Source organism: Anaerostipes sp. Marseille-Q3525 (assembly GCF_018223505.1).
Classification (GTDB): domain Bacteria; phylum Bacillota; class Clostridia; order Lachnospirales; family Lachnospiraceae; genus Anaerostipes; species Anaerostipes amylophilus.
This window is the reverse complement of sequence record NZ_JAGTTT010000015.1, coordinates 1-57671: the sequence shown is the minus strand read 5'-3', so window position 1 is coordinate 57671 and position 57671 is coordinate 1. Positions and strand designations below refer to the sequence as shown.

Here is a 57671-nt window from a genome sequence, read left to right as displayed (position 1 = left end):
AGATAGAAATATATCATCTGACATCACTTTTTTTCGATAACCTCTTTTCAATTGGAACAGTTTTTGCTATGATAATCGATAGAGAAGATATCGAGAGGGAGCAGATGTAAGTTATGCATTTTATTGGACATTTTAAAACAATCACAAGACATAAGATTCTGGTAGCAAAAGGCTGTTTCAAGTTAGGACTATATTATCAGGGGATTATGCATGATATGTCAAAATATTCGCCAACTGAATTTCTGGTAGGTGCAAAATACTATCAGGGAACGGCAAGTCCGAATAATGCAGAAAGAATGGACAAAGGAATTTCTACCGCATGGCTTCATCACAAAGGTCGTAATCGTCATCATTTCGAATACTGGATTGATTACAGTATTGACAAAGAACATCCGGGACTTGTGGGAATGAAGATTCCTAAGAAGTATATGGCAGAGATGTTCGTAGACCGAGTCAGTGCCGGAAAGATTTATAATGGTGATAAGTTTGACCAGAAGAGTCCGCTTGAATATTTCGAACATGGAATTGGAGCAACGATCATGTGCGATGCATCGAAGAATTATTTATTAAAACTTTTGAAGATGTATGCAAAAAAAGGCGAAAAATACACATTTGCATACCTGAAAAAGGATTTGAAAGAGGACATCAGTGGTTATGATAAGATATCACCATTTCAGCCATTTTCAAAAAATATTAAAATTGGATAGAATTTCATGTATCTGTGAATTGAAATCTTAACATACTTACAGTATAATATGTAATGTAAATGAGATAAGAAGCCTGGGGTGTGCGATAACTTGCTATTTTGAACCTACATTTATTTGTCATGGGACTTCATATAATTGACTGGATGTCAAGCCCTGATACTGGGGGACGGCAGAACGTTGATCGAGAAAACCCACCTAGCTCTGCTAGGCGTCAAAATTGCGAGACCGGCATTCCGGGTATATGATATGCAAAAGATAAAGTGAGGGACTGTTAGTTTTAGCAGTCCCTTTTAAAAATTTGCGAAAGAAATAAACTATAAAATAAAAAGGAGAAAATTTGTGAAATTTTTTAAAGAAAATGATAAAACACCATTTATATTAGTGGCGTTTGGAATTACATTATATTTGATATTAAGCAATCTAAAGATTGTGTTTTCTGGAATTTCCTATGCGAGTTCTGTTGCATTTCCGTTTATTTTGGGAAGTTGCCTTGCTTTTATAATTAATGTTCCAATGCGTTTTTTTGAAAATCGAGTGTTTCATAAGGTGAGAAAAGGAAAGCGAGCGTTAAGTCTTATTGCAGCATTGTTAAGCATTGTTGGTGTGATCATATTAGTTTCAAGACTGATCATTCCAGAACTTGTTGAAACAATCTTCAAATTATCAAATAATATTCCAGGGTATGTAAAAGAAATACAAGATTTTTTAGAACATTATTCGATCAATAAGCCAATGGTACATAAGTATGTAAATCAGATTACTTTTGACTGGGATAAAATTAGTGGAGGATTGATATCATTTTTGCAGGATAGTGCTACTAATATGCTGAATTCTACAGTGAGTGTCATTTCGAATGCAGTACAGGTTGTCGTAAGTTTTGGATTAGGCTTTGTTTTTGCACTGAATGCGTTATTACAAAAAGAAAGATTATCTGTGCAGGTGAGAAAAGTATTAGTGGCTTTTCTACCAGAGAAGACTGCGAAATATATTGTAAGAGTTGGAAGATTATCCAATAATACATTTTCAAGTTTCCTTTCCGGACAGTGTTTAGAGGCTGTAATTCTTGGAAGTCTCATTTTTGCATCTATGACTTTATTAAGACTTCCATATGCAGTTTTGATAGCAGTTTTTATTGCAACAATGTCATTGATTCCGATCATCGGCGGATTTATTGGGTGTTGTGTAGGCGTATTGCTGATCTTGATGGTAAACTGGAAGCAGGCAATCATATTTATTATTATGTTTGTCGTTGTGCAGCAGTTTGAAGGAAATGTCATTTATCCGCATGTCGTAGGAAATTCTGTTGGACTTCCAGCAATGTGGGTGTTGGCTGCGGTAACGATCGGAGGCAATATCGCAGGAATTGCAGGAATGCTCTTTAGTATTCCATTTTGTTCTGTAGTGTATCAGTTGTTTGCAGAAGTTGTAAATAAGCAGATTAAGAAAAAGAATGTGGATATACCTTGACGAAAATGTACATAATACTTCTATAAATCAAAGGAGGTATTTTTATGGATCGAGATCAGATTATCTGTCCATGCCTTGATATCACAGCAGGGCAGATCATTGATGCGTATGAAGAAGGCGCGAAAACAGTTGAAGCGATCAAAGACGTAACAGGAGTAGGAACTGTCTGTGGTGCCTGTTTGGATGAGATTGAAGAATTAATACAGAATCTATAAATAAAAAAAGAATCTCTAGAAAGAGATTCTTTTTTAATGCCGATGGTGGGACTCGAACCCACACGTCCATAAGAACAACAGATTTTGAGTCTGTCTCGTCTGCCAGTTCCGACACATCGGCAGATTCAATTATTCGACCTAAGATATATTATCATTTCTTTATCTCAATGTCAATGATTTTTATCAAACTTTATTTAAATAATAATCTCTGTGAAGAATAAGAATATGTCACAGAGATTATTATCATTTAATTTTTAGTTCAATTTCAAAAATGCAAAAGGATCAGAAGGATCACTCTGTATGAAATGTAACAAGAGATAATAAGCCTTTACAGAAAGGTTTTCTTCTTTCAAAATACGTTTTGCCTCAGTCTTGTCTACTAATTCAACTGATAAATCCTCATTTGGCTCTAAATGATCAAGATTTGGCATCCCAGTAGAAATTCCGTAAACGGTACAATTAGTTTCATCCGTCATTCCGGCAGAAGAAAAATGAGGACGACTTAAGAAATCATCAAATTCGGCAGGAGTAAAAGTAAGTCCTGTTTCTTCTTTCATCTCACGGACTGCGGTTTCTTTCACAGATTCTCCAGGATCGATCAGTCCTGCTGGAAGTTCATATGTATAATCGTTTAAAGGATAACGAAACTGTTTTACCATGATCAGTTTATCAGCTTTTTCTCCGAACAAACTGTAAATAACAACACCATCAGGGATTACTTTCTTTGTAGCTGCCATCATTGTATTTTTGTCTTTTCGGCTTGCAACATAATAAGGGTGTGTATTCCCAAATTTATTTTCAGCTTCTAATTCATAAAGATTTAAAAATTTTACATTCGTTAAAGGTGTGATCTTGTTTATTTTACTCATAGGTTGTACCTCCTGTATATTCTATTGTAAAGCATCATAACAAGATTGACAATAGATACAAAAACAAGTATTATATACTAAAGCGATATGAAATAGGGAGATTACAGAAAAAAGGAGACAGGATGAGAAAGAAAATCATGATGACTGTGCTAAGTATGGTAACACTTCTGATAGCAGTTTCGTTCACAAGTTGTGGAAAATCAGCCAAACATACAAAAGAAACAACGACAGCTGTGAAAACAGAGAAAACCACGAAAGAAACAAAAAAGAAAGAGAAGATTGAAATTAAAATACTTTCAAAATATGATCAGATCAAGAAGTTGCTTTCAAAATACCCCAAAGAAATGACATCAAAAGAGGCCTCAGATCAAGAAATTGTAGTAATTGAGAATGAGTCATTTGATAAAGCGAGTAAAAAAATCTGGGATCAGTTTTTAAAAGATGTAAAAGATCAAAAAGATTGTGCAATTGTAATCTGTCAGTATACAGTGGAAGGAGATCCGATCCTTCAATATGTTTCGAATGTAGATGGTAAATTTTACTATGTGGAAGATTCCACACGAGATGCTTATGGTAGTGAAAAATATGTACAATATACTTATGACTATTACAAAATTTATAAACAGGATGGTCATTATACAGCAATCCTGACAACAAATAATAAACTGACATTTGATGAGGCACAAGATGTCCGCAGTTTAAAAACAGCGATACAGCTGCTGGATATTAAAGAATAATAAGAAAATGGAGCAGATGATTTATGAAAATTTCAACAAAGGGAAGATATGCCGTTCGATTAATGTACGATCTTGCAATGCATCATACGGGTGACTGGATTGCATTAAAAGACATATCAAGAAGACAGGAGATATCAGTAAAATATTTAGAACAGATCGTAAGACAGTTAAGTATCAGAGGATATTTAAAGAGTTTACGAGGACCTAAAGGAGGTTATCAGCTTTCCAGAGATCCAAAAGATTATACAATTTATGAGATTTTAAAAATAACGGAAGGAAGTTTACAGCCAGTAGCATGTTTGGATGATGAAGTAAACCAGTGCGACCGCTATCATGAATGCCCAACGATTGAGATTTGGGAAGGACTTGGACAGGTAATTGAAGAATATTTAAGTGCAATTACTTTAGAAGATATTGTGAATAAAGCAAGAATCAAAGGTGGAAATGACTATGTGATCTAAAAGATCACATGGTCTTTTCTCTTTTTAGGGGTAAAATGTTAATGGGCAAGAAAATATTTGACATTATATTGGAATCTGTTATACTAATAACATATTAAAAAGATAGGAAATATATGAAAATTAAAATAAAAGGAGCAAAACAATGTCAAACATATATAAAAATGTTACAGAATTAATCGGGAGAACCCCATTAGTAGAAGTTGAAAAAATAGAGAAAAGATTTAAACTGCAAGCAAGATTATTAGTAAAATTAGATGGATATAATCCAGCAGGAAGTGCTAAAGATCGTATCGCATATCAGATGATCCAGGATGCGGAAGATGTAGGAAGGCTGAAAGAGGGATCAGTTATTATCGAGCCAACATCAGGAAATACAGGGATCGGACTTGCTGCAATTGGTGCATCTAAAGGATACAGAGTCATTCTTATAATGCCAGAGACAATGAGTGTGGAACGAAGAAACCTGTTAAAAGCATATGGAGCAGAAATTGTTTTAACAGATGGTGCGCTTGGGATGAAAGGAGCGATTGCCAAAGCAGAAGAATTAGCGGAAGAAATCGAAGATTCTTTCATTGCAGGACAGTTTATTAATCCATCCAATCCAAAAGTTCATCGTTTGACAACAGGACCAGAAATCTGGGAAGACACAGACGGAGATGTTGATATCTTTATTGCAGGAGTTGGAACGGGAGGAACTGTTACAGGAGTTGGAGAATATTTAAAATCCAAGAAAGAAGATGTGCAGGTCATTGCAATTGAACCAGCAACATCTCCAATGCTCTCAAGAGGTCAGGCAGGACCGCATAAGATTCAGGGAATCGGAGCCGGATTTGTGCCGGAAGTGTTAAATACAGATATCTATGACGAAATCATTCCAGTGGAAAATGAAGATGCTTTTGATTATGGAAAAGTAATTGCATTGGAAGAAGGAATTTTAGTTGGAATTTCTTCTGGGGCAGCACTTTATGCGGCAATTCAGGTGGCAAAACGGAAAGAAAATAAAGGAAAAACAATTGTAGCATTTCTTCCTGATAATGGGGATCGATATTTGTCAACTCCTTTGTTTTCATAGATTTTAATTTGTGGTTGATGATGGAAATTATTGGTGGAATATTATACGTGATCGAAACCACTACCGAACACGTGTGGAGAATGTTATTGGCTATAAATTAGGAATTTCTCAGACAGAGGATTGAAGCTTTGAATGTATTTTAAACATCTCGTCAAATCGGTGTTCTTATCTTATTTTTGTTACATATATGAAAGCCTACTTCAAATCCAACAATCTTTGTGTTAAAATATTTCAGAGTATAGAATTAGAGAAAAGGAGACATCTGGCATGGAACAGAAACTATTATTGATCGATGGAAACAGCATTTTAAACCGTGCATTTTATGGACTTCCAGATATGACAAATAGTCAGGGGCTTCATACGAATGCGGTGCTTGGTTTTTTAAATATCATGTTTAAATTTTTAGAGGAAGAAAATCCAACACACTTAGCGGTTGCATTTGATTTAAAGGCACCGACATTCCGTCACAAAATGTTTGCGGATTATAAAGGAACAAGAAAAGGGATGCCAGATGAATTAAGAGAACAGGTGCCTGTAATCCGTGAAGTACTGCAGGCGATGAACATTCCTTTGATGATGAAAGAGGGTTATGAAGCAGATGACCTTCTTGGAACGATGTCTGTTCTTGGAGAAGAAGCAGGATTTGAGGTGAAGATCGTATCTGGAGACCGAGATCTCTTACAGCTTGCAACGAAGAAAGTGCAGATCCGTATTCCAAAGACAAACAGAGCGGGAACGGTTGTTGAAGATTATTATGAAGATGATGTATTGGAAAAATATCAGGTAACACCGAAAGAATTTATCGATGTGAAAGCTTTGATGGGTGATGCATCCGATAATATTCCAGGAATTCCAGGAATTGGTGAAAAGACGGCAACGAAACTGATCAAAGAGTTTAAAACTCTTGAAAATGCATATGCGCATATCGATGAAGTGAAACCAAATCGTGCAAAGAACAATCTACAAGAATATTATGATCAGGGTGTTATGAGTAAGGAACTTGCAACGATCAAGTTAGACAGTCCGATCGATATTACATTTGAAGAAGCAAAACTGGGCAACTTGTATACAAAAGAAGCCTATCATATGTTAAAAGAACTGGAATTTAAGGCGATTTTAAAGCGTTTTGATGGGGAAGAACAGGAAGATTTTGAAGTCAAGATCAAAGAGATTGTTGATCTTGCAGAGGCGGAAGATATTTTTGCAAAGACAGCGAAGAAAAAAGAAGCTGGGATTTCTATTTATAAAGAGAATGATGCGATGTGGGTTGCATTAAATACAGAAGGAGAAGAAGTATACCTATTTAGCTGTGAGGGATTTGGATTCTTAACAGAAGATTTCTTGTATGAGAAAGTCGATCATTTATATCAGAAGATGGAACATGTAGCGATGATGGAAGTGAAAGAGCATTTGTCTCATTTAACGATCAATGAGATGACAAAGAGCATTTTTGATGTTTCTTTGGCTGCTTATCTGATAAATCCATTAAAAAGTACTTACGAATATGATGATATCGCAAGAGATTACAAATCTATGATGCTTCCATCCAGAAAAGAATTGATCGATAAGAAGCATCCAATGGTATCTGATGGAGTTTTAAGTGATGCTGGAAAGAAGATCATGGGGTATGAAGCTTATGTTGCAAGAGAGGCTATCAAACCATTAAGTAATAAATTAACAGAGCTTGAAATGATGGATCTTTATCGTGAAATTGAGATACCAACGATGTTCGCACTTCATGATATGGAAGTTCGTGGAATTCATGTAGATTCAAAAGCACTGAAAGAGTATGGAGATCAGCTGGTTGGAAGAATTGAAGAATTACAGGATTCTATCTACAAAGAAGCAGGCGAAGAATTCAATATCAATTCTCCAAAACAGCTAGGTGTTGTTTTGTTTGAGCATATGAAATTAGAAGGTGCGAAGAAGACTAAGACTGGATATTCTACGAGTGTGGAAGTGCTAGAGAAGATTGAACATCTCTATCCGATCATTCCAATGATCTTAGAATACAGACAGTTGACCAAATTAAAATCAACGTATGCAGATGGACTGGCAAACTTTATTCAGGATGATCAGAGAATTCATGGGAAGTTTAATCAGACGATCACAGCAACGGGAAGAATCAGCAGTACAGAGCCTAACCTTCAGAATATACCAATCCGTATGGAACTTGGAAGAGCAATCCGAAAAGTATTTTTACCAGAGGACGGTTATGTATTCTTAGATGCCGATTATTCTCAGATTGAACTTCGAGTACTTGCACATTTATCAGAAGATGAAAAACTGATTCATGCATATGAAGAAAATCAGGATATTCATGCAAGAACAGCTTCTGAGGTGTTTGGAATTCCGATGGATGAAGTGACAAGTACACAAAGAAGAGAGGCAAAAGCTGTAAACTTTGGAATTATTTATGGATTAAGTGCGTTTGGATTAAGTCAGGACTTAAAGATTTCAAGAAAACAGGCACAGGAATATATTGATCGTTATTTTGCAATGTATCCACGTGTTAAAGAATTTTTAGACGGGGAAGTGGAAAAAGGAAAGACAGATGGTTATGTAAAGACAATGTTCAACCGAATCCGTCCGATCCCGGAATTAAAATCCAGCAATTTCATGCAGAGAAACTTTGGAGAACGTGTGGCAATGAACTCTCCAATTCAGGGAACAGCTGCAGATATCATCAAGATCGCGATGGTAAGAGTGAATATGAAATTAAAAGAAAAACAGATGAAATCTCGTCTGCTCTTACAGATTCACGATGAACTTTTGATTGAAACACATGTGGATGAATTTGATGAAGTCAAAGAAATTTTAAAGAATGAAATGATGAATGCAGCAAGTCTTCGTGTGCCATTAAGTATTGACATTGAACAGGGAGCAAGCTGGTATGAGGCTAAATAAGAGGTGAAAATAAATGAAGATCATAGGAATTACCGGAGGTGTCGGCTCTGGGAAGAGTGAGATACTAAATATTTTAGAAAATGATTATCATGCAAAGATCATTCAGTCTGATCATGTGGCACATGAATTGATGGCACCAGGAGCAAGAAGTTATGATGCGATCATTCAGTCATTTGGAAATGGGATCTTAAATGAGGACAAAACGATCAACCGTCCAGTGCTTGGAGAGATCGTATTTCATGATGAAGAAAAACTTTCCTTATTAAACAGTATCACTCATAAAAATGTAGATGAAGAAATCTTATCAAGAATCGATCAGTTTGGAAAAGAAGAACCAGAAGGTCTGGTCGTTGTAGAATCAGCTTTGTTAGTTGGGGCAGGTTATGAAAAGAGATTTGACCAGTTATGGTATATTTATACAAGAGAAGAAGTGCGTTATGAGCGCCTTAGAGTATCCAGAGGATATTCTGATGAAAAAATTGCACAGATGATCGCAAAGCAGCAAAGTGAAGAAGAATTTAAATCTATGGCAAGCCATATCATTGATAATTCAGGTGATTTAGAAGACACAAAAGCACAAATTATAAAGATTCTTGGTTGATATTTTGTACATTTAAGAATACAGTGCAATTCTTGAATCTTAAATAACCTTATGATATAATGTTTGCCAATAGGGTCAGCCCAGAAGAGAAGAAAGAGGTATAATCCGTGAAACTATCAAGTTTAGCAAGCAGCAGTGAAGGAAATTGCATATATGTTGGAACACAGAAGACAAATTTATTAGTTGATTGTGGAGTCAGTGCAAAGCGCATTGAGAATTCCCTTTCAGAACTTGATCTTACGGTTCCAGAATTTGATGGAATTTTGATCACACATGAACACACGGATCATATCAAGGGACTTGGAGTTATCGCAAGACGATATGGACTTCCAATTTTTGCGACAGGAAAGACGATCGATGCGATCTTTGATTATAAGAACCTTGGGAAAGTTGATAAAAGCCTTTTTCATTCGATTGAAGCAGACAAACCATTTGAGATCGGAGATATGAAAGTCAATGCATCTCATATATGGCATGATGCTGCAGATCCTGTTTGTTACTCGTTTTACTCAGAAGAAGGGGCCAAGGCAAGCATTGCAACAGATCTTGGAGACTACGATGAATATCTGGTAGAGAAGATATATGATTCGGATATTTTATTTGTAGAAGCTAATCATGATGTGAATATGCTTCAGGTTGGACGTTATCCGTATTATTTGAAGAGACGGATCCTTGGAAGAGAGGGACATTTATCGAATGAAAGATGTGCTGAACTGATTGAGGAAGTTGCAACACAGAAGACAAAGAAAGTTTATCTTGGACATCTGAGTAAAGAGAATAATTACGAAAAACTGGCATACGAGACGGTAAAGATTTCTTTACATAATTTTACATTACCGATCGAAGTAGCCAGAAGAGACACGGTATCTACCGTAACCAGTGTATCATAAACATTTAGGAGGAATAACAAAAATGGAAAAAACAGTAATCACAGTTGTTGGAAAAGACGGTGTAGGAATCATCGCAAAGGTGTGTAACTATTTAGCTAGCAACAATGTTAACATCTTAGACATCTCCCAAACGATCACAGGCGGCTTCTTTAACATGATGATGGTCGTAGATCCAGCTGGTTCATCCAAAGATATCGCATTATTATCCAGTGAGTTAAAACAGATCGGTGAAGAAATCGGTGTTGTAATTCAGGCGCAGAACGAAAGAATCTTTGATATTATGCACAGAATTTAGTGGGGTGGCATCATGATTAATCTGAATGAAGTATTTGAAACGAATAAAATGATCCATGAGATGAATTTAGATGTTCGTACGATCACGATCGGTATCAGTTTATTAGATTGTGTTGGTGCAACACTAGAAGAGGTCAAGGAGAATATTTATAATAAGATCACAACAGTTGCAAAAGATCTTGTGAAGACAGGAAAAGATATCGAGAATGAATTTGGTATTCCAATCGTTAACAAGCGAATTTCTATCACACCAATTTCTTTAGTTGGTGGGAATGTATGTAAAACGCCAGATGATTTTGTAGAACTTGCAAAAGTCTTAGATGCAGCAGCAAAGAAAGTTGGAGTCAATTTCTTAGGTGGATATTCCGCATTAGTAAGCAAAGGAATGACAAAAGCAGATGAACTTCTGATCCGTTCTATTCCAAAAGCATTAGCAGAGACTGATTTTGTATGTTCTTCAGTGAATGTAGGTTCTACAAAGACAGGAATCAATATGGATGCAGTGAAATTAATTGGTGAGATCATCAAAGAAACAGCAGAACTTACAAAAGACAATCAATGTCTTGGATGTGCGAAGTTTGTAGTATTCTGTAACGCACCAGATGATAACCCATTTATGGCAGGAGCTTTCCATGGAGTTACAGAAGCAGATGCGATCATTAACGTAGGTGTCAGCGGACCTGGAGTTGTAAAACGTGCGATTGAAAATGTACGTGGAGAAAACTTTGAAGTTCTTTGCGAGACAATTAAGAAAACAGCATTTAAAGTAACTCGTGTCGGTCAGTTAGTAGCCAAAGAAGCTTCTAAGAGACTTGGAATCCCATTTGGTATCATTGATCTTTCTCTTGCACCAACACCAGCGGCAGGAGATAGTGTTGGAGAAATATTAGAAGAGATTGGATTAGAATATGCAGGAGCACCTGGAACAACAGCAGCTTTAGCAATGTTAAATGATCAGGTGAAAAAAGGTGGAGTTATGGCATCTTCTTATGTAGGTGGATTAAGTGGAGCCTTTATTCCAGTCAGTGAAGATCAGAGAATGATCGACGCAGTCAATGCAGGAGCTTTAACAATTGAAAAATTAGAAGCAATGACATGTGTATGTTCCGTAGGACTTGATATGATCGCAATTCCAGGAAAAACAAAGGCAACAACGATTGCTGGATTGATCGCAGATGAGATGGCACTTGGAATGATCAACCAGAAGACAACTGCAGTTCGTGTCATTCCAGCTATTGGAAAAGATGTTGGAGATCAGGTAGAATTCGGTGGATTACTTGGATATGCACCAATCATGCCAGTAAATGAATTCTCATGCGATGCATTCGTAAATCGTGGTGGAAGAATTCCAGCACCAATCCACAGCTTTAAAAACTAGAGATCAGAAAGTATCGAGGTGACAATTTTGGGGTATTAGATCAGCATGCAGACATTATATTATCAGAATCAGATATGATGGACATGCATACAGTCAAAGAACGAATGTCCGGATCATCTGTTAAGAGAACATGGGAGCAATTACACAAAATAATAGAGGAGTTCCCATAAATTCAAAGGAACGGCATATGCCGTGGACTAAATTATATAGATATAAACACAAATTAAGAAAAGAATTTAAAAGGAGATATATAAAATGAGTCAAAATGTATATGATGTGCTGCAGGAAAGAGGATTTATCGCACAGACAACACACGAAGAATTAAGAGAACTGTTAGGAAAAGAAAAGGTAACATTCTATATTGGATTTGATGCAACAGCAGATAGTTTAACAGCTGGACATTTCTTAACGATCATGGCAATGATGCATATGCAGAAAGCTGGGCATCGTCCAATCGCTTTGTTAGGTGGTGGAACAACAATGATCGGTGATCCATCTGGAAAATCTGACATGAGAAATATGTTAACAAAAGAAACAATCGATCACAATGCAAAACGTTTCAAAGAGCAGTTATCAAGATTTATTACATTTGATGATGACAAAGCAATTTTAGCAAACAACGCAGATTGGTTATTAAATCTAAATTATGTTGATTTCTTACGCGAAGTTGGAGTTCATTTCTCAGTTAATAAGATGTTAACAGCAGAATGTTACAAACAGAGAATGGAACGAGGACTTACATTCTTCGAGTTTAACTATATGTTAATGCAGGGATATGATTTCCTTGAATTAAACAGAAGATATGGCTGTAAATTAGAGATGGGTGGAAATGACCAGTGGTCTAATATTCTTGCAGGAGCTGATCTGATCCGTAGAAAAGAAAAGAAAGATGCTTATGGTTTAACATTAACACTTCTTACAAGAAGCGACGGAGTGAAGATGGGTAAAACAATGGCCGGTGCTGTATGGCTTGATCCAGAAAAGACATCTCCATACGATTTCTATCAGTATTGGAGAAATATTGAAGATGTGAAAGTAGAAGAGTGTTTATCACTTCTTACATTCCTTCCAATGGATGAGGTTCGTAGATTAGGAGCTTTAGAAGGAGCTGAGATCAATAAAGCAAAAGAAGTTCTTGCTTATGAAGTTACAAAGATCGTTCATGGAGAAGAAGAAGCGAAGAAAGCTCAGACAGCTGCAAAAGCAATGTTTGTTAGCGGTGGAGCAAACGAAGATGCCCCTACATTTGAATATGAAGCAGATAAATTAGCAGAAGGAATCGATATTCTTACAATGTTAGTAGATTCTAAACTTTGCACAACTCGTTCAGATGCAAGAAGAATGGTACAGCAGGGTGGAGTTTCTGTAAATGGTAAGAAAGTAGATGCAATTGATGCAACATTTGGTAAGGCGGACTTTGACGATAAAGATCGTATCTTATTAAAGAAAGGTAAGAAGAAATTCTGCCAGATTAAAGAAAAATAATTAAAAAATAAACAAGCAGGAATCCCGGAGAGTTGATACTCCGGGGTTTTTTCGATATTCAAAAGGAAAATAAAAAAAGAAATATTAGAAAGAGAATCAGAAAAAGAAAAGAGGAAGAGAACTTTGAAAACAAAATGCACAAGAGAAATCATATATTTTATCGGTTTGATCGTGCTTGCACTTGGAATTGTATTAAATACAAAGACATTATTAGGAGTATCACCGATTATATCTATTCCATATAATATCTGCCATATCTGGCATTTAAACCTAGGAGCAATAACCTTTGTATTTTACTGCTTTTGTGTGTTGATAGAGGCAATCTTAAAAGGGAAAGAATTTAAATTATATGAATTATTACAGATTCCAATGAGTCTTGTGACAAGTGTATTTATTAATATTTTTGACCGGTATTTAAATATTGTACCAGATACATTGGGACAGAAACTTCTGGTATTATTTTTTGCAATCGTTGTTACGGGAATAGGTGCAGCAACGATGGTTAATATGAAACTTGTACCAAACCCTGCAGATGCACTTGCAGCGACGATAGGAGATAAACTTGGCAAAGGCATGGGGATTGGCAAAAATGTTTTTGATGTTACTTGTTTTTGTACGTCAGGAATCATTGGACTTGTATTTACAAGACATATCATAGGACTTGGAATTGGAACTGTACTGGCAGTTATTTTTACAGGAAGAGTCATTGCAGTTTATAATTATTTCCTAAAACATCCAATGCAGAATCTTGCAGGAATCACTGCAGAATTATAAGCCAGAGATAATGAAAGCCCTTTATGTTACAAAAAATATGTAGAAAATTGTCGAAATTTATGATGTCTGGATTGTTTGGAGCGTGCCTGTTTATGTATGGAATGCCGATCAGACGAAAAGGCTTATATGGTTTTGTAATCTTTCTGATCGTTTGTATGGCAGGTGTTTTTTGGCTTACGGATGGTAAATTAGAAGCTGTAGAGCAGGCAAGAAAGGATATGGTGCATGGCATTCATGAATTAAGATATGGAAAAGATCAGATTCCAGAAGAATTCAGATGAAATGATGCGTGTAATATCAGAACAGAAAAAATCATTATATTTAAAAGCATACGTAGGTTCCGTATATAAAGATGGAGTCTGGAGGAAAATGCCGGATTACTTCGATGGCTAAAAGAAAAACAATTTGATCCACTGACACAGTCGGCGAGGTATCTAAGTCTGAGTGATAAAAAACAAAGAAAAAATTATGTTCGTATAAAAATAAAGAAAGCCTCCAGATATTATTTTTATACACCAGATTCATTGGCAAAGGTGATTGACGGAAAAGCAAAAAATAAGATGGATGTAGATGTGATATCCAAAGGTGTTTTGGGGGCAGAGAAAGTATGAATGGACAGAAGTTTCAAGCAGCTGTCCAGCGAAGCAGAGGCAGTGTACCGCAAATTTGTATATGATAATTATACGAAAGCAGATGTTATATGCATCAGCAGCAGTGGAAGCTTTCTGTGCACATGGAATTCCAGCAAGATACGTGGAAGGATACTATCTTGGAGCATCCAAAATCCAAGACAGCAAAAATGGAGAGGTATCTATTACAGGGGAGAATGCTCATGCATGGGTACAAAGGAAAGCAGACTGCAGGTTCTGGAAAAAGTGATAGGGATCTTACAGATAAAATGAAAGATGCAGCAAAAAATACAGCAATGATTTTGTTAGGTGCGGTAACAGTGCTCGTAATTGCAGGCTTTATTTTGTTCGTGATCTTAGAAATCCGTTTATGGCTCTTAGAACAGACTCTTAAGAAACAATATGAACAGGCAGATATGGATTAGAAGATCAGAATCTTACAGATGCAGATTTTTGGATTGTTAGGAATCTTTGGAATTGAAACAAAATTTGGATGGAAAACAAAAGAAAAGTTAAAACTGAGGTATCAATTTCAAAAATATTGTATGTAATCTAAGCTAAATTTTGGAATAGTCCAATGCCAAACAAAAAGAACGACGAACTCGTGCAGCCAGTTCATTTTGCTCTAAAATATCTTCAATCAAGAATGCAACGCCATCCTGATCATTAGAAGGAGCAATGACAGAACATACATCTTTCACAGTAGCAGAAGCATTTGCCATAGCAGCAGTGACTCCAAGATCAAGAGATAACATAGAAAGATCATTCCCACTATCACCAACCGCAAGGATTTGTGAAGGAGTGATCTTTTTTGTTTGGGCATAACGAAGTAGAGCTGTTCCTTTCTGTGCATTTACATGCGTGATCTCCAGATCATTTTTGGAAGTTGATACCGCATGTAACTGATCAATCCCATGAATATCATCTTTTAAAGCATTGATCTTATCTTGATCAAAAAATGTAGTAGAGATTTTATAAATTGGTGTTTCACAGCCAAGCAGACTTTCTTTTCCTTCAAAAAAGCGAACTTTAGAAACCATCATTGCAAAGTCGTGCCAAGTACGGAAATATACTTTACCTTCTTGTTCAACGGCAGGAAACACTTCATTTTTATAATAAGATAATAACGTATTTTTATCAGTGATCGAGGTTTTTCCATATTCCGTTGCAATGTCAGCAAAAGCACCATGCCGTTCAAAAACAGTTAAGATCTGTTTTACAATACTTTTTGGAAGCGAAGCGATATGAAATCCATTGCCGTGCACATCATAAGTGCAAGCCCCACTGTGGCAGATCATATCACAGGAAAGAGATGCCGCATCAAGTTCTCTTTTTGCAGCGCGATAATCTCTTCCAGTATTTACAATAAAATGAATTCCATGTTTCTGCAATTTTTTCACCGCATTGATCGTTCGGTCAGATATATATCCTTTTTCATTTAATAAAGTTCCATCCATATCGGATGCAAATAATCGTATCATGTTAAGTACTCCTTTCGTGTGTATAAGATGATAGTAACAGGGAAATACAAAATTTGAATGATATCTATGTTAAATTTCTGCAATGAAAACTATTTAGAAAAAAATCTAAATACTAATTGACTTTCAAGATACATCATGCTATAAAGTAATTAGAAATATTTCTAAATAGCTACAGAAAGGATGAGAGTTATGGGATTTGCAGAGACATTTAAAGCTTTATCAGATCCAATACGAAGAGAGATTCTTATGATGCTGCGGGATGGAAGCATGTCGGCTGGAGAGATTGGATCTCATTTTGATATGACAGGTGCAACCATTTCTTATCATTTGAAGATTCTTAAAAAAGCAGAGCTGATCTTCGAGAAGAAAGAGAAAAATTATATTTACTACACGTTAAATACATCAGTTGTTGAGGAAGTTATGTTATGGTTGTCAGAATTGAAGGGAGGAAATCATGATGTTAAAGAAGAATAAGAAGTTTTTTATTGCAAGTTGTATTGTAATTTTATTACCAATGTTTGCTGGATTCTTATTATGGGATCAGTTGCCAGCACAGGTGGCAACACATTTTGGAAGAAACGGCGAGGCCGATCGATACAGCAGTAAATTATTTGCAGTAGCAGGAATTTATCTGTTTTTGCTGGCAGTGCATATTTTATGTAGTGTTATCACAGAATTTGATCCTAAGAAAAGGAATGTTGGGTCTAAGATTTATCATCTGATCCTATGTATCTGTCCGGTTGTATCACTTTGGTGTGGGGTAATGATCTATGGAAATGCATTAGGATATAAAGACGTGATCAATTTAAATCTGTGGACGAATGTTTTACTAGGAATAGTTCTGATCGTTGTTGGAAACTATCTTCCAAAGTGCAGACAGAACTATATGATCGGAATCAAACTTCCATGGACATTGGATAATGAAGAAAACTGGGATTACACACATCGAATGGCGGGAAAATGGTGGATCATCGGTGGAGTTTTGACGATTCTGCTTGGATTTCAGAAGTTTGTTGATCCAATTGGAGCAGCAGTAGGGATTATTTTGATCGTTACATTGATTCCTGCGATTGCTTCTTATATTTATTATAAGAGGCATAGAGTTATGTAAAAAAGCATTGTGGTAGATAAAAAAGAAATCACATGCAACAAGTAATATCTGTAGGGAATCAGGATTTTAAATCAATCAGAGAAAGAGCGGGCAAAGTAATTCGGATATTAAAGTTATCATGGAAAATTTGCTTTATGGAAAGCAGATAGAAGAAAAACATTATGATGCACAATTGCTTGCAAAAGGAATGAAAAAAGAAAAGATCAGACATTATGGTTTTGCCTTTTATGGAAAGAAAGTACTGATCGGAAAATAAGAAAAGATGTCATAATAGAATATGGCATCTTTTTATTTTACACAAAAAGAAGTTTCAAATGAAAATAAATATAATTATGAACCAAAAACTATTGACATATAATCAAAAAACTGTTACCTTATAACTACAAACAAAACAATAATTAGTTACGAACGAAACATTCTGAAAGGAGATACCATGAACAATACAGAACATTTCGGTAAATTAACAGAACGTATGCAGGCATTTCGTGAGGAAGTGCTCGATGCAAAACCATATATTGATGCCCAGAGAGCAGTATTAGCAACAGAAGCTTACAAAGAAAATCAGAACCAGCCAAGAGTGATGGTAAGAGCTCTAATGCTTCAGAAGATCTTAGAAGGAATGAGCATTTACATTGATGATAAATCCCTGATCGCAGGAAACCAGGCAACAAAGAATAAGAATGCGCCAATTTTCCCAGAATATACAATGGAATTTGTTATGAATGAATTAGATCTCTTTGAGAAACGTGACGGAGATGTCTTCTATATTACAGAAGAGACAAAAGACCAATTAAGAGAGATTGCGCCATTTTGGGAGAATAATAACCTTCGTGCCAGAGGTGAAGCTCTACTTCCAGAAGAGGTAGATGTATTCATGGAGACCGGTGTCTTTGGAATGGAAGGAAAATTAAATGCCGGAGATGCTCATCTGGCAGTAAATTATCAGAGAATCTTATCCGACGGATTAAAGGGATATGAAAAAAGAGTAAAAGAATTAAGAGCAGCATTAGATTTCACAGATCCAGAAAGCATTGATAAGAACGTATTTTATAAAGCAGTTTTAGTAGTGATCGATGCTGTACGCAATTTTACACAACGTTACAGCAAACTTGCTAAAGAATTAGCAGATAAAGAAACAGATGCAAAACGTAAAGAAGAACTGTTACAGATGAGCGAGATCTGTGCGAAAGTTCCATATGAACCAGCAACATCTTTTAGGGAAGCCGTTCAGTCTGTTTGGTTTATCCAGCTGATCCTTCAGATTGAATCTAATGGACATTCTTTAAGTTATGGACGTTTTGACCAGTATATGTATCCATATTATATCAAAGATATCAACGAAGGAAAGATCACAAAAGACGAAGCGTTAGAATTATTAACATGCTTATGGATCAAAACATTAACAATTAATAAAGTTCGTTCACAGTCTCATACATTAAGTTCTGCCGGATCACCAATGTACCAGAATGTAACGATCGGTGGACAGACAACTGATAAGAAAGACGCAGTCAACGAATTAAGCTTTGTTGTATTACAGTCCGTTGCACAGACAAGACTGACACAACCAAACTTAACAGTTCGTTACCATGCTAATATCGACAAACATTTCTTTGATGAATGCATCGAAGTTATGAAGCTCGGATTTGGTATGCCAGCATTAAATAACGATGAGATCATTATTCCATCTTTTATCAACTGGGGTGTCAAAGAAGAAGATGCATATAACTATAGTGCCATCGGATGTGTAGAGACAGCAGTTCCAGGTAAATGGGGATATCGTTGTACAGGTATGTCATACATTAACTTCCCAAGAGTTCTGCTTTGTGCAATGAATGACGGAGTTGATTTAACAAGCGGTAAGAGATTTACAAAGGGATATGGTAAATTTACAGAGATGGAAACATATGAAGATCTCTTAGCAGCATGGGATAAGACAGTTAGAGAAATGACACGTTACAGTGTGATCGTGGAAAATGCAATTGATAAAGCATCAGAGAGAGATGTACCAGATATTTTATGTTCCGCATTAACAGATGACTGTATCGGAAGAGGAAAAACGATCAAAGAAGGTGGGGCAGTCTATGACTTTATCTCCGGACTTCAGGTGGGTATTGCGAATATGGCAGACTCTCTTGCAGCGATCAAGAAACTTGTATACGAAGAGAAGAAGATTACAAAAGAACAGCTTTGGAATGCAATTTTAGATGATTTCCAGTCTCCTGAAAACAAGAAGATTCAGGAAATGCTCATTAATGAAGCACCAAAATACGGAAATGATGATGACTATGTCGATCAGTTAGTCGTAGAAGCATACGATTCTTACTTAGATGAGATCAAGAAATATCCAAACACACGTTACCACAGAGGACCAATCGGAGGTATTCGTTATGGTGGAACATCTTCTATCAGTGCGAATGTTGGACAGGGAATGGGAACCGTTGCAACTCCTGATGGAAGAAATGCATTTGAACCATTAGCCGAAGGAAGCAGTCCGGCACATAATGCTGATAAGAATGGTCCAACAGCAGTATTTAAGACAGTTGCGAAACTTCCAACAGAGAAGATCACAGGTGGAGTTTTATTAAACCAGAAGATGACACCACAGATGTTATCAACAGAAGAAAACAAACAGAAATTAGAGATGCTGATCCGTACATTCTTCAACCGTTTACATGGATATCATGTACAGTATAATATTGTATCCAGAGAAACTCTGATCGATGCCCAGAAACATCCAGAGAAACATAAAGACCTGATCGTTCGTGTGGCAGGATACAGTGCATTCTTTAATGTATTATCTAAGAAGACACAGGATGATATCATCGGAAGAACAGAGCAGACATTATAATTTATAAAAATAGAGGAATGGCAGTTGGCTTGAGTAGGGTTAACTGCTGTTTTTCGTGATAGACTAGAAGAAATAATATTCATGAAAGAAACAATTAAAAAAGCCTTGGCAAGAAGCTGTTCTGCCAAGGCCTTTTTGTGTATACAGGATTTTTAAAAGATTAAAAGAAGCAGTCTACGCCAGCATCTAAAAATATCTGCTGATAATCGGTAAGATCCTCAGGATGCAATGCTTTCACATTCTCATAAGCATAAGTCTTACCGAGTAAATGATACTTGTTTTCACCGAACTGATGAAATGGAAGTAGCTGAACTTTCTTTGCACTCACTTTATTTAGTAAAGCAGCGATCCCTTTTGCGTCATCCAAAGAATCATTGAAATCAGGAATCACAGGGATTCGAGGAAGAACTTCAATTCCTTGAGAGATCGCCCATGCTAAATTTTCAATGATCTGTTCGTTATGGACATGGGTTCCTTCATAATGTTTATTACTGTCATAGTGTTTCACGTCAAATAAAAGCAAGTCAAACATCGGAGATAATTCTCTAAAAATCTCTTCCTTGATATATCCAGTCGTCTCAATCGCAGTATGAATCTTATGTTCTTTTAATTTTGCAAGCAATGCTTTTACAAAATCTGGCTGAACCATTCCTTCGCCACCAGAGATTGTCACACCACCGCCAGATTCTTCATAGAAATCAATATCTTGAAGACAGACTTTGATAACTTCCTCTACATCTTTTGTTTCTCCTTCATAACTTAAGGCCTTTGCAGGACAGTTTTTTACACATTGAAGGCATCCAATGCATTTTGATGGGTCAACGTTTACATAGCCGTCATCTCCCATAGAAATTGCATGATTTGGACAGACATGAGTGCAAGTACCACAATGAGCACATTTTTCTCTGTCATATAAAATCTGAACTTGACTTAACTGTGATTCTGGATTTGCACACCATTTACAACGCAGTGGACAGCCTTTCAGGAAAACAGTTGTACGGATTCCTGGACCATCGTGAATGCTGAATTTTTGTATATTAAAAACAATACCATTTGTTTGCATGATAATTAAATTTCTCCTTTCATTTTCTATGATATATTCTAGCATAGAAGTTGCGAACTGTAAATATAATGCTTACAAATGAAAGGAATATAATGAATAAATGAAAATAAATATTGACATATTCGAAAAATATGGTAAGATAGAAGTATCAAAAAACGAAATATATAATAAGACTTAGGAGGAGTTTTTATCATGGAATTTATTTTAGATACAGTGAATCTTGAAGAAATCAAAGATGGTGTAGACCATATGCCAATTGCTGGAGTAACAAGCAATCCATCAATCGTTAAAAAGACATCACCAGAAGATTTCTTTGGACATATGAGAAAAGTTCGTGAGATCATTGGAAAAGAAAGAAGCCTTCATGTACAGGTTATTTCATTAGATGCTGAGACGATCGTTAAGGAAGCTCATAGAATCTTAGAAGAGATCGATGATCAGGTATATATCAAAGTTCCTGTTTCATATGAAGGATTAAAAGCAATCAAGATCTTAAAATCAGAAAGAGTTAATGTAACAGCAACAGCAGTTTATGATCTGATGCAGGCATACTTTGCCTTAGCAGCAGGAGCTGATTATATTGCACCATATGTAAATCGTATCGGAAATCTTGGAGCAGATCCTATGGAATTGATCAGCAACCTGCAGGACCGCATTGAAGATGATGGATATGACTGCAAGATCGTAGCAGCATCATTCAAAGGCGTTGAACAAGTGAAGAATGCATTTAACTATGGAGCAGAAGCAATCACAGCACCATATGCAGTATTAAAACAGGTATTTGCAAATCCTAATATTGACAAAGCAGTTACAGACTTCAACAATGACTGGTACGCAGTTTATGGAGAAGGAAAAGGAATCTGCGACCTATAATATAAATAAAGAAGATTTTATGATATACTGATTAGGAAAGAGCCGCAAGACGGCTCTTTCCTAATATATAGGGCAAGAAAGGAAAAAGTTTTATGACAGATAGACAGACGAAAATTCTTGAAATTGTAAATCAAAAAAAGAAAGTAGAAGTTGCAACATTATCAAAGATGCTTGAAGTATCTCAGGTAACGATTCGAAAAGATTTAGATGCATTGGAAGAGCTTAATTTTTTAACAAGAGAACATGGTTATGCAACAATGAAGAATATGTCAGATATTAGTAATCGTATGGCTTTTTGTTATGAAACAAAGCAGCGGATCGCAGCCAAAGCAAGCGAGATCGTATCAGATGGAGAAACGATCATGGTAGAATCAGGTTCAAGCTGTGCACTGCTTGTAAAACAACTTTCTGAAACGAAAAAAGATATTACGGTGATCACAAATTCATCATACATCGCACGATTTATCAGAGAATCTGAGGGTGGAGTTACAAAGGTTATTGTTCTTGGAGGAGAATACCAGAAAGAAGCAGAAGTTATGGTTGGACCATTAGTAAAAACCTGTGCAGAAGCTTTTTATGTAGATAAACTGTTTATGGGAACAGATGGATATATTCCTGGAATAGGATTTACTAGTGGGGATATGTTAAGAGTAGAAGCTGCCAAGAGTATGATGGGCTCTGCAAGGAATTCGATTATTCTGACAGATTCTAGTAAGTTTTCAGAACATGGAGTTGTCATGCAGTCAAGATTTAAGGATATTGATATGGTATTTACCGATGACCAGATTCCATCAGAAGCAAAAGAAGTGTTGGAGCAAAATGGTATTACGGTAGAGATTGTACCAAGATAGATATATTAATAAGAAAAAAGAGATAAAATCATACAAAAACCCGGAACATAGATTAAGGATCAGATGTTTCGGGTTTTCTTTTATAATTAAAGAATATCAGGGTATATGTAAATCCAATTTTTCTAAAATATAAGAGGTATAAGGATCAACTTCATTTATCTGAGAAAAAACAGATTGTATTTGTTTGGTTTCTTTGGTATGCAGTGATTTTGAACAAGCAACGATAAAAAATAAGAATAAAATAGAAAATCCAATTCTTAATTTTAAAAAGGACCAGTAAGTAGGAGTTTGATCTTTCTGATTATTTAAATATCTGTGAAAATCATGGTTAGAATTTAATCTTTGGTAAGTATTATTAAGCCGTGTTTGTTCTATATTAAAGTTCATATTTTTATGCATGAAAAGTACCTCCTTTTGTACATTCTATTCAAAGAAGAAAAAAATTGAACAAATTTTCAAAAAAAGTAAAAGAAAAGGTTGACATTAAAATGCGAAAGTGCTACTTTAAATATAGATGTTAGCACTCGACATAAATGAGTGCTAATAACAGGAGGCGAAGATATGGAGTTAAATGATCGTAAGAAGTTAATATTGAAAGCGATTATCGCCAATTACCTTGAAACCGGTGAGCCGGTAGGATCAAGAACCATTGCAAAACATCCGGATTTAAATCTAAGCTCTGCGACGATTCGTAATGAGATGGCAGATCTGGAAGATATGGGATTTATCTTACAGCCTCACACATCCGCAGGAAGAATTCCTTCCGATGCAGGATATCGTTTTTATGTAGACCAGCTGATGAGTGAGCGTGACAATGAGCACGAAGAGAAACAGGCATTGATTCAGAGAGTTGATAAGATGGAAGTCTTATTAAAGCAGGTTGCCAATGTATTAGCAAGTAGCACGAATTATGCAACGATGGTTTCTTCTCCACATTATCAGAATGTGACATTAAAGTTTGTACAGCTGTCTCAGGTAGACCATGAACATCTGCTTGCAGTAATCGTCACACAAGGCAATATCGTAAAGAACAAGATGGTCCAAGTCGAAGAACCGCTTTCTAATGAAGATGTTCTGAAGTTGAATGTGTTACTTAATACATTTTTACAAGGACTATCCTTACAAGATATCAATCTCGCACTGATTCAGACGATGAGAGATCAGGCAGGAATTAGACAGGATGTGTTAGAACGGATTCTTGAAGAGATCGCCAAAGCGATCCATGATGCAGATCATATGGAAATCTACACAGGAGGAGCAACCAATATCTTAAAATATCCGGAACTTGGAAATCCGGATACAGCAACAGAGCTTCTTGATACGTTAGTAGAGAAGAAAGCCTTGACACAGTTGGTTGATTCAACACTGGAATCAGATTCCGATAATCACACAGGAATTCAGGTTTATATTGGAGAAGAATCTCCAGTTAAGAATATGAAGGATTGCAGTATCGTAACTGCAACCTATGAACTTGCAGAAGGTGGTACAGGTACTGTTGGTATCATCGGACCAAAGAGAATGGATTACAAAAAAGTCGTTAAGACTTTAAAGAACCTCACTGAGGAATTAGATGATATTTTTAAAGACAAATCTTAAGAAAGGAAGTGATGTGATGAGTAAGAAAAACGAAAACATCAACGAAGAAGTAAAGAATGCAGAAGAGACTGCTGAAGATATAAAAGATACAGAGACAAAGGAGGAAACTTCCAAAGAAACAAAGGAAGCAACCGCTGATGACAAGATCGCAGAATTAGAAGCGTCCGTAGCAGACTGGAAAGACAAATACCAGAGACTGATGGCAGAATTTGAGAACGCAAGAAAGCGTACAGCGAAAGAAGCCACACAGCGTTATGATATGGGAGCGATGGGAGTTTTAGAAAAACTTCTGCCAGTCATTGATAACTTCGAGAGAGGCTTAGAAGCCGTATCTGAAGATGAGAAAGATTCCGCATTCGTTAAAGGAATCGAACAGATCTACAAACAGTTTACAGCTGTGATGGAGGATCTGGGAGTAACACCAATGGATGCACAAGGAAAAGAATTTGATGCAAATCTTCACAATGCAGTGATGCATGTCGAAGATGATGATCTCGGTGAGAACATTGTTGCAGAAGAATTACAGAAAGGTTACATGTACAAAGAAAATGTATTACGCCACAGTATGGTAAAAGTAGCTAACTAATATTTATATTATATATAGAAATAAGAAGAAATCTTAGGAGGACATAGATCATGGGTAAAATTATTGGTATTGACTTAGGAACAACAAACAGTTGTGTAGCAGTTATGGAAGGTGGAAAACCAACCGTTATTACAAATGCAGAAGGTATGAGAACAACACCATCTGTAGTAGCATTTACAAAAACAGGAGAACGTGTGATCGGTGAACCTGCAAAACGTCAGGCAGTTACAAATGCCGAAAAAACAATCGCTTCTATCAAACGTCATATGGGAACAGATTACAAAGTTCAGATCGATGATAAAGCATATTCTCCACAGGAAATTTCAGCAATGATCTTACAGAAATTAAAATCAGATGCTGAAAACTACTTAGGAGAGAAAGTAACAGAAGCAGTTATCACTGTTCCAGCTTATTTCAACGATGCTCAGCGTCAGGCAACAAAAGATGCTGGTAAGATCGCAGGACTTGAAGTAAAACGTATCATCAACGAACCAACAGCAGCAGCATTGTCTTATGGACTTGATAACGAAGAAGAACAGAAAATCATGGTATACGACTTAGGTGGTGGTACATTTGATGTATCTATCATCGAGATCGGTGATGGTGTCATCGAAGTATTATCAACAGCTGGAGATAACAAATTAGGTGGAGATGACTTTGATAATGTTATCACACAGTATATGTTAGATGAATTCAAGAAACAGGAAGGTGTTGACTTATCAACAGATAAGATGGCAATGCAAAGATTAAAAGAAGCAGCAGAGAAAGCTAAGAAAGAATTATCTTCTGCAACAACAACAAATATCAACCTGCCATTCATCACAGCAACAGCTGAAGGACCAAAACATTTTGATATGAATCTTACAAGAGCAAAATTCGATGAATTAACAGCTCATTTAGTAGAAAGAACAGCAGGACCTGTAAATTCTGCATTAAATGATGCTGGAATGACAGCTTCTGAATTAAGCAAAGTATTATTAGTTGGTGGTTCTACACGTATCCCAGCCGTACAGAGTAAAGTACAGCAGTTAACAGGAAAAGAACCATTTAAGGGAATCAACCCAGACGAATGTGTAGCAATCGGTGCATCTATCCAGGGTGGTAAATTAGCTGGAGATGCTGGTGCCGGTGATGTACTTCTTCTTGATGTTACACCATTATCACTGTCTATCGAGACAATGGGTGGAGTTGCAACACGTCTGATCGAAAGAAATACAACAATCCCTACAAAGAAGAGCCAGATCTTCTCAACAGCAGAAGATAACCAGAGTGCTGTAGATATCAACGTTGTACAGGGTGAAAGACAGTTCGCTAGAGATAACAAGTCTTTAGGAAGATTCAGATTAGATGGTATCGCACCTGCAAGACGTGGAGTGCCTCAGATCGAAGTAACATTCGACATCGATGCAAACGGTATTGTAAATGTATCTGCAAAAGACTTAGGAACAGGAAAAGAACAGCATATCACGATTACAGCTGGATCTAACATGTCTGACGAAGATATCGATAAAGCTGTAAAAGAAGCTGCTGAATTCGAAGCTGCAGATAAGAAACGTAAAGAAGCAATTGATGCAAGAAACGAAGCTGATTCTATCGTATTCCAGACAGAGAAAGCATTAGAAGAAGCGGGAGACAAAGTAGATGCTACAGAAAAAGCAGCAGTAGAAGCTGACTTAAAAGAATTAAAAGATCTTGTAGAATCTACAAAAGATCAGGAAATGACAGATGCTCAGGTTGAAGATCTGAAAGCTAAGAAAGACAAACTGATGACAAGTGCTCAGAATTTATTTACTAAGATGTATGAAGCAGCAGCACAGGCTCAGCAGGGAGCTCAGGGAGCAGCAGATGCTGGAGCTAATCAGGGAGCAGCAAATGATGATGTTGTAGATGGTGACTACAAAGAAGTATAATTTTAAAGAGAAGGTAGACTAAAAATGGCGGAAAAAAGAGATTACTATGAGGTGTTGGGAATTGACCGCAATGCCTCAGCATCAGAAATAAAAAAAGCCTACCGAAAACTCGCCAAGAAATATCATCCAGATACGAATCCTGGAGATAAAGAAGCAGAAGCCAAATTTAAAGAAGTAACAGAAGCTTATGAAATATTAAGCGACTCTGAAAAGAAAGCGCAGTATGACCAATATGGTCATGCTGCCTTTGAGCAGGGTGCTGGTGGATTTAATGGCGGCGGATTTGGCGGTTTTGACTTCGGTGGTGATATGGGAGATATCTTTGGAGATATTTTCGGCGGTATGTTCGGTGGAGGAAGCCGTGGCGGGGCCAGACAGGCAAACCGTCCAACACAGGGAGCACATGTTCGCGCAAGAATCCATGTAACATTTGAAGAAGCAGTATTTGGTACATCAAAGAAGATAGAAATTACATTAAAAGATGAATGTACTACATGTCATGGAACCGGTGCAAAACCAGGAACCAATCCAGAGACATGTCCAAAATGTCAGGGACGTGGTCAGGTCGTATTTACACAGCAGTCCATGTTCGGAACTGTTCAGAATGTTCAGACATGCCCAGATTGTCATGGATCAGGTAAGATCATTCGAGATAAGTGTCCAGATTGCCATGGAACAGGTTATATAAGCAACCGTAAGACAATTGAAGTCACAGTACCAGCAGGTATTGACAATGGACAGAGTATCCGTATCCGTGGAAAAGGAGAACCAGGTACAAATGGGGGACCAAGAGGAGATCTGTTAGTAGAAGTAATCGTAGAACGTCATCCAAAATTCCAACGCCAGGATACAACCATCTACTCTACAGAACCAATTTCCTTTACACAGGCAGCTCTTGGTGGTAAGATTCAGATTCCAACTGTGGATGGACCATATGAATATACCATCAAACCAGGAACTCAGACAGACACCAGAATCCGCTTAAAAGGAAAAGGTGTGCCAATGGTACGTAACAAGAATGTACGAGGAGATCACTATGTAACACTCGTAGTTCAGGTACCAGAACATTTGAATGGAGAGCAGAGAGCAGCTCTTCAGAAATTCCAGGAAGCAATGGGTGAAGTTCCTAAGAAGGAAGAAACTCATAAAGAACATAAAGGATTCTTTGGAAAACATAAAAAATAATCAAAATTAATGAATTGAAAAGTTCTATAAAAAAGCGATGAGAGAATTAATCTTTCATCGCTTTTTGTCATAATATATTTTATAAAATTTAAGAGATCAGGTCTTTTATGACTTTTATGAAAAGATCAGATGATTTAGAGTGTGAACGATTCCATTTTCGTTATTAGTAAGTGTAACTTCATCGGCACATTCTTTTAATTCATCACAGGCATTACCCATTGCAACACCATGACCGGCCAGCTTGATCATTTCAAGGTCATTTTTTGCATCACCAAAAGCAATGATCTGATCAGAATGGATTCCAAGTTTTTCACAAACCTTTAAAAGCCCGGTTGCCTTACTTGTACCATGAGGGACTGCTTCAATATAAAAGTCAGCACTCTGTACAAAATCAAGAATTCCTTCATAAGGTTTCCCAATCACTTTAAAGACATCTGGAAGTTTCTCAGGTTCAATCGCAGTAAGAATCTTAATTAATGGGAAATCCAGACAATCGATCAAAGAAGGAACCTCTACACAGTTCATAGAGTCATTTAAAGCTTCTTCACGGACACGGTAAGCATTTTTATCTGTTACATATAAAACATTTCCATCATCGATCATTGGAATAACTGGAAAATTTCCAAGATATTTTAAAACTTCAACAGCAAGCTCATGAGGAATTGCATTTTCATATAGAGTCTCGTGATTTGTAGTATCAACAACTTTTCCGCCATTGTAGGAAACAAGCATACCATGATATTTTTGGAGATTAAGAGCATCTCTGGCATGAAAAAGACCGGGAAGAGGACGGCCGGAAGAAATTGCAACTCGAATTCCCATTTCTTGAGCTTTGATCAGTGCCTGGATCGTTGCTGGGGAAATTGCAGGTTCATCATTGTAAAGAGTTCCATCAAGATCTACAGCGATTAATTTATAATTCATAACATAATCCTTTCTTTAGTTAACACCATGACAATATTGATGCATGATATCATAAAACAACTTTAAATATTATAACTGGAATTAACGAGTGTTGTAAAGTGGTAAAATATATCATTATATGTATACAACATACAGTATAAAAATACTAATAGAAATTAAAAATAAATTTATAAATAATAAATTAAGAGAAAATTTATAAAAATGTAATGATTTTGCAACAAAATATGTATACAAAAGGCATATAATGTCCATGATCCATTCAAGAAGATCTTTGTGATCAGACAAAGATCTTAGGCACGGTATGTGGAAAGGAGAACATTATGTTAATGAGAATGAAAGAAAATTATTATATAAAAAAATGTTGTGGAGATTTTGTGTTATTAAAAAGAAGAAAGAATCAAGAAAAATGTAAAAAAGTATTGGAAAGAGTCGGTGTATATGGTACTCTTAAAGAGACGAAAGAAGCAATCATCAAAGAGATGATCAAAGACGAAGTCAATCATCGTAAGACGGAACCACTTTATAAATTGATTCCCTTAATGCGACAGATGTATGACAGATTTTATGAAGAGAATATGGAGTGTTGTTTCGTTGGATAGTCAGGAAGAACATGTCTTTGTTGGCATTTTCGAATAATAAACAACAGAGAAAGCAGAAGGTTTATGGAGTGCCTTCTGCTTTTTCGTGTTTTTCCAGCAAGAAGATTTTGTCCTCTATAGGTAAAAAGGATGCCATAAAGAAAAATGATAAATATTTTGAAAAAATAAAAAACGTTGTAAAAACAACAGACTTTCTTCGAAGCATCGATTATACTGACGATACAGTAAAGGATAAAAAGTCAAGAAAAGGAGAATAGAAATGATTCGTAGAATTATTGAAATTGATGAAGATAAATGCAATGGATGTGGGCTTTGTGCTGATGCATGCCACGAAGATGCAATCGGAATGGTTGATGGAAAAGCGAAGTTATTAAGAGATGATTATTGTGATGGCTTAGGAGATTGTCTGCCAAATTGTCCAACCGGAGCGATCAGTTTTGTAGAGCGTGAGGCAGCTGCATATGACAGAGAAGCAGTCGAAGCCAATATGAAGAAAAAAGCCCAAATGGCAGCAAAAGATAAAGAAGAAAAGCCAGTATTCCATGGATGTCCAGGAACAAGGATGAAGATGATAAATCATAAGGAAGAAGTACAGACAGAGCAGTCAGTACATGCATCTTCCCAGTTATCCCAATGGCCAGTTCAGATTAAATTAGTACCAGTCAATGCACCATATTTTAAAGATGCCAATCTTTTGATTGCAGCAGACTGTACAGCTTATGCTTATGGAAATTTCCATCAGGAATTTATCAAAAACAGAGTGACACTAATTGGATGTCCAAAACTTGACGAAGGAGATTACAGTGAGAAATTGACACAGATCATTGCTAATAATGATATTAAGAGTGTAACGATCGTAAGAATGGAAGTTCCTTGCTGTGGAGGACTTGAAAATGCAGCTAAGAAGGCAATTCAGGATTCTGGGAAATTCCTTCCATGGCAGGTGCATACAATTTCCATTGATGGACAGATTTTATAGTCATAGAATTATCAAAGAAATTAATAAAAACAATAGGAAAAAGAGAATTCTAATAAAGAGGGGATTCTCTTTTTCTTGTATTCCATGCTTTTCTATGATACACTAATTAATTGATATGTTATGAATACGAAATAGAAAAATAAGATAGAAAAAGAAAGGAAACACAGTGTCATGGGATGGAATAAAATTACAATTGATACATTGACATCAGCGGAAGACATGATTAGTTATGAACTTACAGAACTTGGTGCAACAGGTGTGGAAGTTGAAGATCATGTGTCATTGACAGAAGAAGAGATGAAAGTTATGTATGTGGATCTTCTGCCAGACGATATTGCACCAGATGATGGGAAAGCAAAGATCAGTTGCTATTTTGATGAGAATGAGAACTTAGAACACATCACAATGCAGATTCAGGCAATGCTTGAAAGACTTCGTGGATTTATGGACATCGGAGCTGGAACAATTTCATTTGATAAGACAAAAGAAGAAGACTGGGTAAATAACTGGAAGAAATTTTTCAAACCAATCCGCTTAGATGAACAGATCGTGATCAAACCAACATGGGAGACATTAGAAGATCAGACAGAAGATACGATCGTAGTTGAGATCGATCCAGGAACAGCATTTGGAACTGGGTCTCATGAAACAACAAAGCTTTGTATTGAAGGAATGAAACCATACATTAAAGAAGATACAAAGATTTTAGACGTTGGATGCGGAAGCGGAATTTTATCAATTATCGGATTAAAACTTGGAGCCGGACATGCGGTTCTTACAGATATCGATCCACATGCGATTTCAGCTTCAGAAGAAAACTTTGAAGTAAACCATATCAGTAAAGATCAGTTTGAAGTTTATCAGGGAAATGTATTAGATGATAAAGAATTTGCAGAATCCTTGGGATCAAAATGTTATCCAGTTGTTGTAGCAAATATTTTAGCAGACGTTATCTCTCCGCTGATTGAGATCGTAGATCAGTTTCTGGCAGAAGACGGAGTATTTGTTATTTCTGGTATCATTGATACAAAAGAAAAAGAAATTGCTGACAAATTAAATGCATATGGTTTTGATGTCATTGAAACAAGAAGAATGAAAGACTGGGTTTCTATGACAGCGAAGATGAGGTAAGAGATGTACCGATTTTTTATAAAAGAAGAACAGATTCATGATGGAATGATTGAGATCATGGGAAGTGATGTAAATCATATTAAGAACGTTCTCCGTATGAAAACAGGAGATAAGGTTTATTTAAGCAATGGATCCGATTTGGAATATGAATGCAGCCTTAGTGAATGGACACAAGATTCGATTCTTGCAAAGATTGAAGATGTCCATGGAATGGAAACAGAACTTCCAGCAAAGATTACGCTGTATCAGGGACTTCCAAAAGGTGATAAGATGGAGATGATCATCCAGAAAGCCATAGAATTGGGCGTGACAGAGATTGTTCCAACTGCTATGAAACGCTGTGTTGTAAAACTTGATGCCAAGAAAGCGGCAAAGAAAGTAAGCAGGTGGAATACGATTGCACTAAGTGCGGCCAAACAGGCAAAACGTGGAATTATTCCAGAAGTTCGTGAGGTAAGAAGCTTTAAAGAAATTTTAGAGGAAGTAAAAGATATTGAATTGATGCTTGTTCCATATGAAGAAGCAAAAGGAATGCAGGAATCCAAAGAGCTGATCAACAAGGCAAAAGGGAAGAAGTCTATCGGAATCATTATCGGGCCAGAAGGTGGATTTGAAAAAGAAGAGATTGAACAGCTCAAAGCCGTAGGCGGCAAAACAATGAGCCTTGGAAAGCGTATCTTAAGAACTGAGACAGCAGGAATGACAGTTTTATCTATTTTAATGTTTACAATAGAAGAATAGAGGAGAAAGTGACATGATTTATTTTGATAATGCAGCGACAACCTGCGTATTTCCAGAAGTTGTAGAAGCAATGCAGGACGCAATGCAGGTCACGTATGGAAATCCATCTGCGAAACATATGAAAGGTATTGAAGCAGAGAATAAAGTAAAAGCTGCACAAGAATTAATTGCCAAAACATTAAGAGCAAAACCAAAAGAGATTTTATTTACCTCTGGAGGAACAGAATCAAATAATACAGCAATCATCGGAACAGCGATGGCCAATCGTCGCAAAGGGAAGCATATCATTACAACAAAGGTAGAACATGCATCTGTATATGAACCAATGTATCATCTGGAAGAAGAGGGATATGAAGTGACATATTTAGATGTTGATGCAGAAGGAATCGTTGATCTTAAGCAGTTAGAAGAAAGCATTAGAGAAGATACGATTCTTGTATCCTGTATGATGGTTAATAATGAAATTGGGGCAATTGAACCAATTGAAGAGATCGCGAAGATCATCAAAGCAAAGAATCCGAATACGATCTTCCATGTGGATGCGATTCAGGCATACGGAAAACTCCCGATTATTCCAAAGAATATGGGGATCGATTTATTATCCACAAGCGGTCATAAGATTCATGGACCAAAAGGAATCGGATTTTTATATATCAAAGAAGGAACAAAGATTTCTCCAATTATTTTTGGAGGTGGACAGCAGAAAGGAATGCGTTCTGGAACTGAAAATGTACCGGGAATTGTAGGATTAGCTGTTGCATGTGAGAAAATGATTGGTAAAAAATATGAGAATGCTGAAAAGATCCGAGAAGTCAAAGAATACTTTCAGGAGAGGATCAAAGAGATTGAGGATATCAAGGATAATTCAGGGAAAGCACCACACGTAGCAAGTATCAGTTTTAAAAAATTAAGAAGTGAAGTTTTGTTGCATGCTTTAGAAGACAGAGAAATTTATGTATCCTCAGGATCTGCATGTTCATCTAACAAGAAACAGGCAGTCAGCGGAACATTAAACGCAATCGCATTAAGTGATGAATTTAAAGATGGAACACTTCGATTTAGTTTTTCCATTGAGAATACAAAAGAAGAAGTTGATCAAACGATCGAGGCATTAAAAGAATTAGTTCCAATGCTTCGAAGATTTGTAAGAAAATAAAGTCATAAAAGAAAATAAAGGAGAACAATATGAAAGTAACCGCATTTTTGATCAAATACGGTGAGATTGCCATCAAAGGTAAGAACCGTTATATGTTTGAAGACGCATTAATGAAACAGATCCGTCATGCAATGGCACCAGTCGGGGATTTTAAAGTAAGAAAAGAATCCGGACGTATGTTTGTTGAAGCACAGGATGATTTTGATTACGACGAAGCAGTTGAAGCATTACAGAGAGTCTTCGGTATTGTTGGAATCTGTCCAATGGTCATTGAAGAAAATAAAGATATGGAACATTTGACAGAAACAGTCATCAAGTTTATTGATGAGCAGTATCCAGTCAAAGATTTTACTTTTAAAGTTCATGCAAGAAGAGGAGACAAACAGTTCCCGCTTGACTCCATGGCAATCAACATGGAAATCGGAGGACAGTTATTAGACGCATTCGAGGGAATCAAAGTAGATGTGCACCATCCACAGGTTATGGTAAATATCGAGGTGAGAAAATATATCTATATTTATTCTCAGGAGATCAAAGGACCAGGTGGAATGCCAGTTGGAACTAATGGAAAGGCAATGTTATTGTTATCCGGAGGAATCGACAGTCCTGTTGCTGGATATATGATCGCAAAACGTGGAGTACACATTGATGCAACATATTTCCATGCACCACCATATACAAGTGAGAGAGCAAAACAGAAAGTTGTAGATCTTGCAAAGATCGTAGCAAAATATGCGGGACCGATCAATCTACATGTTGTAAACTTTACAGACATTCAGTTAGCAATTTATGAGAAATGTCCGCATGAAGAATTAACGATCATCATGAGAAGATATATGATGAAGATTGCAGAACATTTTGCAAATGAAGGTGGAAGCCTCGCTTTGATCACAGGTGAGAGCATTGGACAGGTAGCAAGCCAGACAATTCATAACTTAGCAATTACAAATGAAGTATGTAACATGCCAGTATTTAGACCATGTATTGGTATGGATAAGCAGGAAATCGTTGATATTGCAGAAAAGATCGGAACATTTGAGACATCTATTCAGCCATTTGAAGACTGCTGTACGATTTTTGTCGCAAAACATCCGGTTACAAAAGGAAACTTAAAGAGAATTAAGAAATCAGAAGAACATCTTGATGATGTGATTGATGATTTAATGAAAAAAGCCATTGATTCTACAGAAATCATTCATGTAAAATAAATGGCTTAAGCTGATCAAGTATGTCATCAGTCTCATCCGAATCAATCGAAAGCGTTAAAGACTTAGAAAGATTGAGACTTAACATACTCATCAGTGATTTTGCATCCACGACATAATCATTGGCAACGATTTCAAAAGTGCCAGAATGATTGTTCAGGATATCGACAAATGAGTATAGCTCTTTGATGGAATTCAGTTTGATCAATGTATCATACATGGGATAATACTCCTTCCAATTAACAAGGATAGTGTACTCGCATTTGCCGAAAAAGTCAACTAAGAAAGGAATTGTATGAATTTACAAGGAAAAAGAGCAGCTATTGTAACACTTGGCTGTAAGGTAAATCAATATGAAACAGATGCCATGTATGGAATGCTTAAAGAAGCAGGGGTTACGATGGTTGATTCGAAAGAGGCAGCAGATATTTACATTGTAAATACATGTTCCGTAACAAATATGGCGGAACGCAAATCAAGACAGATGCTTCATCGTGCTAAAAAGAAGAATCCAGATGTTGTAGTAGTAGCTGTTGGCTGCTATGCACAGGTTGGAAAAGATGAATTATCAAAAGATACTAATATTGACTTGATCGTTGGGAATAATAAAAAGAAAGACCTGATTAAGATTTTAGAAGAACATATGGGAGAGATGGAATCTGTTGAAGAGTCCATCGAAGTCATTGATATTGCACAGGATCAGGAATATGAACCTTTATATGTAGAACAGTTAAAAGAACATACAAGAGCGTATATCAAAGTTCAAGATGGATGTAACCAGTTTTGTTCTTACTGTATTATTCCTTATGCAAGAGGAAGAGTGCGAAGCCGTAAGGTAGAAGATATCTTAGAAGAGATTGCGAATTTAACAAAACATGGGTGCCAGGAATTTGTTATTACAGGAATTCATGTAACTTCTTATGGAAAAGATCTTGGAGATATCACACTGATCGATCTGCTAGAAGAGATTGCACAAATTGATGGGGTCAAAAGAATCCGTCTGGGATCATTAGAACCTGGATTTATTACAAAAGACACATTAGATCGTCTTTCAAAGATTGAAAGTTTTTGCCCACATTTCCATCTTTCATTGCAGGGTGGATGTGACAGTGTGCTAAAAAGAATGAATCGTAAGTATACAACACAGGATATCAGAGAAAAATGCAAAGCAATCAGAGAACATTTTGAATATCCAGCACTTACAACAGATATTATCGTTGGTTTTCCAGGGGAGACAGATGAAGAATTTGAACAGACAAGAGAATTCTTAGAAGAGATCAATCTCTATGAGATGCACATATTTAAATATTCTATCCGTAAAGGAACACGTGCAGCAGATATGAAGCCACAGATCGATGATCAGATCAAAGCAAAACGCAGCAATATTTTACTGGAAATGTCAAAACAACATCAGAAAGCATTTGAGACAAAACAATTAGGAATGGTCAAAGAAGTGTTGATCGAGGAAAAAATGCACGGAAAAGATCATTATTATACGGGGCACACAAAAGAGTATATGAAAGTTGCACTTTACAGTGAAGAACCATTAGAAAATAAGATCATTAAAGTAAAATTACTACAAGTTTTAGATGATGGATATGTGCTGGCAAAGTGTTAAGTGAATGGAAAATTTTATGATTTCCATTGCTATTTCATACATTTTATATTAAAATGATAAATAAATGAAAGGGACGTGATAATTATGGATAATAATCGAACACAACATTTTTCGGTTGTAAAAGAAGAACTGGATGTACACATGATCTTAGAGCGTGTATACGAAGCACTGCAGGAGAAAGGATATAATCCTGTCAACCAGATGGTAGGATATATTATGTCTGGAGATCCAACATACATTACCAGTCATAACAATGCAAGAAGCATCATCAATAAAGTTGAACGTGATGACTTGATCGAGGCATTGCTTGAGAACTATATTGAGACAAGATTAAAGTAGAGACCGTGATATTATGAGAAGAATATTAGGGTTAGATTATGGGACAAAGACGGTCGGAGTAGCATTAAGTGATGAACTTCGCATTACTGCACAGCCGCTTGAGACGATTACAAGAAAAGATGCGAATAAGTTAAGAAAGACATATGCAAGAATTGAAGAATTTGTGAAAGAATATGATATTGAGAAGATCGTTTTAGGACTCCCAAAGAACATGAATAATACAGTAGGTGAACGCGGAGAAGATACTCTATCTTTCCGCGATGCCTTAGTGCGTCGTACAGGATTAGAAGTAATTCTATGGGACGAGCGCCTGACAACAGTAGCATCAGAGAAAGTGCTGATGGAGAGCGGCGTAAGACGCGAAAACCGTAAGAAAGTGATCGATCAGATCGCTGCATCTATGATTTTACAGGGATATCTTGATTCCCTATAGGAGGAATAGACAATGAGTAAAACAGATAATAAGATTCTTTTTCTGGACGAAGATGGATCAGAGATTGAATTTCGTGTCATAGAACAGACAACGATCGCAGGACATACCTACCTTTTGGTAGAAGATTGTGAAGCATCAAGTGAAGATGAGAGCGTTGTACTGATCATGAAAGAAGTGCAGCTAGAGGATGATTATGTGTCCTATGAGATCGTAGAAGACGATAAAGAACTGGATATGATCTCAGATATTTTTAATGCATTACTAGATGGACTTGAAGTGAGTTTATAATATATATAAGAGTGTTTAAAACAATAGATTGTCAGACTTACAAAGATATGGAGGAAGAAAGTTGAAGGACAATCAGGTAAGACAGCAGGCAAAAACAAAACGAAACAATTATTATTCAAATGATAACAAGAGATCATACAATAAGAATAATTATCAGGCAAGAGGAAGAAGACCAATGCCTAGAAGAAAGCCTAGCTCAGTAAAGATCATTCCACTTGGCGGACTCGGCCAGATTGGAATGAACATCACAGCATTTGAATGCAATAACCAGATTTTGATCGTGGACTGTGGACTTGCGTTTCCAGATGAAGATATGTTAGGAATTGATTTAGTTATTCCTGATATCACATATTTAAAGGACAATGCAAGCAAGATTCGTGGACTGGTTATTACCCATGGTCATGAGGATCATATTGGGGCGATTCCTTATTTTGAGAAGGAATTGAATGTACCGATCTATGCTACAAAACTTACAATGGCACTGATCGAGAATAAATTAAAAGAACACGGTATCTTAAATAACGTGGAACGCCATGTTGTAACACATGGTGACAAAGTAAAACTTGGAATCTTTAATGTAGAATTTATTAAGACAAATCACAGTATTGCGGATGCAGCAGCACTTGCAATCACAACACCAGCTGGTGTGATCGTGCATACTGGTGACTTTAAGATTGATCATACTCCATTATTTGGAGAAGCAATCGATCTTGCAAGATTTGCAGAACTTGGAAGTAAAGGGGTTCTGGCACTGATGGCAGATAGTACGAACGTAGAACGACAAGGCTATACACCATCGGAGAAGAATGTAGGTAAACGTCTGGATAGTCTGTTTGCAGAACATCTAAAAGGACGTATGATCATTGCAACATTTGCATCGAATGTGGATCGTGTACAGCATATCATTAATTCCGCACATAAGTATGGAAGAAAAGTTGCAGTAGAAGGACGGAGCATGGTAAATATTATCTCAACAGCGTCCGAATTAGGGTATATCAAGATTCCAAAGAACACATTAATTGAAACTGATCAGATTAAGAATTATCCTGACGATCAGATTGTTTTAATCACAACAGGAAGCCAGGGAGAGACAATGGCAGCATTATCTCGTATGGCAAACTCAACTCACAGAAAAGTATCCATCGTACCAAGTGATACGATCATATTCAGCTCAAGTCCAATCCCTGGAAATGAGAAGAATATTTCAAAGATTATGAATGAACTTGCACTAAAAGGTGCACAGATTGTATTTGAAGATACACATGTTTCTGGGCATGCGTGCCGTGAGGAATTAAGACTTATTTATGCACTGACAAAACCTAAGTATGCAATTCCTGTTCATGGAGAATATCGTCATCTGATGCGTCACCGTGAACTTGCTATTGAGATGGGAATTCCAAAGGAGAATGCATTTGTACTTGCGGAAGGTGATATTCTAGAGCTTAATAAGAGACAAGGAAAGATCACTGGAAAAGTTCAGGCAGGAGGAATCCTAGTTGACGGACTTGGAGTTGGAGATGTTGGTAATATCGTATTGAATGATCGTAAGATGCTGTCTCAGAACGGACTGATCATTGCAACTGTCACATTACAGAAACATGGTAATGTAATTCTTGCAGGACCAGATATTGTATCTCGAGGTTTTGTATATGTTAGAGAATCAGAATCTTTGATGGAAGGTGCAAGAGAAGTTGCAAGAGATGCGGTCGAAGAATGTTTAGAACGTAACATTACCGACTGGGCAAGAATCAAGACAAAGATCAAGGATGAGCTTAGCAATTATATTTGGAAGAAAACAAAGCGTAATCCAATGATTCTTCCAATTATCACAGAGGTTTAAGATGAGTCTTTCAAAACAAAAGAAATTCTTTGAATCAGAAGCATGGCAGCTGTTTTTTAAGACATTAGGCAGAGCATTTTTAATCTGTGCGATTTTCTGTATTTTCTATGGAGCATATTTTGTGGCAGAACAGACATTTTCTAATCAGCCATATAATGCACAGAGCCATAAGAAGGTAACGATCAGCGTCACAGAGAATGAGTCAGAAGAGGAAGTTGCCGAAACACTCGTTTCAAAGAAACTGATTTATGGAAAGGCAAGATTTGTGATCCGCAAATATTTTTCAAAATACAAGAAGAATTCATTTCTTCCTGGAAGGTATGAATTTACACAATCACAGGGAATGGATGATATCATGGGTATTTTATGCGGAGATCACGTATCAGAGGAGATCATACAATGATAGTGGATTTAAATATCACAGAATATATCCGCTCATTGATGAAAGAAGAGAAGAATGATCTAAGTAAGATCGAAGCAGAGGCCAGAGTCAATCACGTTCCGATCGTCAAACCAGAGACGAAAGAACTTTTAAGGACTCTGGTCCTTTTAAAGAAACCGATGAAGATCTTAGAGGTAGGAGCAGCGGTTGGGTTTTCTTCTCTTTATATGAATCGTTACCAGCCAGAAGGTGGAACGATCATAACCATTGAGCGAAATGAAAAACGAATCAAGAAAGCAAAAGAGAATATCAAAAATCAGGGAAAAGAAGATCAGATTACATTGCTTGAAGGTGATGCAATTGAGATTTTAAAAGAATTAGATGGAAAGTATGACCTTATTTTTGTGGATGCAGCGAAGGGACAGTATATTCATTTTTTAGAAGATGTATTAAGATTATTAGCACCAGATGGTGTTTTAGTATCTGATAATGTACTTCAGGATGGAGATGTAGCGAAATCACGTTATGCGATTGAACGAAGAGACCGTACGATCCACAAACGAATGAGAGATTATTTATATACGATCAAGAATCACCCACTGTTAGAGACAACGATCCTTCCAGTAGGAGATGGAGTAGCAATCAGTATTAAGACAGGAGATAACGAATGAGAGACGTTGAATTATTAATTCCAGCAAGTAATTTAGAAGTATTAAAAGTTGCTGTATTATATGGTGCAGACGCTGTTTATATCGGTGGAGAGATGTATGGACTACGTGCCAAAGCGAAAAACTTTTCTATGGAAGATGTCAAGGCCGGAATCGAATTTGCACATAAACATGGAGTGAAAGTTTATATCACAGCCAATATCGTAGCACATAACGAAGACTTAGAAGGAATCAGGAAATATTTCGAAGAATTAAAAGAAATCAAACCAGATGCACTGATCATTTCTGACCCAGGAGTCTTTATGATCGCTAAAGAAGTTTGTCCAGATATCGACCGTCATATCAGTACACAGGCAAATAGCACAAACTATGCGACATACAAGTTTTGGTATGATCAGGGAGCAAGTCGTGTTGTATCTGCAAGAGAATTATCTCTGGAAGAGATTAAGGATATTCGTTCCCACATTCCGGATGATATGGAAATAGAATCATTTATTCACGGAGCAATGTGTATTTCCCATTCTGGAAGATGTCTGTTAAGTAATTACTTTACAGGAAGAAATGCAAATAGCGGAGAATGCACACATCCTTGCAGATGGAAATACTCCGTAATGGAACAGACAAGACCAGGAGAATATATGCCAGTATATGAAAATGAACGTGGAACATATATATTTAACTCCAAAGACTTAAATATGATCGAATACATCGACCAGATCTTAGATGCCGGAATTGACAGCTTAAAGATTGAAGGACGTATGAAAACAGCACTGTATGTTGCAACCGTTGCAAGAACATACAGAAAAGCAATCGATGACTGCAAAGAATCTGTAGAGAAATATAAAGCAAATATGGATTACTACAAAGAAGAGATTGCAAAATGCACATATCGTCAGTTCACAACAGGATTCTATTTCGGAAAGACAGATGAGACATCCCAGATTTATGACAGTAATACTTATATTAAGAATTGCACATATATCGGAATTGTTCAGGGACATAATGACAAAGGATACGCACTTTTAGAGCAGAAGAATAAATTCTCTGTTGGAGAGACAATCGAAGTCATGATTCCAGATGGAACAAACAAAGAAGTTGTTGTAAGAGCAATTGAAGATGAAGACGGAAGAGCTATGGAATCCGCACCACATCCAAAACAGATGGTATATGTTGATTTTGGAGAAGAGATTAAAGATGGATATCTTTTACGCAGACAAGAAGTTGTAGAAGAAGAGAATTAAGATCTATCAACAAAGAATTCAGAATAAAGATGGAAAAGCACTTTTCTAAGTAACTTATCATAGTATGATAAAAAGGCTTAGAAGGGTGCTTTTCTTTTGCAAGAGTTTTTACAACCTTTATCACCAGAGGAAGAACGACATTATCTGATCCTAAGCCGCAAGGGAGATATCAATGCAAGAAATTTGCTAGTGGAACACAATCTTCGCTTAGTTGCACATATTGTAAAGAAATATCATAATTTAGACAGAGAGAAAGAAGATATGCTCTCAATTGGGACGATTGGGCTTATTAAAGCGATCAATACCTACGATATCAGCAAAGGCCATCGCCTTGTAACCTATGCTGCAAGATGTATAGAAAATGAATTATTAATGATGATTCGTCAGGAAAGAAAGACTTCAAAAAATACATCACTTTACGAACCGATCGGTGTCGATAAAGAAGGAAATGAGATTCATCTGTTAGATATTTTAGGGACACAGGAAACAGATTTTCTGAAAAAGATGGAACAAAAAGAAAATATCAAACAGATTTATGATGAATTAGAAAAAATGGAGATGAATAAGGAAAAGAAAACACTGATCATGCGATATGGACTTTATGGAAGAAAGCCAATGACACAAAAAGAAGTAGCAAAAGAGCTTCATATTTCAAGATCTTATGTGAGTCGGATTGAAAAACGTGCGATTATGTTAATAAAAAGTAAAATAAAGACATAAAAAAAGGTCCTATTGTAAATTTCAAAATTTGTTATAATAAAACCATAAACACATGAACACCCATTTAAATAATGAAAACTCAAGGGAAAAGGGGCTGTCGCATTAAGCGGCAGTCTTTTTTGTAATGATCTGGAAAATGAAAAAATCTTCACCAAATAAAGAAAATAATTATAAAAATATTCAAAAACTAAGCAGTGATATAAAAAAGTGAAAAAATTTTCATATCATTTCCATGACAAAACAGGTAAGATAATTGCATACAAAACACACGGACCGATAAGGAGGATAAAAATATGGACGCAATGAAAATCGCAAATAGTATTCCAATGTGGCTTGCCTGTTCACTTCCAGTGGCATTTGTCATCTTACAGGCAGTCTTATTCGCAAGGGGTGCTTACAAATCAGGAAAGAAACTAGGACTTAACGATAAACAGATGAAAAAAGCAATGAAAAGCAGTGCGGTAACATCGATCGGACCATCCATCGTTGTATTAAGTGCGATGCTTTCTCTGTTAGTATCTGTAGGAGGGCCAATCGGCTGGATGAGATTATCTATGATCGGTTCTGTTATGTTTGAATCTATCGCAGCAGGACTTGGAACATCCGCTGTCGGGGTACAACTTGGAACCGACACATTAACACCAGAAGCTTTAGGAATGGCAGTCTGGACCATGATCCTTTGCTCTATCGGATGGGCGTTATTCGCAACATTCTCTGCAAATAAGATGGATAAGATCGAAAAGAAAGTTTCCAGAGGAAATACAGGAACACTGACAATGATTGCTTCCTGTGCCATCATTGGTGTATTCTCTGCCATGTGTGCAAGCCATTTATCCAAACCATTTTACTCTATGATGATGAAAGCAGACCAGATCACAATGAGCGGAGCATGGAAGAATGCCTTAGCATGTGTGCTTGGAGCCGTGATCATGTTTGTACTTACCAAAGTTGCAAATAAAAAAGAGATCGGATGGTTAAAAGAATGGTCTTTAACGATCACAATTCTTGGAGCCATGATCATTACAGCATTAGTCTAAGCAGGAGGAAGATACGATGAACAATCAGGATTATTATAATAAAGAATATGTACCACAAGTCAATAAGATCGGTAAGATCACAGGATACCTTGGAGTTCTTCTTTCCTTTACTCCAGCACTTGTATTAGCTGTTGTCTATGGAATCTTACCAAAACCAGCTGCATTATTAACCGCATTTATCAGCGGAGCCAGTGCCTTTGGAGTGTTATGGTTTGTAGAACCGATCTCTTACTTTCCAGTCGTCGGAGCCGCTGGAACTTATATGGCATTCTTATCAGGAAATATCTCTAACATGAGAATCCCATGTGCAAGTATGGCACAGGTGGCAGCAGATGTAGAACCAGGAACAGAAAAAGGATCTGTTGTTGCAACCCTTGGAATGGCAGTATCTATCGTGATCAACGTATCTGTTCTTACAATTGGAGCAATTCTTGGAACTTCTGTATTATCCATGCTTCCAGATACGATCAAAGCCGCATTAAACTACTTGCTGCCAGCTTTATTTGGAGCTTTATTAGTACAATTTGGAATGAAAATGAAAAAACACAGCGTCATCATGGTTGTATTTGCGATCATCTTATATTTTATGATCGGAATGGGATATTTTAACTGGTTGCCAGGGGCATCCAACTGGCTTGGAACCTTAGGATGTGTCTTCGTAAGTATTGCCATTGGAATGGCAACCTTAAAAAATACAACAAAGGAATAGAAAGCAGGCGATAAAATGATCAAACAGGATGTTTATGATGAAGTACAAGGCTTAGAACCTTTGTGTCAGGAAATCTGTCATACACTATGGAATCATCCGGAACTATCTGGAAATGAAAGGGAATCCGCCAATTACTTAAGAAAACTTTTGAGTGAAGAAGGATTCACGATTGAAAATAACGAACATTTAGAACATGCATTTATTGCACAATATGGGGAAGGAAAACCAGTTATCGCAATCCTTGGAGAATACGATGCACTTCCTGGATTATCACAAAAAGCAGATGTCACAAGAGAAATGGTATCCGAAGATGGTGTTGGACACGGATGTGGACACCATATGCTAGGCGCCGCAGCCACAACTGCAGCCATTGCGATCAAATGTTTTTTGGAGAAAGGAAATAAAAAAGGAACGGTAAGATTTTATGGATGTCCAGAAGAAGAGCTGTTAAGTGGAAAGGTAAAAATGGCATATTATCATATGTTTGATGGATGTGATGCTGCCGTTACATGGCATCCATCCAGTACAAACATGGCACATGATCATGCATACCTTGCTAATGCATCCGCACATTTTTACTTCCATGGAGTCTCTTCTCATGCAGCATTTGCACCGGAACAGGGAAGAAGCGCTTTGGATGCTGTGGAACTGATGAGTGTTGGAGCAAACTACTTAAGAGAACACGTCATTGACCGCACAAGAATCCATTACTCTACAGACAGTGGCGGATTTGCACCAAATATCGTGCCAGACAAAGCAAGTGCATGGTATTTTGTAAGAGCACCACATATGGCAGATGTCAAAAGTACCATGGAGCGCTTAAAGAAAGTCGCTCAAGGTGCAGCGATGATGACAGAGACAACTGTGGATATCGAAATGGGATGTGGATGCTGCGAGTTATCCACAAATGAAGCATTTGCAGATCTTGCATATGCAAACCTGATCGAAGCAGATGGACCAAAGTACACAAAAGAAGAACTCCAATTTGCAAAAGAGTTGCAGAAAACCGTGGAACAGGGTATCATAGAGAAAGAAAAAAATCTTCACCAAGTCTATGATGAAGCAATGATCTTGGGTGTTTCACCAAGAGATAAGTGGAAAGAAGCAGAACTTAGTGCATCCTCCGATACTGGAGATGTCAGCAGAATCATGCCAACCTGTTTATTTACAACAGCATGCTGGCCGATCGGATGCTCTCCACATACATGGCAGGCAACCGCAAGCGGAGGAACTTCCATTGGAGATAAAGGTGCCTTATATGCATCCAAAGTGGTAGCAGGAATTGCCTATGATCTCTTCACGAAACCACAGGTCTTAGCGAAGATCACAAAAGAATTTAAGGAACGAAATAAAGAACCATACACACCGATGTATGAAGAATGATCGATATGCAAAGAAGCATCCGGTTCCTATTGATGGGAGCCGGATTTTTTCGTATAGATTGTGTTTCATATAAGAAAATAGATATTATAATAGAAGAAACACGATAAAGAATGGAGGAAACGAAGAATGGGAATCGCAGTCAAGGAATTACTGACACTAGAATATTTTAAAGACTATCATGTTATCGCAGGAAAATCAGGCTTACACAAAGAAATTCAGGGAACAACCCTCCTTGAAGCACCCGATGCCCTGCGCTGGGCAAAAGGAAAAGAGCTGATCCTTTCCTCAGGATATGTATTAGATCAAGAACCAGACTGCCTCGAAGAAGCATTCAAGTCAGGAAGTATGCAGGGAACCTCCGCGATGATGATTAAGCGAGGCCGCTATCTTGACGAGATTCCACAGCGGCTGATCGATCTGTTTGACGAATATGAGATTCCGCTCATCAGTATGCCATTTTCCGTTCCATGGATGGAACTGATGAGTCAGATCAATACCGCGGTGATGAACCGAACGATCCGAAGATTCAAAGTCCACAGCAATAACCATCTGCAAGTATCAGATCAGTCCTACAAAGTTCAGAAAATCAATAAGATCCTTAGAGCCGTAGAGGTCGAGATGAAATTCCCAGCATTTATCTATGATCTTGCCGAAGAAAAAAGCTACTACAGCTCTCCAGACTTTAAACGTATCACAGAATCCTTCGGATTATCCGAAAGTGATTACTGGGAACCATCCATGCCGTATACGAAACATACCTTATGCGATTACATCAACATGGCAAGGATCCGTCTGATCAATCCAGGCAATTTAGCAGGACCACGTGTCAGTTGGATCATTATTCCAATTGTCATGGAAGATATCGTGCAGGCATACTTTGTCGTGATGGAATCCAGAGAATTTATTGATTACTACGATGAATTTGCCATTCGTATCGCTTTTTTAACCTTGCAGGGAGTTTACGAACAGATTATGATCGCAGAAAATATGGGAAATATCGGATTTGAGAACTTCATTCATTTTGCTCTTGATTACACAGAAAAAGATGCTAAGAAACTGTTCTATCAGGCGAATATTCAAGGAATTTCTGTAAATACAGCCTATCAGTACATTGTATTCCATCAATGTAACGAAGAATATAACGCACGAAATGAAAGAAACACATTTTTGGAAGCCTTCCATCAAAGCAAGTTAGGAAAGATCGGAAAGATCGCTTTTCTGGATGAAAATGACGGATTGATCTTATTAGAAGCAGAAAAGATTCACAACAGCACACTCTGGACCAAAGACACAACCACGGATTTATTAAAAGAATTCCAAAGATACATCGGATTAAAATTTGCTGATATGAAATTAGAATTTGGAATCTGTCAGGAAGAAAAGACACTGCTTGAAGTCAGAGAATGTGTAAAAAAATGTCAGAAAGTATTAAAGATGGGAAGTATCATATTCCCAGAAAAAGATATCTGGGAATATGAAATGTTAGGACCTTTAACATGGATTGAAATTCCTGAGAATGAGTTAAAAGAGATGCTGAGGAAGTATAGGGAGTTGATGGAAGAAGAGAAGAATATTGAATTATTAAAGACATTAAAGATCTATCTCGAAAACAATATGAACTACAGTGTGACCGCAGAGAAAATGTATGTGCATATCAATACGATCCGAAAGAGAATTGATAAAGTGAATGATCTGGTGAAGATTGATTGGGAAGATCATGTGGATCGACTGAAGATGGAGATTTTGTTGCAGTTTTTAAAGCTTGATGACGGAAGACTTAAAAATATGTAAAAGGCAATATGGTGCTAAAATGAATAATAGGATGAAACAAATAACAAAGACAAGATGGGACAATCCCTTGTGTTATTTATAAATCAATCATCAATCCCAAATTTATTTTCCAAGGCATCTTCCAAAAGATCAAGTTGATCTTCAAGTTTTTCTATTGTCTTTTCTCTGGATTTGTAAGTTTTGAAACTCAGTTTACCATTTTCATAAGTATGCTCAAATTCATCATCCAGATGATCTAGTTCATCATCTACTACATCGAGTTCCTTTTTTAAAGTGTAAAATCTTTTTTCGTTGACGGATGCATTGGAAGAAGATTTTGCATTGTTTACTTTTTTAGTGAGTTTTTTGATTCTTTTTTTATAAGCCGAAAAATCATAAGAATCATTTTTCGCAGATGAATCAGAGGTAGAAGAATCGGTGGTATTCTTCGTATTGGAAGCAGTTGTTGCAATTTCCTGCGTTGTGGTAGCTTCGGCAGAATCTTTCTTTGAAGAACTGCATCCTGCAAAAGTAAAAATGATAGAACATGCGAATAATAAAAATAATATTTTTTTCATGATAAACTCCTTTCGTTTGGTTGAATTGATTTCTTTTTGTTATAAATATCATAACCAACAAAGATTAAAAGAACATTAAAAATGAAAACTAGATTCAGAAAACAGATTGTATTATAATAAAGACATTATGAGAATATTAGTTGTTGAAGATGAAAAAGATTTAAGAAATATTATAAAGAAACGTCTGGTAAGAGAACATTACAGTGTGGATGTCTGTGGAGATGGAGAAGAAGCTTTAGATTACATGGAAATGACATCATATGATGGAATTCTTCTCGATATTATGCTTCCTGGGAAGGATGGTTTTACAGTTTTAAAGGAAGTTAGACAGACTGGAAATGATACCCCGATTCTTTTACTGACAGCCAGAGATGGCATTGATGACCGAGTAAAGGGGCTTGATCTTGGAGCCGATGATTATTTGATCAAACCATTTGCGTTTGAAGAGCTACTTGCAAGAATTCGTGTGATGATGCGAAGAAAACCACAATTTATAACGAATCAGTTAAAGGTTGCAGATCTTATTCTGGATCGAGATACGAAAGTTGTAACAAGAGCTGGAAAAGAGATTAGTTTGTCATCAAAAGAATTTATGGTGTTAGAATGTCTGATGCGCAATCAGAATATCGTGATGACAAGGCAGCAGATTGAACAAAATGCCTGGAATTATGACTTTGAAGGAGGATCGAATGTGATTGATGTATATATCCGCTATCTGAGAAAGAAAATTGATGCTGGATATGACAAAAAATTGATTCATACAGTGCGTGGGACAGGTTATGTGATGAGGAAAGAATGATGAAGCAGATGACGATCAAGAAAAAGATCACGTTGTGGTATACAGGGATCATTGCGCTTATTTTGGGAATGGTTCTTGGCTTTATGTTTTACTTTGTCGATAAAGTCGGGATTTCAGCGACGGAAGAAGAAGTCAGTACAGCAGTGACAGGATTTTCTTCGAATTTCCAGTTTCAGGATGGAACCTATTATTTATCAGAAGATACCAAGTTTTATGAAGATGGAGTCATGTTTTGTGTATATGACGACAATGGAAAATTACTGTATGGTACAATGCCAGAGAAATTTCCGAAACAGACAATGTTAAAATCCCATACACCAAGGGTTATTAAATCAGGCAGCAGTAAATGGATGGTATATGATAGTGTATATACCTATGGACAAAATAAGGTAATATGGATCAGGGGAATCACATCCATTCATGCAATCGAAGTATTTATGACAACATCTCAGAAAATGATGCTCGTTTTATATCCATTGTTTATTTTATTGATCGGAATGACAGGATATTTTATGTTGAAACGTGCATTAAAACAAGTTGATCGAATCTGTGATCAGGTAGAAACCATCAGTTATGGAAAGGATCTTACAAAAAGACTTCCATTGCCAAAAGCAAGAGATGAATTGTATGAACTATCACAGAAATTTAATCAAATGTTCGAAAGACTGGAACAATCCTTTGAAAAAGAGCAACAGTTTACAGCAGATGTATCCCATGAACTTCGAACTCCAGTGACTGTGATCATTTCTCAATGTGAATATTTAATAGAAGATCCAACATTAGAAAAAGGAGAAAAAGAAGAGATCATGATCATTTTAAGGCAGGCAAGGCGTATGTCAAAATTGATCAGTGAGATGCTAATGATCGCAAGGGGTGAGATGAAAGAATCTTATGATATGGAAGAGGTGGATCTTGGACTATTGACAGAAGTTGTTGTAGAAGAATTGCAAGAGCAGGCAAATAAAAAGAAGATACAGATATCTGTTTCCAATGATTTGGATATAAAGATGATGGGAAATCATACGTTATTATTACGAATGATGATGAATCTTGTTCAGAATGCGATCAGCTATGGAAAAGAACATGGCCATATTGAGATTTTGTGGAAAAATCAGGGAGAATTGATCATAGGAGAAGTAAAAGATGATGGGATTGGAATTGATCAAAAACATCTACCTAAGATCTGGGATCGATTTTACAGGGTAGATAAAAGCCGCTCCAGAGAAAATGGAGGAACAGGACTTGGTCTTTCAATGGTTCGTTTTATCGTAGCAGTACATGGTGGAAAAATACGAGTGGAAAGTAAAAAAGGAGAAGGAACAAGTTTTATATTTCAGTTTCCAAAAGAAAGTATTAAATGAAAAAGGATAGATGCCATAGAATCAAGGCATCTATCCTTTTTACAATCATCATAAAATTACTGAATATGTTTCAATCCTTTACAAATACTATCAAGAACAAAATCATCTCCAAGAGAGGTATCCAGTGTTAGATGATAATTTCTGGATAATCCCCAAGGCTGATGTGTATAATAATGATAGTTATCAGAACGTTTTCGGTTCATCTGAATTGCTTTGGTCAGTGCTGCATCATGTGATAAATTTTCGGTTCTCATAATTCGTTTCACACGGTATTCAGCGGGGGCATGTAAAAATATTCGCATGCAATGAGGACGGTTTCTTAAGATATAATCTGCACAACGACCGATCACAACACAATTTCCTTTGGAAGCAAGATCAAGAATTACCTTAGATTCTGCCGCAAAGATATTATCTTTAGGAGCTGGGTTTTGTGGTGCATGAGAGTATGCTTGATTGACAAGGTCATAGAGAAGAGAGCTTCGCATCTGTTCATCATTATTCTTAATAAATTCAGGATCATAACCAGTAGATCCGGCAGCCATCTGAATGATCTCATTGTCATAGAAATCAAATCCAAGACGTTTCGCAAGAGCTTCTCCAAGATCATGTCCACCGCTTCCATATTCACGTGCGATTGCAATGACAGTAGGAGTATTTGTTGAATCTGCAGAAACTTCGGAATTTTCGGCAGTCTGTGATTCTGTGAAAAGCATAGGTTCCACAAAAGATAAGAAACGTCCAAGCAAACGTGCGATAAATCCAACAAGCAAAGCGGCAATGATAGTACCTTCACGAACACCGTCTAATTTACCTGCAAATACAAAGGAAAGAACACCAGCGATCACTGTCATAGATACGTCAAAACAGATCTTAGTGACACCGAATTCTGTATGCCATGTCATTACAATGGCACGAACAAAAGATTCCCCAGGAAGCATCGCAACATTAGCAAGTACTTCGGTATACACACCAAATCCAAGAATCAGACATCCAATTAACAGATAGATCAATTTCATCAGATATAAATGAGGGTTTACGAATCCAAGAAGGATCATAGACCAGTCAATAAAATACCCAAATAATACAGAAATCGGAATCTGTAAAAAATGTTCTAGTTTAAAATTTTTTCTTAAGATCAGCAACTGTAAAAAGATTAAAAACAGACTGAAGAAAATTGTGAAATTTCCAAGTGTAAATGGGAAATTAAGACTTAGTACATAAGGAATTGATGAAATTGGTGATGTACCAAGACTTGCTTTTGTGATCAGGGCAACTCCAAGGGAGTTAATGTAAAGTCCAATAAAAAAGATGATATAACGTTTTAGTTTTTCCATGATGTAATTTACTCCTCTTTTGTAATATTTTGATATAGTTTTTCAAAGATCTTTAAAAACTGTTCCTTTTCAGTATTAGAAATTCCAGAAAAAACTTCATGTTCAAGAGTCAAGAAAGCTTTTTCAATCGATTCAGACTGTTCCATCCCATAATCGGTAAGGAAAATATGATATGACCGGCGGTTTCCATTTAAGATTTTACGTTCGATCATGTTTTGTTTTTCCATTCGATTCAAAATGGAAGTTAAGGAAGCTGGTTCGATATGACAAGCATGGGCAATGTCTTTTTGACTGGCACCATTATGATATCGAAGATGGTCTAAGACCTTAGGCTGGCCAGTTGATAAACCAAGCGGCTTTAAGATGGCCATGACTTTCTTCTGGAATCCTAAATGATTGGACATCAGAAGATAGTGGTAAGATGATTCATACATATATTATGATGCTCCTTTATGATTAGAAAGCTAATAGTTAGAATTCTAACTATTGCGACGTTCATTATTATAAGACAAAGGAAAGCATCCTGTCAAGAAGATTTCTTTCAAAAATCATAAGACAAGCAGAGGAAAATCAAGTATAATAGACCACAGACAGAAAAGAAACATACCATATATAGAGAAAGAAATTGTTTCAAAAGATAAGGAAGGGAAGAATCATGACATTAACACAGTTAAGATATATTATTGCAATCGCAGATACAGGATCTATGAATGAAGCAGCAAAAAGCCTATTTATTTCACAGCCAAGTCTGTCTCTAGCAGTAAAAGAATTAGAAAAAGAAATCGGGACAGAACTGTTTAAGAGAAGTAACCGTGGAGTATCCGTTACACAGGAGGGAATGGAATTTCTAAGTTATGCAAGACAGGTTGTAGAGCAATATCAGTTGATGGAATCACGTTATATTGAAAAGAAGAATATTAAGAAGAAATTTGGGGTTTCCATGCAGCATTATACATTTGCGGTCAATGCTTTTGTAGAAATGGTCAAACAGTTCGGGATGGATGAATATGAATTTGCAGTCAGAGAAACAAAGACATATGAAGTGATTCAAGATGTCAAAGATTTTCACAGCGAAATTGGGATTCTTTATATGAATGAATTTAATAAGAAAGTATTAAGCAAGATGCTGCAGGAATCGGGGTTGGAATTCCATCCATTATTGGAATGCGGAATTTACGTTTATATGTGGAAAGGGCATCCATTGGCAGACAAAGAGGAAATTTCAATCGAAGAGCTGGAAGAGTATCCATGCTTGTCCTTTGAACAAGGAGAATATAATTCCTTTTACTTTGCAGAAGAAGTATTAAGTACTTATGAATATAAACGTTTGATCAAAGCAAATGACCGAGCAACAATGCTGAATCTTATGGTTGGATTAAATGGATATACCTTATGTTCAGGAATTATATGTGAAAGTTTAAATGGTGACGATTACTGTGCAGTGAAACTGAAATCTGATGAAGTAATGACGATTGGCTATATCAAGCGAAAAGGAGTCGCGATCAGCCCATTGGGCGAGAAGTACTTGGAAGAAATCAAAAAGTATAAAGCTATGGGTGACGACTCTGGCTATAGGGATATTCTATAACCAGATGTTGACTTTTCATATTGGACAAGTAGGAAATAAGATAGTAAGATAAGTTTGTAATCAAGAAAGACAACAAACAAAATTAAAAATAAAAGTCAACAAAGGAGATAGAAATTATGAGTAAAGAAAGAAATTATAAGTTTGAAACATTACAGTTACACGTAGGACAGGAACAGCCAGATCCAGTAACAGATTCAAGAGCAGTACCTATTTATCAGACATCATCTTATGTATTTAGAAACTGCGATCACGCAGCAGCTCGTTTTGGACTTGCAGATGCAGGTAACATCTATGGAAGATTAACAAACCCAACAGAAGATGTGTTTGAACAGAGAATCGCAGCACTTGAAGGTGGAGTTGCAGCATTAGCAGTAGCATCTGGAGCAGCAGCTATTACATATGCGATCGAAAATATCACAAAAGCAGGAGATCATGTCGTTGCAGCGAAAAATATTTATGGTGGAACATACAACTTCTTAGAGCATACATTACCAGATTACGGAATCGAAACAACATTCGTAGACATTTTCAATGAAGATGAAGTAAGAGGAGCAATCAAAGAAAACACAAAATTATTATTTATCGAAACATTAGGAAATCCAAACTCAGACGTTGTAGACATTGAGAAAGCAGCAGCGATCGCTCATGAACATAATATTCCACTGATCGTAGATAACACATTTGCAACACCATATCTTGTAAGACCAATCGAATACGGAGCAGACATCGTTGTACATTCTGCAACAAAATTCATCGGTGGTCACGGAACAACAATTGGTGGTGTTATTGTTGATGGTGGTAAATTCGATTGGGAAGCATCAGGAAAATTCCCATCATTAGTAGAACCAAACCCAAGTTATCATGGAGTAAGCTTTACAAAAGATGTTGGAGCAGCAGCATTCGTAACAAAGATTAGAGCATTATTACTTCGCGACACAGGAGCAACATTATCTCCAGTACACGCATTCATCTTCTTACAGGGATTAGAAACATTATCCTTAAGAGTAGAACGTCATGTACAGAATGCATTAAAAGTAGTAGAATACCTGAAAAATCATCCAGCAGTAGAAAAAGTAAACCATCCATCTGTATCTGACGACCCAGAACAGCAGAAATTATACAAGAAATACTTCCCTAACGGTGGAGGATCTATCTTCACATTTGAAATCAAGGGTGATGCACAGAAAGCAAAAGATTTCATCGACCACTTAGAGTTATTCTCATTGCTTGCAAATGTAGCAGACGTAAAATCTTTAGTAATTCATCCAGCATCTACAACACATTCTCAGATGACTGAAGAAGAATTATTAGGATCAGGAATCAAACCTAACACAATCCGTCTGTCAATTGGTACAGAAAATATTGATGATATCATCGAAGACTTAGACGAAGCTTTTAAAGCAGTACAGTAAGAATATTTCTTGCAAAACACAATAATTAAAACATTAATGTCAATTTTCCTAAAAAATAATATAATCTCGACCATATAAAAAAAGCATCAAGATAAGGTATTGGAAAGTACCTATCTTGGTGCTTTTTAGCTTATATAGAAGTCTTTATTATTGACTCTTTATAATTTGTTGATCTTATCGATGAAAGTATTTATTTTTTCAGATAATGATTGTTTTATTGTATGAAACATGTCATGAATCGTGGCTTTCTTTCGGAATAAAAACAAAAGAATCAAAATCAAAACAACAACAGGAATGCCCCATTTCAAAACATTCATCCAAAAGCTTGCAGCTGTATTGCCTTCATAATTAGCCTGAAAGCTGTTTCCAGTCAATTCAAAATCGCAAAGATCATGGATATTTTCATCTGAATGAACAAGTTCGGAGATCGTTTTTGTCGATGTATTTTGTTTTGTCTTGTTCTTTACATTGTGTGCAGGTGTAATAGACACTGAAATAGATTCTTTTGGATTGATCGAAGCAAAAATATAATGACCAGATAGTTTTTTACCATTTTCATTGAAAGGCAATGCAATTTTATCCGAAAAATTAATTTTTCTACCAGCAGTCAGGGAAAAATGCTCTTTTGCAGTCATTGCACTGTTCTTAAACAATGCTGAAAAATCCTTATTACATTCAGAGATACTTCCTGTTTGTACAAAAGATAAAGTAATAGTTTTGGTGCCACTTAAAGTTACATCACTGATCGTAGGTCCCTGAAACTGTTTTTTGAGGATGGATAATTGATGAGTGGTGATCATTTTTCTAAAGGAAAAAGAAACCTTGCGTCGGATATCTTTTGATGTATTCCACACAACAGCAATCTCATATTTAGAAATGGGTTGTGTAATGGAAGAAGTAAAACTGATTTCTTTGTCCTTGATCGAGTCATTAAAAATCTGTTTACCATTAAATGTATAAGTGACAGGGACACTTCCTTTTTTGGAAAGAAAGTTTGATACGTCCAGAGATTCCTTGTAATTGATCTTAAGTTTAAATGGATTGTCCTCACTGCATGTAGAATTATAGGTCCCAAAGGAACTTTTAGAGTGAAGAACAGATCTTGTTTTCTGTGCAAGATCAGAAAAATTATTAGCATTAAAACTTATACATAAAGTTTTTCCATCGGAAGTATTCTCCCATGTAATATCATTTCTATCAAAATAAGAACGGATCTTTCCGGAATTTTGATCTAATGTTTTCTGTGGAATATTAAATTTTATTTTTCTTGTAAGTTTTCCAGAGTTTTCCGTTATAGTATCAATATCAATCGATGATAATGGAACATATGTCATCTCATTAATGTTGATCTTATCTTTTGTCTCATAAGTTTTTCCAAGGAAGGAAATTTGAGTTGTTTTTAAATCCCATAGGTCGGATGAAGAGTCTTTATCAATATATTTTTTCTCATATAGTGCTGTGTAAAGCCATGTCATTAAATCTTTAGATGTAAAGTTTTCTTTATAAATAAGCCCATTTACAAATGGAGAATCTCCATATTCATAAGTGATATCCGGCGAAAAATTAAGAAGATCACTAACTTTTTTCTTATAATCATCCAGAGATGAAAATCTTAGATAAAATGTATAAGTATCATTCTCACCATCTGAAGATGAAGTATAAGTAAGAGAATCTGGGCAAGATTCTTTGATCAGTTTGTTAAGATCTTCTTTACTTCCTTTGAAATACGCATTAAAATCGCGGGAAGAAAAGGTACAAGACATTGTTCTTGTACCTGAAAAGTCTTTATTGAGTTTTATCTTGCTGCTAAGGTTTACACCACATCCGCTTAAAAGAAGCAGAGACAACAGCATAGTTAAAAGAAAAACTTTTTTCTTCATATATAAGGTTCTCCTTATTATTTGAGATCTGCTAAATAAGCATCATTGATCGCAATAACTTTTTCCATAGCATCGTGCCCTGGAGCTCCGATCGTATTACGTTTTTCAACACATGTTTTCATGCTGATCGCTTCGTAAATATCTTCTTCAAAAACAGGGCTGATCTTCTTATATTCTTCAAGAGACAGATCATCTAAAGGAATCTGTTTGTCGATGCAAAGAAGTACAAGTTGTCCAACGATTCCGTGAGCATCACGGAAAGGTACTCCATGATTTACAAGGTAATCAGCAGCATCTGTTGCGTTTGTAAATCCATGTTTTGCACTGCCTTCCATCTGTGGTTTGTTAAATGTCATAGTCTTCATCATTCCATTAAATAAAGAAATACATCCTTTGACAGTATCGATCGCATCGAATGTAAGTTCTTTATCTTCCTGCATATCTTTATTATATGCTAGTGGAATTCCTTTCATTGTTGTAAGGATAGAAGTTAGAGCTCCATATACACGTCCTGTCTTACCACGAACTAATTCAGCAATATCAGGATTCTTCTTCTGAGGCATGATACTGCTTCCTGTACTGAATCCATCGTCGATAGATACGAATTTATATTCATTAGAGTTCCAGATGATAATTTCCTCGCTGAAACGGCTTAAATGCATCATGATCGTAGATAAAGCAGATAAAAGCTCAATTACATAATCACGGTCGGATACAGAATCCATACTGTTTAGTGTAGGACCATAGAAATCAAGCAGAGAAGCTGTTTGTTCACGATCTAATGGGTAAGTTGTACCTGCAAGAGCACCAGCTCCAAGAGGACAGTAGTTCATTCTGTCAAAAATGTCATTTAAACGGCTGTAATCTCTCTTAAACATTTCCATGTAAGCTCCGACATGATGAGCAAGAGTGACTGGCTGAGCCTTTTGAAGATGTGTAAATCCAGGCATAAATGTATCAATGTGTTCTTTCATGATACCATGAAGTGTTTCCATTAATTCTTTTACTAAACCTTTGATCTCAACAATTTCATCTCTTGTATAAAGTTTCATATCTAAAGCAACCTGATCATTACGGCTTCTTCCAGTATGAAGTTTTTTACCGACATCACCGATACGATCGATAAGATTTGCTTCTACAAAGCTGTGGATATCTTCATATTCACTTGTGATCTCAACAGCTCCAGATTCGATATCATTTAAAATACTATTTAAACCATCAATAATCTGATCACGTTCTTCTTCTGTTAATACACCAACACTTGCAAGCATCGTAACGTGTGCAATACTTCCGCGGATGTCCTGTTTATAAAATTTCTGGTCAAAGGAAATAGATGCGTTAAAATTGTAAACTAACTGATCTGTTTCTTTTGTGAAGCGACCGCCCCATAATTGTGCCATAAGTGTTTTCCTCTTTTCTGTATATATTTTTATTTTTTATCATAAAATCAAATGAATTTACTTTTCTATTTTACATGAAATAGCAGTATTTTGCTACAAATTTTTCAAATCAAAGGAAAAAATTGAGGGATTCTTAAGAAAAAATAAATAAGATTCTCCTTAATAA

The 57671-nt window shown here is 36.5% G+C and carries 60 protein-coding genes, 1 tRNA gene and 1 other RNA gene; 50 read left to right on the top strand and 12 right to left on the bottom strand.

Annotated elements, in window-relative coordinates:
• Positions 1-113: 113 nt before the first annotated feature.
• The 4 genes from KE503_RS08650 (at position 114) to KE503_RS08635 (ending at position 2389) form a co-directional block, all read left to right on the top strand.
• On the top strand, positions 114-707 hold the full coding sequence (locus KE503_RS08650; protein ID WP_117944430.1) for a DUF5662 family protein: 594 nt from the start codon (positions 114-116) through the stop codon (positions 705-707).
• A gap of 67 nt (positions 708-774) precedes the next feature.
• Positions 775-951: non-coding RNA, 6S RNA (gene ssrS / locus KE503_RS08645), on the top strand.
• A gap of 95 nt (positions 952-1046) precedes the next feature.
• Complete coding sequence (locus KE503_RS08640; RefSeq protein ID WP_022374634.1) at positions 1047-2174, top strand: AI-2E family transporter; 1128 nt, start codon at positions 1047-1049, stop codon at positions 2172-2174.
• A 44-nt stretch (positions 2175-2218) separates the two neighbouring features.
• Positions 2219-2389, top strand: a complete 171-nt coding sequence (locus tag KE503_RS08635) for a (2Fe-2S)-binding protein (protein WP_022374633.1) — start codon at positions 2219-2221, stop codon at positions 2387-2389.
• 37 nt (positions 2390-2426) lie between these two features.
• On the opposite strand, the gene KE503_RS08630 is transcribed toward KE503_RS08635, so the two are convergent.
• Both KE503_RS08630 and KE503_RS08625 read right to left on the bottom strand, forming a co-directional pair.
• Positions 2427-2510: transfer RNA gene (locus KE503_RS08630), tRNA-Leu, on the bottom strand.
• A gap of 133 nt (positions 2511-2643) precedes the next feature.
• Entirely contained in the window at positions 2644-3258 is a 615-nt protein-coding gene (locus KE503_RS08625; protein ID WP_022374632.1) for an NUDIX hydrolase, read from the bottom strand.
• 122 nt (positions 3259-3380) lie between these two features.
• Here KE503_RS08625 and KE503_RS08620 point away from each other — a divergent pair, with 122 nt between their 5' ends.
• The 13 genes from KE503_RS08620 to KE503_RS14540 all read left to right on the top strand — a co-directional run bounded on the left by KE503_RS08620 (position 3381) and on the right by KE503_RS14540 (position 14911).
• The gene (locus tag KE503_RS08620) at positions 3381-3995 is read left to right on the top strand and encodes a DUF4362 domain-containing protein (protein ID WP_212385011.1); all 615 of its coding nucleotides are present in this window, start codon (positions 3381-3383) and stop codon (positions 3993-3995) included.
• A gap of 23 nt (positions 3996-4018) precedes the next feature.
• A complete protein-coding gene (locus KE503_RS08615) occupies positions 4019-4456 on the top strand; it encodes an RrF2 family transcriptional regulator (protein WP_022374630.1) in 438 nt (145 codons plus the stop codon).
• A 142-nt stretch (positions 4457-4598) separates the two neighbouring features.
• Entirely contained in the window at positions 4599-5528 is a 930-nt protein-coding gene (cysK, locus tag KE503_RS08610) for a cysteine synthase A (RefSeq protein ID WP_212385010.1), read from the top strand.
• A 267-nt stretch (positions 5529-5795) separates the two neighbouring features.
• Positions 5796-8435 (top strand): DNA polymerase I, encoded by a 2640-nt coding sequence (gene polA / locus KE503_RS08605; RefSeq protein WP_055198228.1) that lies wholly within the window; start codon positions 5796-5798, stop codon positions 8433-8435.
• Between the two features lie 13 nt (positions 8436-8448).
• Positions 8449-9036 carry a dephospho-CoA kinase gene (gene coaE / locus KE503_RS08600; protein ID WP_055198226.1) on the top strand — a complete coding sequence of 196 codons (588 nt, stop codon included), beginning with the start codon at positions 8449-8451 and terminating at the stop codon, positions 9034-9036.
• Between the two features lie 107 nt (positions 9037-9143).
• A complete protein-coding gene (locus KE503_RS08595) occupies positions 9144-9926 on the top strand; it encodes an MBL fold metallo-hydrolase (protein WP_212385009.1) in 783 nt (260 codons plus the stop codon).
• A 22-nt stretch (positions 9927-9948) separates the two neighbouring features.
• Positions 9949-10221 (top strand): ACT domain-containing protein, encoded by a 273-nt coding sequence (locus KE503_RS08590; protein ID WP_015530898.1) that lies wholly within the window; start codon positions 9949-9951, stop codon positions 10219-10221.
• Positions 10222-10233: 12 nt separating this feature from the next.
• Positions 10234-11598 carry a PFL family protein gene (locus KE503_RS08585; RefSeq protein ID WP_008393743.1) on the top strand — a complete coding sequence of 455 codons (1365 nt, stop codon included), beginning with the start codon at positions 10234-10236 and terminating at the stop codon, positions 11596-11598.
• A 255-nt stretch (positions 11599-11853) separates the two neighbouring features.
• Positions 11854-13083, top strand: a complete 1230-nt coding sequence (gene tyrS / locus KE503_RS08580) for a tyrosine--tRNA ligase (protein ID WP_055198225.1) — start codon at positions 11854-11856, stop codon at positions 13081-13083.
• A gap of 123 nt (positions 13084-13206) precedes the next feature.
• Positions 13207-13857: a YczE/YyaS/YitT family protein gene (locus KE503_RS08575; RefSeq protein WP_249183014.1), complete on the top strand. Its 651-nt coding sequence runs from the start codon at positions 13207-13209 to the stop codon at positions 13855-13857.
• 23 nt (positions 13858-13880) lie between these two features.
• Positions 13881-14138, top strand: coding sequence for a hypothetical protein (locus KE503_RS08570; RefSeq protein ID WP_008393748.1), 258 nt, complete (start codon positions 13881-13883; stop codon positions 14136-14138).
• A gap of 391 nt (positions 14139-14529) precedes the next feature.
• Positions 14530-14736, top strand: coding sequence for a transglutaminase-like domain-containing protein (locus tag KE503_RS14545; RefSeq protein WP_249183013.1), 207 nt, complete (start codon positions 14530-14532; stop codon positions 14734-14736).
• Entirely contained in the window at positions 14690-14911 is a 222-nt protein-coding gene (locus KE503_RS14540; protein ID WP_249183012.1) for a hypothetical protein, read from the top strand. The genes KE503_RS14545 and KE503_RS14540 overlap by 47 nt, the downstream gene beginning before the upstream one ends.
• Positions 14912-15043: 132 nt before the next feature.
• Here KE503_RS14540 and KE503_RS08560 read toward each other — a convergent pair whose 3' ends face one another.
• Positions 15044-15967, bottom strand: a complete 924-nt coding sequence (locus tag KE503_RS08560) for a Cof-type HAD-IIB family hydrolase (protein ID WP_212385008.1) — start codon at positions 15965-15967, stop codon at positions 15044-15046.
• Between the two features lie 189 nt (positions 15968-16156).
• Here KE503_RS08560 and KE503_RS08555 point away from each other — a divergent pair, with 189 nt between their 5' ends.
• From KE503_RS08555 to KE503_RS08540, 4 genes are all read left to right on the top strand, one after another.
• Entirely contained in the window at positions 16157-16441 is a 285-nt protein-coding gene (locus tag KE503_RS08555) for an autorepressor SdpR family transcription factor (RefSeq protein WP_147368731.1), read from the top strand.
• Positions 16422-17078, top strand: coding sequence for an SdpI family protein (locus KE503_RS08550; protein WP_212385007.1), 657 nt, complete (start codon positions 16422-16424; stop codon positions 17076-17078). Before KE503_RS08555 ends, KE503_RS08550 begins: the two co-directional genes overlap by 20 nt.
• Before the next feature lie 118 nt (positions 17079-17196).
• Entirely contained in the window at positions 17197-17334 is a 138-nt protein-coding gene (locus KE503_RS08545; RefSeq protein ID WP_212385017.1) for a hypothetical protein, read from the top strand.
• A 177-nt stretch (positions 17335-17511) separates the two neighbouring features.
• Positions 17512-19926, top strand: a complete 2415-nt coding sequence (locus KE503_RS08540; RefSeq protein WP_055198215.1) for a glycyl radical protein — start codon at positions 17512-17514, stop codon at positions 19924-19926.
• A gap of 160 nt (positions 19927-20086) precedes the next feature.
• Here KE503_RS08540 and KE503_RS08535 read toward each other — a convergent pair whose 3' ends face one another.
• Positions 20087-20989, bottom strand: coding sequence for a glycyl-radical enzyme activating protein (locus KE503_RS08535; protein WP_212385006.1), 903 nt, complete (start codon positions 20987-20989; stop codon positions 20087-20089).
• A gap of 192 nt (positions 20990-21181) precedes the next feature.
• Here KE503_RS08535 and KE503_RS08530 point away from each other — a divergent pair, with 192 nt between their 5' ends.
• Together KE503_RS08530 and KE503_RS08525 are read left to right on the top strand one after the other, a co-directional pair.
• Positions 21182-21862 carry a fructose-6-phosphate aldolase gene (locus KE503_RS08530; RefSeq protein ID WP_212385005.1) on the top strand — a complete coding sequence of 227 codons (681 nt, stop codon included), beginning with the start codon at positions 21182-21184 and terminating at the stop codon, positions 21860-21862.
• Positions 21863-21954: 92 nt separating this feature from the next.
• Positions 21955-22713: a DeoR/GlpR family DNA-binding transcription regulator gene (locus tag KE503_RS08525; RefSeq protein ID WP_022375323.1), complete on the top strand. Its 759-nt coding sequence runs from the start codon at positions 21955-21957 to the stop codon at positions 22711-22713.
• A 96-nt stretch (positions 22714-22809) separates the two neighbouring features.
• On the opposite strand, the gene KE503_RS08520 is transcribed toward KE503_RS08525, so the two are convergent.
• Positions 22810-23112, bottom strand: a complete 303-nt coding sequence (locus KE503_RS08520) for a hypothetical protein (RefSeq protein ID WP_022375324.1) — start codon at positions 23110-23112, stop codon at positions 22810-22812.
• Positions 23113-23274: 162 nt separating this feature from the next.
• On the opposite strand from KE503_RS08520, the gene hrcA reads away from it, so the two are divergent.
• The 4 genes from hrcA to dnaJ are packed head-to-tail and all read left to right on the top strand — an operon-like array spanning position 23275 to position 27990.
• The gene (gene hrcA, locus KE503_RS08515; RefSeq protein ID WP_172674566.1) at positions 23275-24309 is read left to right on the top strand and encodes a heat-inducible transcriptional repressor HrcA; all 1035 of its coding nucleotides are present in this window, start codon (positions 23275-23277) and stop codon (positions 24307-24309) included.
• Positions 24284-24895, top strand: a complete 612-nt coding sequence (grpE, locus tag KE503_RS08510) for a nucleotide exchange factor GrpE (protein ID WP_055198209.1) — start codon at positions 24284-24286, stop codon at positions 24893-24895. The genes hrcA and grpE overlap by 26 nt, the downstream gene beginning before the upstream one ends.
• Positions 24896-24945: 50 nt before the next feature.
• Positions 24946-26805, top strand: a complete 1860-nt coding sequence (dnaK, locus tag KE503_RS08505; protein WP_055198207.1) for a molecular chaperone DnaK — start codon at positions 24946-24948, stop codon at positions 26803-26805.
• 24 nt (positions 26806-26829) lie between these two features.
• Positions 26830-27990, top strand: coding sequence for a molecular chaperone DnaJ (gene dnaJ, locus KE503_RS08500; protein ID WP_055198205.1), 1161 nt, complete (start codon positions 26830-26832; stop codon positions 27988-27990).
• A 114-nt stretch (positions 27991-28104) separates the two neighbouring features.
• Here the strand turns inward: dnaJ and KE503_RS08495 are convergent, their stop codons facing one another.
• Positions 28105-28914, bottom strand: a complete 810-nt coding sequence (locus KE503_RS08495) for a Cof-type HAD-IIB family hydrolase (protein WP_212385004.1) — start codon at positions 28912-28914, stop codon at positions 28105-28107.
• A 320-nt stretch (positions 28915-29234) separates the two neighbouring features.
• On the opposite strand from KE503_RS08495, the gene KE503_RS08490 reads away from it, so the two are divergent.
• From KE503_RS08490 to thiI, 6 genes are all read left to right on the top strand, one after another.
• Positions 29235-29513: a hypothetical protein gene (locus tag KE503_RS08490; protein ID WP_022374103.1), complete on the top strand. Its 279-nt coding sequence runs from the start codon at positions 29235-29237 to the stop codon at positions 29511-29513.
• A 259-nt stretch (positions 29514-29772) separates the two neighbouring features.
• The gene (locus tag KE503_RS08485; protein ID WP_117945037.1) at positions 29773-30492 is read left to right on the top strand and encodes an ATP-binding protein; all 720 of its coding nucleotides are present in this window, start codon (positions 29773-29775) and stop codon (positions 30490-30492) included.
• 171 nt (positions 30493-30663) lie between these two features.
• A complete protein-coding gene (gene prmA / locus KE503_RS08480; protein ID WP_022374106.1) occupies positions 30664-31623 on the top strand; it encodes a 50S ribosomal protein L11 methyltransferase in 960 nt (319 codons plus the stop codon).
• A 3-nt stretch (positions 31624-31626) separates the two neighbouring features.
• Complete coding sequence (locus KE503_RS08475; protein WP_212385003.1) at positions 31627-32364, top strand: 16S rRNA (uracil(1498)-N(3))-methyltransferase; 738 nt, start codon at positions 31627-31629, stop codon at positions 32362-32364.
• A gap of 13 nt (positions 32365-32377) precedes the next feature.
• Positions 32378-33520: a cysteine desulfurase family protein gene (locus tag KE503_RS08470; protein ID WP_022374108.1), complete on the top strand. Its 1143-nt coding sequence runs from the start codon at positions 32378-32380 to the stop codon at positions 33518-33520.
• 29 nt (positions 33521-33549) lie between these two features.
• Entirely contained in the window at positions 33550-34728 is a 1179-nt protein-coding gene (gene thiI, locus KE503_RS08465; RefSeq protein ID WP_055198198.1) for a tRNA uracil 4-sulfurtransferase ThiI, read from the top strand.
• Here thiI and KE503_RS08460 read toward each other — a convergent pair.
• Positions 34712-34945, bottom strand: coding sequence for an HPr family phosphocarrier protein (locus tag KE503_RS08460; RefSeq protein ID WP_022374110.1), 234 nt, complete (start codon positions 34943-34945; stop codon positions 34712-34714). The two genes, thiI and KE503_RS08460, sit on opposite strands and share 17 nt — an antisense overlap.
• Positions 34946-35020: 75 nt before the next feature.
• On the opposite strand from KE503_RS08460, the gene mtaB reads away from it, so the two are divergent.
• From mtaB to KE503_RS08395, 13 genes are all read left to right on the top strand, one after another.
• Positions 35021-36343, top strand: coding sequence for a tRNA (N(6)-L-threonylcarbamoyladenosine(37)-C(2))-methylthiotransferase MtaB (mtaB, locus tag KE503_RS08455; RefSeq protein ID WP_212385002.1), 1323 nt, complete (start codon positions 35021-35023; stop codon positions 36341-36343).
• Positions 36344-36427: 84 nt separating this feature from the next.
• Complete coding sequence (locus KE503_RS08450; protein ID WP_055198193.1) at positions 36428-36682, top strand: IreB family regulatory phosphoprotein; 255 nt, start codon at positions 36428-36430, stop codon at positions 36680-36682.
• 13 nt (positions 36683-36695) lie between these two features.
• A complete protein-coding gene (gene ruvX, locus KE503_RS08445) occupies positions 36696-37115 on the top strand; it encodes a Holliday junction resolvase RuvX (protein WP_212385001.1) in 420 nt (139 codons plus the stop codon).
• Between the two features lie 12 nt (positions 37116-37127).
• On the top strand, positions 37128-37403 hold the full coding sequence (locus KE503_RS08440; RefSeq protein ID WP_022374638.1) for a DUF1292 domain-containing protein: 276 nt from the start codon (positions 37128-37130) through the stop codon (positions 37401-37403).
• Between the two features lie 175 nt (positions 37404-37578).
• A complete protein-coding gene (locus KE503_RS08435; protein WP_055198321.1) occupies positions 37579-39243 on the top strand; it encodes a ribonuclease J in 1665 nt (554 codons plus the stop codon).
• 1 nt (position 39244) lies between these two features.
• Positions 39245-39646, top strand: a complete 402-nt coding sequence (locus KE503_RS08430) for a hypothetical protein (RefSeq protein WP_055198191.1) — start codon at positions 39245-39247, stop codon at positions 39644-39646.
• Positions 39643-40296 carry an O-methyltransferase gene (locus tag KE503_RS08425; RefSeq protein WP_212385000.1) on the top strand — a complete coding sequence of 218 codons (654 nt, stop codon included), beginning with the start codon at positions 39643-39645 and terminating at the stop codon, positions 40294-40296. Before KE503_RS08430 ends, KE503_RS08425 begins: the two co-directional genes overlap by 4 nt.
• On the top strand, positions 40293-41534 hold the full coding sequence (locus tag KE503_RS08420; protein ID WP_212384999.1) for a peptidase U32 family protein: 1242 nt from the start codon (positions 40293-40295) through the stop codon (positions 41532-41534). Before KE503_RS08425 ends, KE503_RS08420 begins: the two co-directional genes overlap by 4 nt.
• Positions 41535-41630: 96 nt before the next feature.
• Positions 41631-42254, top strand: a complete 624-nt coding sequence (gene sigK, locus KE503_RS08415; RefSeq protein WP_055198185.1) for an RNA polymerase sporulation sigma factor SigK — start codon at positions 41631-41633, stop codon at positions 42252-42254.
• Positions 42255-42547: 293 nt separating this feature from the next.
• Positions 42548-43291, top strand: coding sequence for a DUF5058 family protein (locus KE503_RS08410; protein ID WP_212384998.1), 744 nt, complete (start codon positions 42548-42550; stop codon positions 43289-43291).
• 16 nt (positions 43292-43307) lie between these two features.
• Positions 43308-44000, top strand: a complete 693-nt coding sequence (locus KE503_RS08405; RefSeq protein ID WP_212384997.1) for a hypothetical protein — start codon at positions 43308-43310, stop codon at positions 43998-44000.
• A 15-nt stretch (positions 44001-44015) separates the two neighbouring features.
• A complete protein-coding gene (locus tag KE503_RS08400; protein ID WP_212384996.1) occupies positions 44016-45383 on the top strand; it encodes an amidohydrolase in 1368 nt (455 codons plus the stop codon).
• A gap of 126 nt (positions 45384-45509) precedes the next feature.
• Entirely contained in the window at positions 45510-47174 is a 1665-nt protein-coding gene (locus KE503_RS08395) for a PucR family transcriptional regulator (protein ID WP_212384995.1), read from the top strand.
• An 83-nt stretch (positions 47175-47257) separates the two neighbouring features.
• Here KE503_RS08395 and KE503_RS08390 read toward each other — a convergent pair whose 3' ends face one another.
• Positions 47258-47731 (bottom strand): hypothetical protein, encoded by a 474-nt coding sequence (locus KE503_RS08390; protein WP_022375403.1) that lies wholly within the window; start codon positions 47729-47731, stop codon positions 47258-47260.
• A gap of 127 nt (positions 47732-47858) precedes the next feature.
• Between KE503_RS08390 and KE503_RS08385 the strand changes: the two genes are divergently transcribed.
• Both KE503_RS08385 and KE503_RS08380 read left to right on the top strand, forming a co-directional pair.
• On the top strand, positions 47859-48530 hold the full coding sequence (locus tag KE503_RS08385) for a response regulator transcription factor (protein WP_022375402.1): 672 nt from the start codon (positions 47859-47861) through the stop codon (positions 48528-48530).
• On the top strand, positions 48527-49891 hold the full coding sequence (locus KE503_RS08380) for a HAMP domain-containing sensor histidine kinase (RefSeq protein WP_249183011.1): 1365 nt from the start codon (positions 48527-48529) through the stop codon (positions 49889-49891). The genes KE503_RS08385 and KE503_RS08380 overlap by 4 nt, the downstream gene beginning before the upstream one ends.
• 56 nt (positions 49892-49947) lie before the next feature.
• Here KE503_RS08380 and KE503_RS08375 read toward each other — a convergent pair whose 3' ends face one another.
• Together KE503_RS08375 and KE503_RS08370 are read right to left on the bottom strand one after the other, a co-directional pair.
• Positions 49948-51225, bottom strand: a complete 1278-nt coding sequence (locus KE503_RS08375) for a cytidylate kinase family protein (RefSeq protein WP_022375400.1) — start codon at positions 51223-51225, stop codon at positions 49948-49950.
• An 8-nt stretch (positions 51226-51233) separates the two neighbouring features.
• Positions 51234-51659, bottom strand: coding sequence for a MarR family winged helix-turn-helix transcriptional regulator (locus KE503_RS08370; protein ID WP_055198174.1), 426 nt, complete (start codon positions 51657-51659; stop codon positions 51234-51236).
• A gap of 221 nt (positions 51660-51880) precedes the next feature.
• Between KE503_RS08370 and KE503_RS08365 the strand changes: the two genes are divergently transcribed.
• Positions 51881-52813: a LysR family transcriptional regulator gene (locus KE503_RS08365; RefSeq protein ID WP_022375398.1), complete on the top strand. Its 933-nt coding sequence runs from the start codon at positions 51881-51883 to the stop codon at positions 52811-52813.
• Between the two features lie 116 nt (positions 52814-52929).
• Positions 52930-54225, top strand: a complete 1296-nt coding sequence (locus KE503_RS08360) for an O-acetylhomoserine aminocarboxypropyltransferase/cysteine synthase family protein (RefSeq protein ID WP_055198170.1) — start codon at positions 52930-52932, stop codon at positions 54223-54225.
• A 158-nt stretch (positions 54226-54383) separates the two neighbouring features.
• Here KE503_RS08360 and KE503_RS08355 read toward each other — a convergent pair whose 3' ends face one another.
• Together KE503_RS08355 and argH are read right to left on the bottom strand one after the other, a co-directional pair.
• Positions 54384-56105, bottom strand: coding sequence for a hypothetical protein (locus tag KE503_RS08355; protein WP_212384994.1), 1722 nt, complete (start codon positions 56103-56105; stop codon positions 54384-54386).
• Between the two features lie 17 nt (positions 56106-56122).
• Positions 56123-57505, bottom strand: coding sequence for an argininosuccinate lyase (gene argH / locus KE503_RS08350; protein ID WP_212384993.1), 1383 nt, complete (start codon positions 57503-57505; stop codon positions 56123-56125).
• Positions 57506-57671 lie beyond the last annotated feature (166 nt).

Bases quoted from the DNA above. Each gene is read 5' to 3' on its own strand.
- KE503_RS08635 (WP_022374633.1), top strand. From the start codon at position 2,219: ATGGATCGAGATCAGATTATCTGTCCATGCCTTGATATCACAGCAGGG.
- KE503_RS08460 (WP_022374110.1), bottom strand. From the start codon at position 34,945: ATGTATGATACATTGATCAAACTGAATTCCATCAAAGAGCTATACTCA.
- KE503_RS08590 (WP_015530898.1), top strand. From the start codon at position 9,949: ATGGAAAAAACAGTAATCACAGTTGTTGGAAAAGACGGTGTAGGAATC.
- KE503_RS08585 (WP_008393743.1), top strand. From the start codon at position 10,234: ATGATTAATCTGAATGAAGTATTTGAAACGAATAAAATGATCCATGAG.
- KE503_RS08625 (WP_022374632.1), bottom strand. From the start codon at position 3,258: ATGAGTAAAATAAACAAGATCACACCTTTAACGAATGTAAAATTTTTA.
- polA (WP_055198228.1), top strand. From the start codon at position 5,796: ATGGAACAGAAACTATTATTGATCGATGGAAACAGCATTTTAAACCGT.
- KE503_RS08405 (WP_212384997.1), top strand. From the start codon at position 43,308: ATGAACAATCAGGATTATTATAATAAAGAATATGTACCACAAGTCAAT.
- KE503_RS08475 (WP_212385003.1), top strand. From the start codon at position 31,627: ATGTACCGATTTTTTATAAAAGAAGAACAGATTCATGATGGAATGATT.
- KE503_RS14540 (WP_249183012.1), top strand. From the start codon at position 14,690: ATGCATGGGTACAAAGGAAAGCAGACTGCAGGTTCTGGAAAAAGTGAT.
- KE503_RS14545 (WP_249183013.1), top strand. From the start codon at position 14,530: ATGATAATTATACGAAAGCAGATGTTATATGCATCAGCAGCAGTGGAA.
- KE503_RS08360 (WP_055198170.1), top strand. From the start codon at position 52,930: ATGAGTAAAGAAAGAAATTATAAGTTTGAAACATTACAGTTACACGTA.
- KE503_RS08365 (WP_022375398.1), top strand. From the start codon at position 51,881: ATGACATTAACACAGTTAAGATATATTATTGCAATCGCAGATACAGGA.
- KE503_RS08485 (WP_117945037.1), top strand. From the start codon at position 29,773: ATGATTCGTAGAATTATTGAAATTGATGAAGATAAATGCAATGGATGT.
- coaE (WP_055198226.1), top strand. From the start codon at position 8,449: ATGAAGATCATAGGAATTACCGGAGGTGTCGGCTCTGGGAAGAGTGAG.
- KE503_RS08450 (WP_055198193.1), top strand. From the start codon at position 36,428: ATGGATAATAATCGAACACAACATTTTTCGGTTGTAAAAGAAGAACTG.
- hrcA (WP_172674566.1), top strand. From the start codon at position 23,275: ATGGAGTTAAATGATCGTAAGAAGTTAATATTGAAAGCGATTATCGCC.
- KE503_RS08525 (WP_022375323.1), top strand. From the start codon at position 21,955: ATGACAGATAGACAGACGAAAATTCTTGAAATTGTAAATCAAAAAAAG.
- KE503_RS08420 (WP_212384999.1), top strand. From the start codon at position 40,293: ATGAGAGACGTTGAATTATTAATTCCAGCAAGTAATTTAGAAGTATTA.
- KE503_RS08395 (WP_212384995.1), top strand. From the start codon at position 45,510: ATGGGAATCGCAGTCAAGGAATTACTGACACTAGAATATTTTAAAGAC.
- KE503_RS08650 (WP_117944430.1), top strand. From the start codon at position 114: ATGCATTTTATTGGACATTTTAAAACAATCACAAGACATAAGATTCTG.
- mtaB (WP_212385002.1), top strand. From the start codon at position 35,021: ATGAATTTACAAGGAAAAAGAGCAGCTATTGTAACACTTGGCTGTAAG.
- KE503_RS08355 (WP_212384994.1), bottom strand. From the start codon at position 56,105: ATGAAGAAAAAAGTTTTTCTTTTAACTATGCTGTTGTCTCTGCTTCTT.
- KE503_RS08435 (WP_055198321.1), top strand. From the start codon at position 37,579: ATGCCTAGAAGAAAGCCTAGCTCAGTAAAGATCATTCCACTTGGCGGA.
- KE503_RS08570 (WP_008393748.1), top strand. From the start codon at position 13,881: ATGTTACAAAAAATATGTAGAAAATTGTCGAAATTTATGATGTCTGGA.
- KE503_RS08545 (WP_212385017.1), top strand. From the start codon at position 17,197: ATGGAAAATTTGCTTTATGGAAAGCAGATAGAAGAAAAACATTATGAT.
- ruvX (WP_212385001.1), top strand. From the start codon at position 36,696: ATGAGAAGAATATTAGGGTTAGATTATGGGACAAAGACGGTCGGAGTA.
- KE503_RS08410 (WP_212384998.1), top strand. From the start codon at position 42,548: ATGGACGCAATGAAAATCGCAAATAGTATTCCAATGTGGCTTGCCTGT.
- KE503_RS08440 (WP_022374638.1), top strand. From the start codon at position 37,128: ATGAGTAAAACAGATAATAAGATTCTTTTTCTGGACGAAGATGGATCA.
- cysK (WP_212385010.1), top strand. From the start codon at position 4,599: ATGTCAAACATATATAAAAATGTTACAGAATTAATCGGGAGAACCCCA.
- KE503_RS08495 (WP_212385004.1), bottom strand. From the start codon at position 28,914: ATGAATTATAAATTAATCGCTGTAGATCTTGATGGAACTCTTTACAAT.
- KE503_RS08425 (WP_212385000.1), top strand. From the start codon at position 39,643: ATGATAGTGGATTTAAATATCACAGAATATATCCGCTCATTGATGAAA.
- tyrS (WP_055198225.1), top strand. From the start codon at position 11,854: ATGAGTCAAAATGTATATGATGTGCTGCAGGAAAGAGGATTTATCGCA.
- KE503_RS08430 (WP_055198191.1), top strand. From the start codon at position 39,245: ATGAGTCTTTCAAAACAAAAGAAATTCTTTGAATCAGAAGCATGGCAG.
- KE503_RS08490 (WP_022374103.1), top strand. From the start codon at position 29,235: ATGTTAATGAGAATGAAAGAAAATTATTATATAAAAAAATGTTGTGGA.
- KE503_RS08370 (WP_055198174.1), bottom strand. From the start codon at position 51,659: ATGTATGAATCATCTTACCACTATCTTCTGATGTCCAATCATTTAGGA.
- KE503_RS08380 (WP_249183011.1), top strand. From the start codon at position 48,527: ATGATGAAGCAGATGACGATCAAGAAAAAGATCACGTTGTGGTATACA.
- KE503_RS08560 (WP_212385008.1), bottom strand. From the start codon at position 15,967: ATGATACGATTATTTGCATCCGATATGGATGGAACTTTATTAAATGAA.
- dnaK (WP_055198207.1), top strand. From the start codon at position 24,946: ATGGGTAAAATTATTGGTATTGACTTAGGAACAACAAACAGTTGTGTA.
- argH (WP_212384993.1), bottom strand. From the start codon at position 57,505: ATGGCACAATTATGGGGCGGTCGCTTCACAAAAGAAACAGATCAGTTA.
- KE503_RS08470 (WP_022374108.1), top strand. From the start codon at position 32,378: ATGATTTATTTTGATAATGCAGCGACAACCTGCGTATTTCCAGAAGTT.
- KE503_RS08400 (WP_212384996.1), top strand. From the start codon at position 44,016: ATGATCAAACAGGATGTTTATGATGAAGTACAAGGCTTAGAACCTTTG.
- KE503_RS08530 (WP_212385005.1), top strand. From the start codon at position 21,182: ATGGAATTTATTTTAGATACAGTGAATCTTGAAGAAATCAAAGATGGT.
- KE503_RS08520 (WP_022375324.1), bottom strand. From the start codon at position 23,112: ATGCATAAAAATATGAACTTTAATATAGAACAAACACGGCTTAATAAT.
- KE503_RS08535 (WP_212385006.1), bottom strand. From the start codon at position 20,989: ATGCAAACAAATGGTATTGTTTTTAATATACAAAAATTCAGCATTCAC.
- KE503_RS08540 (WP_055198215.1), top strand. From the start codon at position 17,512: ATGAACAATACAGAACATTTCGGTAAATTAACAGAACGTATGCAGGCA.
- KE503_RS08375 (WP_022375400.1), bottom strand. From the start codon at position 51,225: ATGGAAAAACTAAAACGTTATATCATCTTTTTTATTGGACTTTACATT.
- KE503_RS08615 (WP_022374630.1), top strand. From the start codon at position 4,019: ATGAAAATTTCAACAAAGGGAAGATATGCCGTTCGATTAATGTACGAT.
- thiI (WP_055198198.1), top strand. From the start codon at position 33,550: ATGAAAGTAACCGCATTTTTGATCAAATACGGTGAGATTGCCATCAAA.
- dnaJ (WP_055198205.1), top strand. From the start codon at position 26,830: ATGGCGGAAAAAAGAGATTACTATGAGGTGTTGGGAATTGACCGCAAT.
- KE503_RS08390 (WP_022375403.1), bottom strand. From the start codon at position 47,731: ATGAAAAAAATATTATTTTTATTATTCGCATGTTCTATCATTTTTACT.
- grpE (WP_055198209.1), top strand. From the start codon at position 24,284: ATGATATTTTTAAAGACAAATCTTAAGAAAGGAAGTGATGTGATGAGT.
- KE503_RS08620 (WP_212385011.1), top strand. From the start codon at position 3,381: ATGAGAAAGAAAATCATGATGACTGTGCTAAGTATGGTAACACTTCTG.
- KE503_RS08555 (WP_147368731.1), top strand. From the start codon at position 16,157: ATGGGATTTGCAGAGACATTTAAAGCTTTATCAGATCCAATACGAAGA.
- KE503_RS08385 (WP_022375402.1), top strand. From the start codon at position 47,859: ATGAGAATATTAGTTGTTGAAGATGAAAAAGATTTAAGAAATATTATA.
- KE503_RS08550 (WP_212385007.1), top strand. From the start codon at position 16,422: ATGATGTTAAAGAAGAATAAGAAGTTTTTTATTGCAAGTTGTATTGTA.
- prmA (WP_022374106.1), top strand. From the start codon at position 30,664: ATGGGATGGAATAAAATTACAATTGATACATTGACATCAGCGGAAGAC.